This window comes from Sphingomonas sp. (assembly GCF_003248515.1).
GTDB lineage: Bacteria > Pseudomonadota > Alphaproteobacteria > Sphingomonadales > Sphingomonadaceae > Sphingomonas_I.
The window spans coordinates 170474-227055 of the sequence record NZ_QFOB01000005.1; the positions used below are offsets into that span (position 1 = coordinate 170474).

54 protein-coding genes and 1 tRNA gene (1 of these 55 cut by a window edge) are annotated in these 56582 nt (G+C 66.7%); 34 read left to right on the forward strand and 21 right to left on the reverse strand.

Annotation, left to right across the window (positions count from 1 at the left end):
* Positions 1-168: 168 nt before the first annotated feature.
* Together gltA and gltX are read right to left on the reverse strand one after the other, a co-directional pair.
* Positions 169-1452, reverse strand: a complete 1284-nt coding sequence (gene gltA / locus DI605_RS10450) for a citrate synthase (RefSeq protein ID WP_293973029.1) — start codon at positions 1450-1452, stop codon at positions 169-171.
* 20 nt (positions 1453-1472) lie between these two features.
* Positions 1473-2897: a glutamate--tRNA ligase gene (gltX, locus tag DI605_RS10455; RefSeq protein ID WP_293973032.1), complete on the reverse strand. Its 1425-nt coding sequence runs from the start codon at positions 2895-2897 to the stop codon at positions 1473-1475.
* A 94-nt stretch (positions 2898-2991) separates the two neighbouring features.
* Here gltX and DI605_RS10460 point away from each other — a divergent pair, with 94 nt between their 5' ends.
* From DI605_RS10460 to DI605_RS10470, 3 genes are all read left to right on the forward strand, one after another.
* Complete coding sequence (locus DI605_RS10460) at positions 2992-5148, forward strand: ComEC/Rec2 family competence protein (RefSeq protein WP_293973035.1); 2157 nt, start codon at positions 2992-2994, stop codon at positions 5146-5148.
* Positions 5149-5219: 71 nt separating this feature from the next.
* Positions 5220-6776, forward strand: coding sequence for a PAS domain-containing sensor histidine kinase (locus tag DI605_RS10465; RefSeq protein ID WP_293973038.1), 1557 nt, complete (start codon positions 5220-5222; stop codon positions 6774-6776).
* A gap of 89 nt (positions 6777-6865) precedes the next feature.
* Positions 6866-7234, forward strand: coding sequence for a hypothetical protein (locus DI605_RS10470; protein WP_293973041.1), 369 nt, complete (start codon positions 6866-6868; stop codon positions 7232-7234).
* Between the two features lie 599 nt (positions 7235-7833).
* Here the strand turns inward: DI605_RS10470 and DI605_RS10475 are convergent.
* The 6 genes from DI605_RS10475 to DI605_RS10500 all read right to left on the reverse strand — a co-directional run bounded on the left by DI605_RS10475 (position 7834) and on the right by DI605_RS10500 (position 14008).
* Positions 7834-9099, reverse strand: coding sequence for a Xaa-Pro peptidase family protein (locus tag DI605_RS10475; protein ID WP_293973044.1), 1266 nt, complete (start codon positions 9097-9099; stop codon positions 7834-7836).
* Complete coding sequence (locus DI605_RS10480) at positions 9096-10151, reverse strand: SPOR domain-containing protein (protein ID WP_293973047.1); 1056 nt, start codon at positions 10149-10151, stop codon at positions 9096-9098. The genes DI605_RS10475 and DI605_RS10480 overlap by 4 nt, the downstream gene beginning before the upstream one ends.
* A complete protein-coding gene (locus DI605_RS10485; protein WP_293973398.1) occupies positions 10148-11362 on the reverse strand; it encodes a dihydroorotase family protein in 1215 nt (404 codons plus the stop codon). The genes DI605_RS10480 and DI605_RS10485 overlap by 4 nt, the downstream gene beginning before the upstream one ends.
* Entirely contained in the window at positions 11362-12351 is a 990-nt protein-coding gene (locus DI605_RS10490) for an aspartate carbamoyltransferase catalytic subunit (protein ID WP_293973049.1), read from the reverse strand. The genes DI605_RS10485 and DI605_RS10490 overlap by 1 nt, the downstream gene beginning before the upstream one ends.
* Before the next feature lie 71 nt (positions 12352-12422).
* Positions 12423-12887: a Holliday junction resolvase RuvX gene (gene ruvX / locus DI605_RS10495; protein WP_293973052.1), complete on the reverse strand. Its 465-nt coding sequence runs from the start codon at positions 12885-12887 to the stop codon at positions 12423-12425.
* Complete coding sequence (locus DI605_RS10500; RefSeq protein WP_293973055.1) at positions 12884-14008, reverse strand: DUF3089 domain-containing protein; 1125 nt, start codon at positions 14006-14008, stop codon at positions 12884-12886. The genes ruvX and DI605_RS10500 overlap by 4 nt, the downstream gene beginning before the upstream one ends.
* A 185-nt stretch (positions 14009-14193) precedes the next feature.
* Here DI605_RS10500 and gatC point away from each other — a divergent pair, with 185 nt between their 5' ends.
* The 5 genes from gatC to gatB are packed head-to-tail and all read left to right on the forward strand — an operon-like array spanning position 14194 to position 20121.
* On the forward strand, positions 14194-14481 hold the full coding sequence (gene gatC / locus DI605_RS10505; RefSeq protein WP_293973058.1) for an Asp-tRNA(Asn)/Glu-tRNA(Gln) amidotransferase subunit GatC: 288 nt from the start codon (positions 14194-14196) through the stop codon (positions 14479-14481).
* Positions 14481-15962: an Asp-tRNA(Asn)/Glu-tRNA(Gln) amidotransferase subunit GatA gene (gene gatA / locus DI605_RS10510; protein ID WP_293973061.1), complete on the forward strand. Its 1482-nt coding sequence runs from the start codon at positions 14481-14483 to the stop codon at positions 15960-15962. Before gatC ends, gatA begins: the two co-directional genes overlap by 1 nt.
* Positions 15956-17338, forward strand: a complete 1383-nt coding sequence (locus DI605_RS10515) for an oligosaccharide flippase family protein (protein ID WP_293973064.1) — start codon at positions 15956-15958, stop codon at positions 17336-17338. Before gatA ends, DI605_RS10515 begins: the two co-directional genes overlap by 7 nt.
* On the forward strand, positions 17329-18549 hold the full coding sequence (locus DI605_RS10520) for a glycosyltransferase family 4 protein (RefSeq protein ID WP_293973067.1): 1221 nt from the start codon (positions 17329-17331) through the stop codon (positions 18547-18549). Before DI605_RS10515 ends, DI605_RS10520 begins: the two co-directional genes overlap by 10 nt.
* A 57-nt stretch (positions 18550-18606) precedes the next feature.
* On the forward strand, positions 18607-20121 hold the full coding sequence (gatB, locus tag DI605_RS10525; protein WP_293973070.1) for an Asp-tRNA(Asn)/Glu-tRNA(Gln) amidotransferase subunit GatB: 1515 nt from the start codon (positions 18607-18609) through the stop codon (positions 20119-20121).
* Between the two features lie 39 nt (positions 20122-20160).
* Here the strand turns inward: gatB and DI605_RS10530 are convergent, their stop codons facing one another.
* Complete coding sequence (locus DI605_RS10530; protein ID WP_293973073.1) at positions 20161-20307, reverse strand: hypothetical protein; 147 nt, start codon at positions 20305-20307, stop codon at positions 20161-20163.
* A 111-nt stretch (positions 20308-20418) separates the two neighbouring features.
* On the opposite strand from DI605_RS10530, the gene DI605_RS10535 reads away from it, so the two are divergent.
* The 4 genes from DI605_RS10535 to DI605_RS10550 all read left to right on the forward strand — a co-directional run bounded on the left by DI605_RS10535 (position 20419) and on the right by DI605_RS10550 (position 24342).
* Positions 20419-20503: transfer RNA gene (locus DI605_RS10535), tRNA-Leu, on the forward strand.
* Between the two features lie 61 nt (positions 20504-20564).
* Positions 20565-22220 carry a trigger factor gene (gene tig / locus DI605_RS10540; RefSeq protein WP_293973076.1) on the forward strand — a complete coding sequence of 552 codons (1656 nt, stop codon included), beginning with the start codon at positions 20565-20567 and terminating at the stop codon, positions 22218-22220.
* A 188-nt stretch (positions 22221-22408) separates the two neighbouring features.
* Positions 22409-23347, forward strand: a complete 939-nt coding sequence (locus DI605_RS10545; protein ID WP_293973079.1) for a glycosyltransferase family 2 protein — start codon at positions 22409-22411, stop codon at positions 23345-23347.
* The gene (locus DI605_RS10550; protein WP_293973082.1) at positions 23344-24342 is read left to right on the forward strand and encodes a glycosyltransferase family 2 protein; all 999 of its coding nucleotides are present in this window, start codon (positions 23344-23346) and stop codon (positions 24340-24342) included. Before DI605_RS10545 ends, DI605_RS10550 begins: the two co-directional genes overlap by 4 nt.
* Positions 24343-24414: 72 nt before the next feature.
* Here DI605_RS10550 and DI605_RS10555 read toward each other — a convergent pair whose 3' ends face one another.
* Entirely contained in the window at positions 24415-25617 is a 1203-nt protein-coding gene (locus DI605_RS10555) for a hypothetical protein (protein WP_293973084.1), read from the reverse strand.
* Positions 25618-25797: 180 nt separating this feature from the next.
* Between DI605_RS10555 and DI605_RS10560 the strand changes: the two genes are divergently transcribed.
* From DI605_RS10560 to DI605_RS10585, 6 genes are all read left to right on the forward strand, one after another.
* Positions 25798-26439, forward strand: a complete 642-nt coding sequence (locus tag DI605_RS10560) for an ATP-dependent Clp protease proteolytic subunit (RefSeq protein ID WP_293973087.1) — start codon at positions 25798-25800, stop codon at positions 26437-26439.
* Between the two features lie 144 nt (positions 26440-26583).
* Entirely contained in the window at positions 26584-28176 is a 1593-nt protein-coding gene (locus DI605_RS10565) for a hypothetical protein (RefSeq protein ID WP_293973089.1), read from the forward strand.
* Positions 28177-28459: 283 nt separating this feature from the next.
* Positions 28460-29731: an ATP-dependent Clp protease ATP-binding subunit ClpX gene (gene clpX, locus DI605_RS10570; protein ID WP_293973092.1), complete on the forward strand. Its 1272-nt coding sequence runs from the start codon at positions 28460-28462 to the stop codon at positions 29729-29731.
* A gap of 108 nt (positions 29732-29839) precedes the next feature.
* Positions 29840-30211, forward strand: a complete 372-nt coding sequence (locus DI605_RS10575; protein ID WP_293973095.1) for a tRNA-binding protein — start codon at positions 29840-29842, stop codon at positions 30209-30211.
* Between the two features lie 19 nt (positions 30212-30230).
* Complete coding sequence (locus tag DI605_RS10580; protein WP_293973098.1) at positions 30231-30593, forward strand: GFA family protein; 363 nt, start codon at positions 30231-30233, stop codon at positions 30591-30593.
* Positions 30594-30637: 44 nt separating this feature from the next.
* On the forward strand, positions 30638-31420 hold the full coding sequence (locus DI605_RS10585; protein WP_293973101.1) for a hypothetical protein: 783 nt from the start codon (positions 30638-30640) through the stop codon (positions 31418-31420).
* Between the two features lie 25 nt (positions 31421-31445).
* Here the strand turns inward: DI605_RS10585 and DI605_RS10590 are convergent, their stop codons facing one another.
* The 4 genes from DI605_RS10590 to coaBC are packed head-to-tail and all read right to left on the reverse strand — an operon-like array spanning position 31446 to position 34148.
* Positions 31446-31763, reverse strand: a complete 318-nt coding sequence (locus DI605_RS10590) for a peroxiredoxin (protein ID WP_293973104.1) — start codon at positions 31761-31763, stop codon at positions 31446-31448.
* Positions 31748-32500 carry a HesA/MoeB/ThiF family protein gene (locus DI605_RS10595; RefSeq protein ID WP_293973401.1) on the reverse strand — a complete coding sequence of 251 codons (753 nt, stop codon included), beginning with the start codon at positions 32498-32500 and terminating at the stop codon, positions 31748-31750. The genes DI605_RS10590 and DI605_RS10595 overlap by 16 nt, the downstream gene beginning before the upstream one ends.
* A gap of 11 nt (positions 32501-32511) precedes the next feature.
* Complete coding sequence (dut, locus tag DI605_RS10600; protein ID WP_293973107.1) at positions 32512-32955, reverse strand: dUTP diphosphatase; 444 nt, start codon at positions 32953-32955, stop codon at positions 32512-32514.
* A complete protein-coding gene (coaBC, locus tag DI605_RS10605; protein WP_293973110.1) occupies positions 32952-34148 on the reverse strand; it encodes a bifunctional phosphopantothenoylcysteine decarboxylase/phosphopantothenate--cysteine ligase CoaBC in 1197 nt (398 codons plus the stop codon). The genes dut and coaBC overlap by 4 nt, the downstream gene beginning before the upstream one ends.
* Positions 34149-34258: 110 nt before the next feature.
* Between coaBC and DI605_RS10610 the strand changes: the two genes are divergently transcribed.
* Complete coding sequence (locus tag DI605_RS10610) at positions 34259-34405, forward strand: hypothetical protein (RefSeq protein ID WP_293973113.1); 147 nt, start codon at positions 34259-34261, stop codon at positions 34403-34405.
* Between the two features lie 102 nt (positions 34406-34507).
* Here the strand turns inward: DI605_RS10610 and DI605_RS10615 are convergent, their stop codons facing one another.
* A complete protein-coding gene (locus DI605_RS10615) occupies positions 34508-35647 on the reverse strand; it encodes an aminotransferase class I/II-fold pyridoxal phosphate-dependent enzyme (protein ID WP_293973115.1) in 1140 nt (379 codons plus the stop codon).
* A 196-nt stretch (positions 35648-35843) separates the two neighbouring features.
* On the opposite strand from DI605_RS10615, the gene DI605_RS10620 reads away from it, so the two are divergent.
* The gene (locus DI605_RS10620) at positions 35844-36284 is read left to right on the forward strand and encodes a PilZ domain-containing protein (protein ID WP_293973118.1); all 441 of its coding nucleotides are present in this window, start codon (positions 35844-35846) and stop codon (positions 36282-36284) included.
* Positions 36285-36385: 101 nt separating this feature from the next.
* Here DI605_RS10620 and ubiB read toward each other — a convergent pair whose 3' ends face one another.
* Together ubiB and DI605_RS10630 are read right to left on the reverse strand one after the other, a co-directional pair.
* Positions 36386-37918: a 2-polyprenylphenol 6-hydroxylase gene (gene ubiB, locus DI605_RS10625; protein ID WP_293973121.1), complete on the reverse strand. Its 1533-nt coding sequence runs from the start codon at positions 37916-37918 to the stop codon at positions 36386-36388.
* A 10-nt stretch (positions 37919-37928) separates the two neighbouring features.
* Positions 37929-38660 carry a class I SAM-dependent methyltransferase gene (locus tag DI605_RS10630; protein ID WP_293973123.1) on the reverse strand — a complete coding sequence of 244 codons (732 nt, stop codon included), beginning with the start codon at positions 38658-38660 and terminating at the stop codon, positions 37929-37931.
* Between the two features lie 47 nt (positions 38661-38707).
* Here DI605_RS10630 and mutM point away from each other — a divergent pair, with 47 nt between their 5' ends.
* From mutM to DI605_RS10660, 6 genes are all read left to right on the forward strand, one after another.
* The gene (gene mutM / locus DI605_RS10635) at positions 38708-39520 is read left to right on the forward strand and encodes a bifunctional DNA-formamidopyrimidine glycosylase/DNA-(apurinic or apyrimidinic site) lyase (protein ID WP_293973126.1); all 813 of its coding nucleotides are present in this window, start codon (positions 38708-38710) and stop codon (positions 39518-39520) included.
* A 152-nt stretch (positions 39521-39672) separates the two neighbouring features.
* Positions 39673-39936 (forward strand): 30S ribosomal protein S20, encoded by a 264-nt coding sequence (gene rpsT, locus DI605_RS10640; protein ID WP_293973129.1) that lies wholly within the window; start codon positions 39673-39675, stop codon positions 39934-39936.
* Between the two features lie 415 nt (positions 39937-40351).
* A complete protein-coding gene (dnaA, locus tag DI605_RS10645) occupies positions 40352-41749 on the forward strand; it encodes a chromosomal replication initiator protein DnaA (protein ID WP_293973404.1) in 1398 nt (465 codons plus the stop codon).
* Positions 41750-41876: 127 nt separating this feature from the next.
* Positions 41877-42320: a GFA family protein gene (locus DI605_RS10650; RefSeq protein WP_293973131.1), complete on the forward strand. Its 444-nt coding sequence runs from the start codon at positions 41877-41879 to the stop codon at positions 42318-42320.
* Entirely contained in the window at positions 42301-43098 is a 798-nt protein-coding gene (locus DI605_RS10655) for an alpha/beta fold hydrolase (RefSeq protein WP_293973134.1), read from the forward strand. The genes DI605_RS10650 and DI605_RS10655 overlap by 20 nt, the downstream gene beginning before the upstream one ends.
* A gap of 148 nt (positions 43099-43246) precedes the next feature.
* Positions 43247-44389 carry a diguanylate cyclase gene (locus tag DI605_RS10660; RefSeq protein ID WP_293973137.1) on the forward strand — a complete coding sequence of 381 codons (1143 nt, stop codon included), beginning with the start codon at positions 43247-43249 and terminating at the stop codon, positions 44387-44389.
* Positions 44390-44601: 212 nt separating this feature from the next.
* Here DI605_RS10660 and DI605_RS10665 read toward each other — a convergent pair whose 3' ends face one another.
* Both DI605_RS10665 and DI605_RS10670 read right to left on the reverse strand, forming a co-directional pair.
* On the reverse strand, positions 44602-46044 hold the full coding sequence (locus DI605_RS10665; protein ID WP_293973140.1) for an AMP nucleosidase: 1443 nt from the start codon (positions 46042-46044) through the stop codon (positions 44602-44604).
* Positions 46045-46059: 15 nt separating this feature from the next.
* Positions 46060-46542, reverse strand: a complete 483-nt coding sequence (locus DI605_RS10670; RefSeq protein ID WP_293973143.1) for a peroxiredoxin — start codon at positions 46540-46542, stop codon at positions 46060-46062.
* Positions 46543-46647: 105 nt separating this feature from the next.
* Between DI605_RS10670 and DI605_RS10675 the strand changes: the two genes are divergently transcribed.
* Together DI605_RS10675 and DI605_RS10680 are read left to right on the forward strand one after the other, a co-directional pair.
* Positions 46648-47220: a YqgE/AlgH family protein gene (locus DI605_RS10675; RefSeq protein ID WP_293973146.1), complete on the forward strand. Its 573-nt coding sequence runs from the start codon at positions 46648-46650 to the stop codon at positions 47218-47220.
* 136 nt (positions 47221-47356) lie between these two features.
* A complete protein-coding gene (locus tag DI605_RS10680; RefSeq protein ID WP_293973149.1) occupies positions 47357-47911 on the forward strand; it encodes a hypothetical protein in 555 nt (184 codons plus the stop codon).
* Between the two features lie 86 nt (positions 47912-47997).
* On the opposite strand, the gene DI605_RS10685 is transcribed toward DI605_RS10680, so the two are convergent.
* Positions 47998-48840, reverse strand: a complete 843-nt coding sequence (locus DI605_RS10685; protein ID WP_293973152.1) for a hypothetical protein — start codon at positions 48838-48840, stop codon at positions 47998-48000.
* Between the two features lie 176 nt (positions 48841-49016).
* On the opposite strand from DI605_RS10685, the gene ahcY reads away from it, so the two are divergent.
* From ahcY to DI605_RS10715, 6 genes are all read left to right on the forward strand, one after another.
* A complete protein-coding gene (ahcY, locus tag DI605_RS10690) occupies positions 49017-50426 on the forward strand; it encodes an adenosylhomocysteinase (protein WP_293973155.1) in 1410 nt (469 codons plus the stop codon).
* 99 nt (positions 50427-50525) lie between these two features.
* Positions 50526-52892 carry a PAS domain-containing sensor histidine kinase gene (locus DI605_RS10695; RefSeq protein ID WP_293973158.1) on the forward strand — a complete coding sequence of 789 codons (2367 nt, stop codon included), beginning with the start codon at positions 50526-50528 and terminating at the stop codon, positions 52890-52892.
* Between the two features lie 14 nt (positions 52893-52906).
* On the forward strand, positions 52907-53356 hold the full coding sequence (gene tsaE / locus DI605_RS10700) for a tRNA (adenosine(37)-N6)-threonylcarbamoyltransferase complex ATPase subunit type 1 TsaE (RefSeq protein WP_293973406.1): 450 nt from the start codon (positions 52907-52909) through the stop codon (positions 53354-53356).
* Positions 53353-54300: a phosphotransferase gene (locus DI605_RS10705; RefSeq protein ID WP_293973409.1), complete on the forward strand. Its 948-nt coding sequence runs from the start codon at positions 53353-53355 to the stop codon at positions 54298-54300. The genes tsaE and DI605_RS10705 overlap by 4 nt, the downstream gene beginning before the upstream one ends.
* A complete protein-coding gene (locus DI605_RS10710) occupies positions 54297-55052 on the forward strand; it encodes a nucleotidyltransferase family protein (RefSeq protein ID WP_293973161.1) in 756 nt (251 codons plus the stop codon). The genes DI605_RS10705 and DI605_RS10710 overlap by 4 nt, the downstream gene beginning before the upstream one ends.
* 199 nt (positions 55053-55251) lie before the next feature.
* Positions 55252-55512, forward strand: coding sequence for a hypothetical protein (locus DI605_RS10715; protein WP_293973164.1), 261 nt, complete (start codon positions 55252-55254; stop codon positions 55510-55512).
* Between the two features lie 116 nt (positions 55513-55628).
* Here the strand turns inward: DI605_RS10715 and metE are convergent, their stop codons facing one another.
* On the reverse strand, positions 55629-56582 hold the final stretch of the coding sequence (gene metE, locus DI605_RS10720) for a 5-methyltetrahydropteroyltriglutamate--homocysteine S-methyltransferase (protein ID WP_293973167.1). Its footprint extends 1389 nt past the window's final position; only the last 954 of its 2343 coding nucleotides appear in the window; its start codon lies off the right edge, out of view; the stop codon is at positions 55629-55631.

Below are 56582 nucleotides of genomic sequence, written 5' to 3' on the forward strand. Positions count from 1 at the left end.
AATCCACGAAGCCGATGGCCGCCGGAACCGGATGGAAGCGAGACCCGCTCCCCGTCACCCCGGAGAGGATCCGGGGCCTACCGGGCGGCGATCCCGATCGCTCGGGAATGCCGCACCGGGGATGCCGGAACAAGTCCGGCATGACGGGAGATCGTCGGGTCCTTGGGATCAGCGGGCGTCGAGCGGAACGTAATCGCGCTGCGTGGCGCCCGTGTAGAGCTGCCGCGGGCGGCCGATCTTCTGATCGGGATCGGTGATCATCTCGCTCCACTGCGCGATCCAGCCGGCGGTACGCGCCAGCGCGAACAGAACCGTGAACATCGAGGTGGGGAAGCCGATCGCCGAAAGGATCACACCCGAATAGAAGTCCACGTTCGGGTAGAGCTTCTTGTCGATGAAGTAGGAATCGTGGAGCGCGATCTGCTCCAGCTCGCGTGCCGTATCCAGAACAGGATCGGAAATGCCCAGCTTGTCGAGCACTTCGGTCGCCGCCTTGGAGAGCACCTTCGCGCGTGGATCGAAATTCTTGTACACGCGATGGCCGAAGCCCATTAGTCGGAACGGATCGTCCTTGTTCTTGGCGCGGGCGATATATTCCGGAATGCGATCCGGCGTGCCGATCTCGCGCAGCATGTTGAGCGCGGCCTCGTTCGCGCCGCCATGCGCCGGACCCCACAGGGTGGCGATGCCGGCGGCGATGCAGGCGAACGGGTTCGCGCCCGAGGATCCGGCGAGACGGACCGTGGAGGTCGATGCGTTCTGCTCATGATCGGCATGGAGGATGAAGATCTTGTCCATCGCATCTTCGATGACCGGATCGATCACATATTCCTCGGCCGGCACACCGAACGTCATGCGCAGGAAATTGCCCGCGTAGCTCAGCTTGTTGTCCGGATAGAGGAAGGGCTGGCCGACCGAATATTTGTAGGCCATCGCCGCCAGCGTCGGGATCTTCGCGATCAGCCGGTGGCTGGCGATCTTGCGCTGTTCGGGATCGGCGATGTCCGTCGAATCGTGATAGAAAGCGGAGAGCGCGCCCACGACGCCGCACATGATCGCCATCGGATGCGCATCGCGACGGAAACCGCGGAAGAAGGTCGCGATCTGCTCGTGCACCATCGTGTGGCGGTTGATCGTGTAGGTGAAGTTGGTCAGCTCGTCCTTCGTCGGCAGCTCGCCGTTCAGGAGGAGGTAGGAAACCTCCATGAAGCTCGACTTTTCGGCCAGCTGATCGATCGGATAGCCACGGTGCAGCAGGATGCCGGCATCGCCATCGATATAGGTGATCTTCGATTCGCAGCTCGCGGTGGAAGTGAAGCCGGGATCGTAGGTGAAGGCGCCTGTATCGGCATAGAATTTGCGGATATCGACGACATCGGGCCCCGTACTGCCCGAGCGTACCGGATAATCGAAGCTCTTGCCTCCAAGGCCGATCGTGCTCGTGTCGCCCATGCCGATATTCTCCTTCAAATCTATGCCGGCCGATCGATCTGGTCGCCCAGACGGGCCAGACTTTCCTCGCGCCCGATGAGGACGAGGACATCAAAGATCCCCGGCGAAGTCGTCCGGCCGGTCAAGGCTGCACGCAGCGGCTGCGCGAGCTTGCCGAGGCCAAGTCCTTCCTCTTCCGCGACCTGACGGACGGCGGCTTCGAGCATCGCGATGCTCCAGTCGTCAACCGCCGCGAGCGCATCCCGGGCACGCGCCAGCAGACGACGCGCGTCGCCATCTAGCAGCTTGCCGGCGGCTTCGTCCACGTCCAGCGGGCGAGTGCGGAAAAGGAATTGTGCGCTCTCTGTCAAATCATTGAGATTCTTGGCTCTTGGCTTCAGCGAAGCCATGGCGCGGTGCAGCAGATCGCGCTTTTCCGAGTCGTTCTTTAGGCCCATTCGGGCCGCCACGAGATCGGCCAGGCGCGCATCATCCGCCTCGCGCAGATAATGGCCGTTGAGGTTCTCGAGCTTCTTCAGATCGAAGCGCGAAGCGCTGCGGCCGACTCCGGCCAGATCGAACAGTTCGACGGCGCGATCACGCGCGATGATCTCCTCGTCGCCATGGCCCCAGCCCAGGCGCAGCAGATAGTTGTTCACCGCCTCCGGCAGCAGGCCCAGTTCGTCACGATAGGCATCCACGCCCAGCGCACCGTGCCGCTTGGAAAGCTTGGCGCCGTCCGCGCCGTGGATCAGCGGGATATGCGCGTAGGTCGGCTCCGCCCAGTTCATCGCGCGGATGATGCCGAGCTGGCGGAAGGCATTGTTGAGATGATCGTCGCCCCGGATGATGTGGGTGACGCCCATGTCGTGATCGTCGACGACGACGGCCAGCATATAGGTCGGCGTGCCGTCCGAACGGAGCAGGATCATGTCGTCCAGCACGTCGTTCGCGACGGTGACGCTGCCCTGCACCTTGTCGTGGATGGTCGTCTCGCCACCGCGATCCGCCTTGATCCGGACCACGAAGGGCTGGTCGATCGGCCCATCGGTACGATCGCGCCACGGGCTGTCCACCTTGAAGGGGCGCTTGGCGGCCTGCGCGGCCTCGCGCTGGGCGGTCAACTCCTCCTGCGTCATCCAGCAGCGATAGGCGCTGCCGCCGTCCAGCATCGCCTGCGCGACCTCGGCGTGGCGCGCCATGCGGGCGAATTGATAGACTTCCTGGCCGTCCCAATCGAGCTGGAGCCAGCGCATCCCGTCAAGGATCGCCTCGATCGCGGGCTCGGTGGAGCGGGCGCGGTCGGTATCCTCGATCCGCAGCAGGAACTTGCCGCCATGGTGGCGGGCGAACAACCAGTTGAAGAGCGCGGTGCGCGCTCCGCCGATATGGAGATAGCCGGTCGGCGAGGGGGCGAAGCGGGTTACGACCGCCGTGCCCGTCGCTTCGGGTGCGCTTGCGCTCAACGAATGCCTCTTACAAGCTGGACCCGGTCTGCGGGTCTAGGGGTGGGGCCCCCTAGCATGACGCTCCCCGGGGGCAAATGGGGCGGAGGGGGAAATGGGCGCGGAAGCAGAATGGGCGGTCGCGTCTTCTGGCGATCCGCATCCGGCGCGCTGGCGCGCGGCGGCCGAGCGGTGGCTGGAGGCGGAGCGGGATCAGGTTGGCCTGTGGCTGCCGGTGGCGCTGGGCCTGGGCATCGGCCTGTATTTCGCGCTGGGAGCGCCCTGGATGTGGCTGGCGGCGGCGGCGCTGTTCGGAGGCGCGGGTGCGGCGGCGCTCGCCATCGGGCGGGGCGGGCGGCTGGCGCGGTCGATCGGCTGGAGTGCGCTCGTCGCGATGCTGGGCATCGGGCTGGCCTGGACGCGCAGCATGGAGGTGGCGGCGCCCGTGCTGGCGCGGCCCCAGGTGGTGGCGCTGTCCGGTACGATGATCGAGGCGGATCGGTTGCCGGCACGCGGGCAGGTGAGGCTGCTCGTCTCGCCGGATGCGGGGGCGGGATTGCCACCGCGGGTGCGGGTGTCGATCGACGATGCCGAGGCGCCTCCGGCGCTGGATCCCGGAGCCCGCATCGCGATGCGGGCGCGGCTTGTGCCTCCGCCCGAAGCGGCGGTGCCGGGGGCCTATGATTTCGCGCGGGTCGCCTGGTTCCGGCGGATCGGCGCGACGGGCAAGGCATTGGGGCCGGTGGCGATCGTGGCCCCGCCGGAGCGTGGCGGGTTCCGGCGCTGGCTGGCGACGAAGCGCGCGGCGCTGACCCGCCATATCCAGGATCGGCTGGAAGGAAGCATCGGCGGCGTCGCGGCGGCTTTCGTCACCGGCGATGTTGGTGCGATCGCGCAGGGGGATGCGGATGCGATGCGCCGCTCGGGCCTTGCCCATCTGCTTTCGATCAGCGGCCTGCATGTGGCGGCGGCGATCGGGGCGACGATGTTCCTCACCCTGAAGCTGCTCGCGTTCAGCGAGCGGCTGGCGCTGCGCTGGCCTCTGCACCTGATCGCGGCGGGCGCGGGCGCTTTGGCCGGGATAGGCTATACCCTGCTTTCGGGCGCGGAGGTGCCGACGGTGCGTTCCTGCGTGGCGGCCCTGATCGTGCTCGCGGGCCTCGCGATCGGGCGGGAGGCGATGACGCTGCGGCTCGTGGCGGTCGGCGCGCTGGTGGTGCTGCTGTTCCGGCCGGAGGCGCTCGTCGGGCCGAGCTTCCAGTTGAGCTTTGCCGCCGTCACCGCGATCGTGGCGCTGCACGATCATCCGTTGGTCCGCGCGTTCACGCTCAGGCGCGACGAAAGCTGGCCACGCCGGATGGCTCGCGAGATCGGCTCGCTGCTGCTGACGGGCATCGTCGTGGAAGCCGCGCTGGCCCCGATCGGCCTCTATCATTTTCACAAGGCCGGCCTGTACGGCGCCTTTGCCAACATCATCGCGATCCCGCTGACCACCTTCGTCATCATGCCGGCGGAGGCGATGGCGCTGCTGCTGGATCTGGCCGGTGCCGGCGGCCCCCTCTGGTGGGTGGCGGGCCGGGGGCTCGCCCTGTTGCTGTGGCTGGCGCGCACGGTGTCGGCGCTGCCGGGCGCGGTTTCCGCGCTGCCCTCGATGCCGCTCGGTGCCTTCGTGGCCATGGTCGCCGGCGGATTGTGGCTGCTGCTGTGGCGCACGCCGACCCGCCGGCTGGGCCTGCTGCCGATCGGCGTCGGCGCGATCTGGGCCATGCTGACGCCGGCGCCGGATCTGCTGGTGACGAATGACGGCCGCCACCTCGCCATCCGGGCGCGAGACGGAAGGATTCACCTGCTGCGATCGCGCGCCGGCGATTATGTGCGCGACGTGCTGGCGACGGGCATGGGCGTTGACGGCGAGGCGCTGGATCTGGATGCGATGCCGGGTGCGCGGTGCAGCGAGGATGCCTGCCTGATCGCCATCGCGCGTGGCGCGCGGACATGGCGGTTGCTCGCCCTGCGCAGCCGCTATCGGCTGGATTGGACACGCCTGACGGCGGTCTGCGCATGGGCCGACATCGTCGTCGCCGATCGCCGCCTCCCGCGCGGCTGCGCGCCGCGCTGGCTGAAGCTGGACGCGCCCGCGCTGCACGCGACGGGGGGTATCGCGATCAACCTTTCGGATGGAAAGATCTCCGCAACAAAAGCGGGCGATGTTCACCCTTGGGCAAATCCATCCAGTGTGATTTTGCCGATTAGATGGAAGGATATCATATAATAGTTTGTTAACATTAACTTTTATGTTGGATGTGGTCTGGCCTGTGCTACGTCCGGAGCGGGAGGATCGCGATGTCGGACGAAACTTCGAATCTCTGGGAAGTGATCGGTCAATCGGATGCATCGCCGATCTGCGCATTCGACCACGAATTTCGGATGATCGCTTTCAATCGCGCGCACAGCGACGAATTCTTCCGTATCTATCATTATCGGGTTCAGATCGGGGATGTCTTTCCGGATCTCTTCCTGCCGGAGCAGCGGCCCGTGATCCGCGGTTTCATGTCGCGTGCGCTGGCGGGAGAGATATTCAACGTCACCGAGGAATTTGGCGATCCGGATCTCTTCAAGCCCTATTGGGACATCTATTATGCGCCGCTGCGCGATGCGAGCGGAACGATCATCGGCGCCTTCCATCATGCCAAGGATATCAGCGATCGGCTGAGGGCCGAGGCGGCGCTGCATTCGGCGGAGGATGCGCTGCGCCAGTCGCAGAAGATGGAGGCCGTGGGCCAGCTGACGGGCGGCGTCGCGCATGATTTCAACAATCTCCTGACCATCGTGAAATCGGCGGTGGAGATGCTCAAGCTGCCAAGCCCGAAGGAGGAAAGGCGCGCGCGCTATGTCGGCGCGATCGACGAGGCGGTGGGCCGTGCGGCGAAGCTGACGCAGCAGCTGCTGGCCTTCGCGCGCCGGCAGACGCTGAAGCCCGAGACGTTCGACGCGAATGCCAACATCCACAAGATGAGCGAGATGATGCAGACGCTGGTGGGCGCGCGCGTTTCGATCACGCGCGATTTCACGGATGACGCGCTGTGCGTGAATGCGGACACGAACCAGTTCGATACCGCGCTCGTCAACATGGCCGTGAATGCGCGGGATGCGATGGAGGGCGAAGGGCATCTGACGATCGCGATCCGCGCGACGGACATGATCCCGGCCATCCGCGAGCGCCCGGCGGTGACGGGGGCGTTCGTGGCGATCAGCATCACGGATACGGGCAGCGGCATCGCGCCCGCCGATCGCGAGCGGATCTTCGAGCCCTTCTACACCACCAAGGAAGTCGGCAAGGGCACGGGGCTCGGCCTCTCGCAGGTGTTCGGCTTCGCGCGCCAGTCCGGCGGCGAGATACAGGTGGAAAGCGAAGTGGGCGCGGGCAGCCGCTTCACCCTCTATCTGCCGCAGGTGGAGACGCCGGCGCTGGCGGAGCCGCTGATCGCGACGGATGAACCCGAGCATGCCGATACCACGCCGTGCGTGTTGGTGGTGGAGGACAATGCCGAGGTGGCGGCCAGCACGGTGGATGTGCTGGATCAGCTGGGTTTCCGCACCGTACTGGCGATCAACGGTGTCGAGGGGCTGCGCGAGATCGCCAACGATGCCGAACGCTTCGACGTGGTTTTTTCCGATGTCGTGATGCCGGGGATGACGGGCATCGAAATGGGCAAGGAGATACGGCGGATCCACGGCGGGCTGCCGGTGGTGCTGGCGAGCGGCTACAGCCATGTGCTGGCGGCGGGCGGCACGGACGGCTTCGAGCTGATCCACAAGCCCTATTCGATCGACCAGGTCTCCCGCATCCTGCGCCGCGCGGCGGCGACACGGGACCGGCCGGATAAGCGGGCGGCTTGAGATTTGCGGGGCAAGGCTTCGGAGTAGCGGCTTCTGGTGGAAAGCGGACGGAGTAATGACATCCATGCGCCAATACCTTATGTGAAAGCATGATCTTTTTGTTGCTGGCTGCAGCGTCTGCATTTTGCCCGCCGACCCCAAAGAGCTGGGAACGACAAGAGAATAGCGTTGTGTCGGTGCCGGGGTGGAATACTGTAGGCCTAAAAATAAGTGGAAAGCCGTTGTGGAACGGCAACGCAATATCTTGGAAAAATTTGCGTCGTAACTTACAAATTGTCGGTGAAATGGTGCTGCCGAGGCCGATTACCATTTTTCGTCCGGAAAGTGTTGCGCCCTGTAATGAAATAATTCGGACGCGGGCAATGATGATTGAGCATCTGCATTGCAAGGAAGGGGGATGCGGTGAGGGGCCAAGCTGGAACGAGTTCAGCTCGCTGAGCCGCGCCGCCGACTTTTAAAACCCTTGGTAGAACGTCAGTAAATGGGGCGTAAGCAGAAGCCTACTTCCCAAACACGAGTGGGTGGAGACAACGCCGAAATACCGTGCCGTCGCCGCCCGGATGCCTCAGGCCACCCGGCACTATCTCGAACCGCCAAGTGAAATGCTCCGGCCGGCCAAACTGCTTATCGAGTACGGCGTCTATTGCGATCGAACGATCATTGATGATTTGCACTCGTTTGACGTGCCACCATACCTCGAATTCGTTGAGGCTTTTCGCATCAAGCGCATATCGAGCCTCTCGATCCGAGCACCCATCAGCAATCTGCTCATCCCAAGAGCCGCGAAACGCCGTCGGAATAACAGTCGCCCACCGTGGCAAGGTTGTTTTCGGCGGTTGAGCTGACGCTCCTGTGACCAAGATCATGAAGCAAAGGCTAACCAAACTGATGGTCCGCATCTAGCGAAGCTGCCACTGTCCGCGAACGACCGCAATTGCGGCGAAAATCACCGTAACCTCCAGTCGTCGGGGCCAGGAAGGTGGACGAAGAGGAAGCCATCCAAATTCGCCACGGCGCCGCACGCGATTGTCTGCCCCCCGGTCCGCCCGGGCCGGGCTCAGCCGAATGGCTTGTCGAGCGAGGGCGGGGGTTCCGAGAACCATTTCGGGCCGGATTCCGTCATGTGGAAGCAATCCTCCAGCCGGACGCCGAACTTGCCGGGAAGATAGAGGCCGGGCTCGTTGGAAAAGCACATGCCCGGGGCCAGCGGCGTGGTTTCGCCATGGACGAGATTGACCGGCTCGTGCCCGTCCAGCCCGATGCCGTGGCCGGTGCGGTGCGAAAGGCCGGGTAGCCGATAGCCGGGGCCATAGCCCTGGCGTTCGTAATAAGCGCGCACGGCATCGTCGATCGCGCCTGCGGGCGTGCCGGGCTTCGCCGCGGCGAAGGCGATACGCTGCCCCTGCGCCACCGTTTCCCACACGCGGCGCACCTCGTCCGGCGCGCGGCCGGGAACGAAGCTGCGCGAGATATCCGATTGATAGCCCTCCACCGTGCAGCCGCAGTCCATCAGTACGATCTCGCCCTCGCGCACGCGCTGGGGCTTCGAGGAGCCGTGCGGATAGGCGGCCGCCTCGCCCAGCAGGATCAGGTTGAATTCGGTGACGCCGCCCAGCTTGCGCGTGGCGGCATCCATCAGCGCGCCGATGTCGTGGGGCGTCATGCCCTCGCGGATGCGGGGCGCCGTCCAGCGATAGGCGGCGATCGTGATATCGCTGGCCTTCTGCATCAGCGCGATCTCGGCGGCCGTCTTGCGCATCCGGCAACCGCGCACGACCGGGTTGGCCGAGACGAGTTTCGCCTGCGGCAGCGCATGGGCCAGGCCGTCGCTGGCGAAGAATCGCACGCGCTCCTCGATCCCGATCCGGCCTGTCGCAAGGCCCCGATCACGCAGGGCCTGCGCGATCCGGGCGATCGGATCCTCATCCTCGTTCCACGTCCGCACATCGGCCGGAATGGCAAGCGACTGGCGCACGGAAGGTTCTTCGAAGAAGGGCGTGACGATGATCGCCTCCCCCCTGGCCGGCAGGATGGCGGCGGTCAGCCGCTCGCTCAGCCACCATTCGATGCCCGTGAAATAGACAAGGCTCGCGCCGGGCTCGATCAGCATGGCGGCGATGCCGTTTTCGTGCATCAGGCGCTGGGCGCGTTCGAGGCGGGCGGCGCGTTCGGCGGCGTCGATCGGCTTCACGTCGCCCGTCATGCTCGCGAGATCGCTGGTGTCGATCTCGGCGGCGAAGGCGCCTGCGGGCAGGAGCGACAGGGCGGCGCCGCCGAGCGCACCGCCCAGCAGTTCGCGCCTGCCGATCCCGCCCGTTTTCATGGCGCCGGATTCAGGGCGATGCAGTCCCCGCCTTTGGCGATGACCGCCTTGCACAGATCCTGCGCGTCGGCGCGGCTGGAAAGGCCGCTGGCCTGAAGCCGCCAGATCGCGCCGGCCTGCGCGGTAACGTGGGGGAGGCTGGCGAGGCGGGGCAGCTTCTTCACGAGCAGGCGCCAATGCTCCTCGGCTTTCTCCTGCGTCGCGATCGCGCCCAGTTGCACCCGCCATTTACCGGAGGCGGGAGGGGGCGCCGGTGCCGGACGCAGCGGGGCCGTCTCGACTGGCGACTTTGCGACCGGGGGCTTCGCGGCCGGGGCGGCGGGCGGAGGCGCGACGGGGGGGGGGGGCGCTAGGGAAGCGGGGCTCGTGGCGGGCGCGGGCTGCGGCTCCGGGCGGGGCGGCAGGAGTGGCGCGGCGCTCGAAGGTTGCGAAGGAGGCAGCTCGATCGTCTGGATCGGCGTCGGGGCCGCACGGGGGGGCAGGGCCGCCGTGGTCGCGGGCACACCGGGTTGTGCCGCAGGGGCGGCGGCCGGGGGTGTCGGGGGAACAGGCTGGCCAGGGCGGATCGCCGCCGAGGCGGCCCGATCCTGATCGGTGACATAGGGCTCCATCAGCTGGAGGCTGCGGATCGCCTGCGGAAGCCCCCTGTCGGCGGAGGCGCGCATTTCCGCATAGGAGCGGGGCAGGTCCTTCGGCACGCCATCGCCATTGAAGCGCGCGGTGGCGAGCAGATACAGGGCGCGTGCGTCCTGCCGCGTCTCGGCCGCTTCCAGCAGCGGAATGGATTCCTTGCGATCGCCCTTGGTGAACAGCAGCAGCCCCAGCGCATCCGCCGCGCGCAGATCGCCCAGCGAGGCGGCCTTGCGGAACCAGGCGATCGCCTGATCGCGATCAGGCGTCACGCCCTGGCCGGTGCGATAGGCCTCACCCAGCAGGAATTGCGAATCCCGATCGCCGGCAGCCGCCTTCGTCTGGATCTCCCCGATCGTCTGCGCGAATGCGGGCGTGGCCAGCGTCAGCAGCAGGGCGGCACAGGCGGCGCGCGCTTTCATCCCAGGATCACCCCGCCCTTGATCGTCGTCACGACGCGCCCTTCCACGGGCAGGCCGTCGAAGGGCGTGTTGCCCGCGCTGGCGACCAGCTTTTCCGAATTGATGCGCCACGGGGCATGCGCGTCCACCACGAGAAGGTCCGCCTCCGCGCCCGGCTGGATCGCGCCCGCCGGCAGGCCGAAGCGCTGTGCCGGCGTGGTGGAGAGCAACTGGAACAGGCGCTCGATCGAAACCATGCCGTCGCGCACCAGCGCCAGCGACAAGGCCAACAGGGTCTCGGCGCCGGCCATGCCGGGCTCGGCATCGGAGAAAGGCAGGCGCTTGGCTTCCGGGCCGCGCGGATCATGACCGGAGCAGATCAGGTCGATCGTGCCGTCCGCCAGGGCGGCGATGCAGGCGAGCCGATCGGCTTCCTCCCGCAACGGGGGGGACAGGCGCGAGAAGGTCCGGAAATCGCCCATCGCCACATCGGAAAGCAGGAAGTGCGCAGGCGTGATCCCGCAGGTGACGGGGATGCCACGGCGCTTGGCGGCCCGGATCAGATCGAGCGCGCGCGCGGTCGTCACCTGGCGGAAATGGATCGGCGCGCCGCTGATCTCGGCCAGCAGCAGATCGCGTTGTACGGCGAGCGCCTCCGCTTCGGCGGGGGCGGCAGGAAGGCCCATGCGGGTGGCGGATTCACTTTCCGTGGCCACGGTGCCGCGCACCAGCCCTCCATCCTCGGGATGGCTGATGGTGACGAGGCCGAGCGCGCCCGCATAGCCGAGCAGGCGGAGCATGACGGCGGAATCGGCGATCCATTCGCGCCCCGTCGCAACGCCGGTCGCGCCGCCACGCACCATCAGGCCGATCTCGGCCAGGTCGCCACCCTTGAGGCCCTTGGTGGCCGCGGCGAGCGGATGGATCCAGACGTGCGGCTTGCCGGCGGCCGCCGCGCGCTGGATGAGCGCCACCGTATCCAGCGGCGGCGATTGATCGGGCATCAGCAGGGCGCGCGTGATGCCCCCCGCGACGAAGGCGGGCATGTCTATCGCGAACACGCCGACATCGACGATGCCGGGCGCGATCGTCTTGCCGCTGACGTCGATGCGCTTCGCGCCGGCTGGCACGTCGAATCCGCCGACCGCCACGATGCGGCCGCCTTCGGCCAGCACGCCGCCCTCGATCACGCCATCGGGCGTCACGACATGGCCGTTGAGGAGCGCCAGCATCATGCCCAGCCCTCCACGCCGCGCCGGCCGCGCGTGAGCACGTCGAGGCAGGCCATACGCAGCGCCACGCCCATTTCCACCTGCTCGGGAATGGCGGACCGGTTGAGATCGTCCGCCACGTCGCTGGCGATTTCCACGCCGCGATTCATCGGGCCGGGGTGCATGACGAGCGCGTCGGGGGCCGCGCGGGCGAGGCGCTCGGCGGTGAGGCCATAGAGCGCGTGATATTCGCGGGGGGAGGGGACGAAGGCGCCGTCCATCCGCTCGCTCTGGAGGCGGAGCATCATCACCACGTCCGCGCCTTCCAGCCCGGCATCGAAATCGGTAAAGCGGGTGACGCCCATCCGTTCGACATGGGCAGGCAAAAGTGTGGGCGGGCCGACGACGCGCACGTCCGCGCCCAGTGTGCCAAGCGCGAGGATGTTCGATCGCGCGACGCGGCTGTGCAGCACATCGCCGCAGATCGCGACGGTGAGCCCGGCGATGCGGCCCTTGCGACGGCGGATCGTGAGCGCATCGAGCAGGGCCTGTGTGGGATGTTCGTGCCGGCCATCGCCGGCATTGAGGACGGGGCAGTCCACCTTGTCCGCGATCAGCCGTACCGCGCCCGACGATTCGTGGCGGATCACGATCACGTCCGGCCGCATGGCGTTCAGCGTGATCGCGGTATCGATCAGCGTCTCGCCCTTCTTCACGCTCGACTGGGCGACGGCCATGTTGACCACGTCCATGCCCAGCCGCTTGCCGGCGATCTCGAAGCTCAGCAGCGTGCGCGTGCTGTTTTCGAAGAAGGCGTTGATCTGGGTGAGACCGTGGAGACGGTCGTCACGCTTTTCGGTGGAGCGGTTGAGCGCGATCCACTGTTCGGCCTCGTCGAGCAGGAAGAGGATTTCGTGCGGCGCGAGGCCGGCGATACCGAGCAGGTGGCGATGGGGGAACGGATGAACCCCCAACCTCTCGTCTCTGGAGCGGGGCGGGGCGGAAGACATCGTCGCCGCTCCTATCGGGGGTGGTGCCTTTGCTCAAGTTCGATGTGAGCCGGCGCGTCGTGGCTCCGGCGTCAGCCGATGCCGGCGATCGCATCGATCGCGCCCTGAAGGATGTAGGCGGCGGCCAGCTTGTCGACCAGCTCGCGGCGGCGCGCACGGCTGGCATCCGCTTCCAGCAACGTGCGTGTCACGGCAGCGGTGGACCAGCGCTCGTCCCACAGCAGGATAGGCAGGCCGAGATCGTCTATGTTGCGGCAGAAAGCGCGGACGGACTGGGTGCGCGGGCTATCGGTGCCGTCGAGATTGAGGGGCAGGCCGACGACGAGGCCGCGTGCGCTTTGCTGTACGAGCAGCTGTCGCAGGATCGCCTTGTCCACCGAGAATTTGGCGCGGCGGATCGTTTCGGCCGGGCTCGCGATATGCCAGCCCGCATCGCAGAAGGCGACACCGATTGTTCTGGTGCCGACGTCCAGCCCGGCGAGGCGACCGCCTTCCGGGAGCGCGTCGCGAAAATCGAGGGCTTTGGTGGCGATCATGGAACGGGCATCGTGGCGGTGCGGCGTTCGGCATCCGCACGGAGATTCGCCCAGAACAGGGCATAATCGAAGACGTGATAATTGTTGCCCGGCAGCACATAGCCCCCGAAGCCTTCGGGCGGGGCGCCGATCGAGAGGATGCCCTCGGGCGTGCAGGCTGCGCCGACCAGGCCTTTCTTCAGATCGGCCGTGGAATAGTCCGCATTCGGCACCAGCGCGCCGCGATTGGCGGAGGCGGGCGCCGATCCGCCCGGAATGCCGGTCAGGGGATTGGAGCAGAGCATCGTCGTGCCCTTGCGGGGCAGGCCGGCATAGCCGGTGGTGGCATCGAAATAAGCGGCGATCAGGCGCGGCTCGGTAGGCTCCGCGAAGCTCTGCCACGAGACGAGGCAGGTGTGGCTGTCGGGGGTCTTGCAGGCGGGCAGGCTCAAAGCCGGCAGATCGGCCGTGCTGGAGATCGGCCAGCCGATCGCATAGGCCGCCACGACGCGCGAGCGGAGCTCCGTACCGCGCACCTTCTCCCGCAGCAGGCGGAGCAGGTGGAGCGAGCCCTGGCTGTGGCCGGCGAGGATGATCGGCCGGTCGAGCGGTTGGGCGGCGACGAAGACATCGAAGGCGCGGGCGACGTCGGCATAGGCCAGATCCATCGCTTTCGCGGCGCGGGGATCGCCAGCGACGAGGAAGGCGCCCAAAGTCGCCTGCCGGTAATAAGGAGCCCAGACGGGGCCGATGCCATTGAAGGCGCTGGCCTGGCTTTTCGCGAACAGGATCGTGCGGGCCTTCGCCTCCGGATCGGTGACCGGGCCGTTCCAGCGCGCCTTGCTGAGATAGGTGGTGGGCGGGATGTAGAAGATCGCCGCGCGGGGATAAGCGGCGGCGGTGAAGCCCGGCGGCGTGTAGCGTGAGGGATCGAGTGACAGATCGGGGCGGGCGACCCAGGCGGTGACCTTCGCATAATCGGGGGCGGGGCCGGCCTCGTTCCCCGCGAAATCGGCGGATGGCACGAACGTCCAGCGGATGAAGCGATCCTGGAACACGGCCCAGCTGATGCCGAGGGCGAGGATCAGCAGGATGATCGCGGCGATCACATAAAGGAATTTGCGGGCAAGCAGGGCGTGCATCCTCGAACGAAGCGCCGCTCGCCGGGGGCCTGTCGACGGGGCGGCCCCCGCTTCGCGATCGGAAGCGGGGTGGTGTCTCGGCAGGCCCCCGGCGAGCGGGATTTCGCGGCTGCTGTAATCGGCGGCGGGGTTCGCGTCCACGCATCGCCTTGTCGCGGGCGGTGGCCGATGCTAGCCGCGCCTCCATGTCCGTAGATGCCGCCACCGTTCGCAAGATTGCGAGCCTCGCCCGTATCGCCGCCACCGAGACCGAGGTGGAGGCGATGGTGCCCGAATTGAACAATATCCTCGGCTGGATCGAGCAACTGGGCGAGGTCGACACGAGCGGCATCGAGCCGCTCGCCGCCGTGATCCCGAACCATCTGCGCCTGCGCGACGACAAGGTGACGGACGGTGGCATTCGCGACAAGGTTCTCCAGAATGCGCCGCAGGCCGAACATGGCTTCTTCGCCGTGCCCAAGGTGATCGAATAATGGCTGCCCTCACCGATCTGACCGTCGCCGCCATTCGCGATGGCGTGCGCGACGGCGCCTTTTCGGCGCGCGAGGTGGCGGAAGCCTTCAATGCGGCGGTCTCCGAGGCGCGCGTGCTCAACGCCTTCATCGTGGAGACGCCCGATCATGCGCTGGCCGCCGCCGACGCCGCCGACAAGGCCCGCGCCGCAGGAACGCTGAAGCCGCTTTCGGGCGTGCCGATCGGCATGAAAGATCTGTTCGCCACCGCCGGCTACCAGACGACCGCCGCCAGCCACATGCTGGAAGGCTTCGTGCCGCCCTATGACGCGACTGTCGCGGCCAGGCTGTTCGATGCGGGCGCCGGCATGCTCGGCAAGCTCAATCTCGATCAGTTCGCGATGGGTTCCTCCAACGAAACCAGCTATTTCGGCAACGTTGTTTCGCCCTGGCGGCGCAATGACGGCGGCAATGCGCCGCTGGCGCCGGGCGGCTCCTCGGGAGGCTCGTCCGCCGCGATCGCCGCGCGGATCGTTCCGGCGGCGACAGGCACGGATACGGGCGGATCGATCCGCCAGCCCGCCGCCTTCACCGGCATTTCGGGCATCAAGCCCACCTACGGGCGCTGCTCGCGCTGGGGCATCGTGGCGTTCGCCTCCTCCCTCGATCAGGCCGGCCCGATGGCGCGCGACGTGCGCGACTGCGCGATCCTGCTGGAGGCGATGAGCGGCTTCGATGCGAAGGATGCGACTTCGCTCGACTTGCCCGTGCCGAATTGGGAAGCGCTTTTATCGAGCGATCTCAAGGGCAAGAAGATCGGTATTCCCAAGGAATATCGGGTCGATGGCATGCCGGCCGAGATCGAGGCGCTGTGGGAAAAGGGCATCGCACTGGTCAAGGATGCGGGCGCCGAGGTGGTGAGCGTCTCCCTGCCGCACACGCGCTATGCGCTGGCGACCTATTATATCATCGCGCCGGCAGAGGCATCGTCCAACCTCGCCCGCTATGATGGCGTGCGTTATGGCCTGCGTGATCTGCCCGAAGGCGCGAACCTGCAGGACATGTATGCGGCGACGCGCGCGGACGGATTCGGCGCGGAAGTGAAGCGGCGCATCCTGATCGGCACCTATGTGCTCTCGGCCGGCTTCTACGATGCCTATTACACGAAGGCCCAGCGCGTGCGGGCGCTGATCGCGCGCGATTTCGAACAGGCGTTCGAACAGTGCGATCTGCTGCTGACGCCGACCGCGCCCTCGGCCGCCTTCGCGCTGGGCGAGAAGACGGCCGATCCGCTCTCCATGTATCTCAACGACGTGTTTACCGTGCCGGCGAGCCTGGCGGGCCTTCCCGCCATGTCCGTGCCGGCGGGTCTGGATTCCCGGGGGCTGCCGCTGGGGCTGCAGATCATCGGCCGCCCGCTGGATGAGCAAAGCGTGCTGGATGCGGGCCTCGCCATCGAGCAGCGCGCGGGCTTCGCGGCGCAGCCGGAGCGGTGGTGGTAGCAGCCGATTCCGCCACCGGATCGGCGCTGGGCCGCCGCCTCCGCGGGATCTTCTCGCGGGAGCGGCTGACCGGCCCGACGGCCACCGTGGTCGTCAGCACGGCGGCGATCAATATCCTGCGCATCGGCAATACGATGCTGCTCACCCGGCTGCTGGCGCCGCGCGATTTCGGCCTGGTGGGGATCATCGGATCGATCTTCTTCGCGATCAGCATGATCACGGATGCCGGCTTCCAGTCCTATATCGTTCGCCACGAGCGTGGGGACGAACCGGAATTCCTGGATGCGATCTGGAGCATCCACATGCTGCGGGGCCTGCTGAACGGCGCGTTCGCAGCCGCGCTCGCGTGGCCGCTCGCGATGATCCTCGACAAGCCGGAAATGGCGCCGCTGATGGCGGTCGTCTCGCTGACGCTCGTCATAGACGGGGCGATGTCGCTCACCCTGCTCACGGCATTGCGGCGCAATCTCGTGCGGCGCCTCTCGATCGTGGATACGGTGGCGTTCCTGGCCCAGCTGGTGACCGGCGTGATCGCGGCGTGGCTGCTGCGCAACGCCTGGGCACTCATCATCTCGATGCTGGCCTATAGCCTGCTGCGCACCACCGCGAGCTATCTGGTATTTCCGGATTCGCGGCGGCGCTTCCGGATCGATCGCGCGCTTTCGGGCGATCTGTGGCGCTTTTCGCGGATCATCGCGGCTTCCAGCATGCTCACGCTGCTGATGAGCCAGGTCGACAAGCTTGTGCTCGCGCGGCTGTTCACGCTTTCCGAATTCGGCGTCTATGCGATCGCCGCCAATCTCGCGATCGCGCCGATCGCGATCGTCGGCCTCTATACCAGCCGCGTCGTCTATCCGGCGATGGCGGAGGCGGGGCGAAACGAGCCGGCGAGCGTGAAAAGGCGGTTCTACGAACTGCGCGGGCCGATGTTCTATCTGTATCTGTTCGGCGCGGGCGGGCTGATCGGCGGTGCGCCGATGCTGATCCGCCTGCTCTATGATCCGCGTTATGTGGGGGCAGGGCCGTTCCTCCAGCTGCTGGCGATCGCCACCGCGCTTTCGATGCTGACGCGATCCGCCAACGAGATGCTGGTGGCGACCGGCCATACGCGCACCACCCTGATCGCCAATCTGGCGCGCGCCGGCTGGCTGGTGCTGGGCGGTGTCGCCGGTCTGCTCCTGTTCGGGCCGATCGGGCTCGTCGGGGCGCTGGCGGTGATCGAGGTGCCGCCCCTCGTTTATTATTTCGTCGTGATGCGCCGCCTGTCCCTGCTCGATGCCCCGCGCGAGGGGCTGGCCTTCGCCGTGCTGCTGGCGGGCGTGGCCGGGGGCGTCGTCGTCAATCTCGCCGCGCATTGGCTTCTGCCATGGCTGTGAGGCGTGGGGAACCGGATCGGCCGCTGCATATCGGCCTGCTCGCGCCCGCCATACCGGCGAGCGGAATCGCCAACGGGATCGTGACCTACACCCGCATCATGCGCGATGCGCTGCGCGCCCAGGGGCATCAGGTCTCCATCCTCACCGCTTTCGATTATGAGGACGAGCGGGGCGAGCCGCACAAGCGCGCTCCGGAGGGGCTGGTCCGCTCCGGTCTCGCCTCGCTGCGGGGGCGGCTGGATCGTGCACGCAGGAGCCGGCGCATCTCGCCCGGCCCTTTCATCGCTACTCTGCGCGAGGTGAATGCCCGGCTTCCGCTCGACGTGCTCGAGATGGAGGAAAGCTTCGGCTGGTCGCGCGATCTGATGGGGCGCGGGCCGACGATCGTCACCCGCCTCCACGGCCCGCACATCTACGGCAAGGACGATCTGGAGACGGACGAGGAGCGTGCGACGAGCGAGCAGCGCATCGTGGACGAGGGGCGCTCCCTTGCGGTGATCCGGGCGCTGACCTCGCCCTCCGCGCGCCTCCTGAAGGCGACGCTGGATCATTATCGCGTGCGCCCGCCGATCGCGGAGACGATCCCCAATCCCATCCCGGTGGCGCCTCCGGCCGAGCGCTGGTCGCTCGGCCGGGCGGATCCAGATCAGTTGCTGTGCGTCGGCCGGTTCGACACGCGCAAGGGCGCCGATGTGGTGGTGGAGGCGTTCCAGCGCGCGCTTCGGCAGCGGCCGGGCCTGCGCCTGGTGATGGTCGGGCCTGATCCCGGCCTGACCCAGCCGGATGGCGGCCGCGTGCATTTTGCGGATCATGTGCGCACGCTGAGCCCGGAGGCGCGCGAGCGGATCGACTATCTCGGCCGCCGATCGGCAGAGGAGATTGCGGAACTGCGCCTCCGCTCCGCCTTCACGATCATCGGATCGCGCTTCGAGAATTTCCCCTACAGTCTCGCCGAATCGATGGCGATCGGCGCGCCGTCGATCGTTTCCGACAGTTTCGGCAATGGCGAGATGGTGATCGATGGCGAGACCGGGCTGGTCGTGCCGATCGGCGACAGCGAAGCGATGGCCGCCGGCATCCTGCGCCTGCGCGACAATCCCGGCGCGCTGGCCGAGATGGGCGATCGCGCCTATCGGCGTTGCGCCGAGTGGCTGGATCCGGATCGCGTTGCCCGCGAGACGGTCGCGCTCTATCGAAGGGCCGGCGCTTGAGCATCGGCTTGCCGTGCGCGGGCCGGAACACCACATTTTCCATCGTTGAAGAGATCCATGGCTGACGCATCCACACCCTATCGCATCGAAGGCGCCACCGGCCCGTGGGAGGTCGTGATCGGGCTGGAGGTCCATGCCCAGGTGACGAGCGAGGCCAAGCTTTTCTCGGGCGCCGCCACGGCGTTTGGCGCGGAGCCGAACACGCAGGTGAGCCTGGTCGATGCGGCGATGCCCGGCATGCTGCCCGTGCCCAACAGGGAATGCATCCGCCAGGCGGTGCGCACCGGCATGGCGATCGGGGCCGCGATCAACAAATGGTCGCGCTTCGATCGGAAGAACTATTTCTATGCCGATCTGCCGCAGGGCTATCAGATCAGCCAGCTCTACCATCCGCTGGTGGGCGAGGGCGCGATCGAGATCAGCCTGGACGAGAAGGATCCGGATGCCGAGGTGAAGAGCATCGGTGTCGAGCGCATCCATGTGGAGCAGGATGCGGGCAAGCTGATGCACGATCAGCATCCGACGCGCTCCTATGTCGATCTCAACCGATCGGGTGTCGCGCTGATGGAGATCGTCAGCCGGCCGGACATGCGATCGCCGGCGGAAGCCGGGGCCTATCTGCGCAAGCTGCGCTCGATCCTGCGCTATGTGGGCTCCTGCGACGGCAATATGGAGCAGGGCTCGATGCGCGCCGACGTGAACGTCTCCGTGCGCAAGCCCGGCGATGCCTTCGGCACGCGCACCGAGACGAAGAACGTCAATTCGGTGCGCTTCGTGATGGCCGCGATCGAGGGCGAGGCACGCCGCCAGATCGACGTGATCGAGGCGGGCGGCAAGATCGTGCAGGAAACGCGCCTTTACGATCCCGATCGCAACGAGACGCGATCGATGCGATCGAAGGAAGACGCGCACGATTATCGCTACTTCCCCGATCCCGATCTGCTGCCGCTGGAACTGGCCGACGATTTCCTCGCCGAATGCGAGGCGAGCCTGCCGGAACTGCCGGATGCCAAGCGCCGCCGGTATCGCGATGGGCTGGGCATTTCCGCCGGCAATACCGAGATCATCACCGCCGAGGTGGAAACCAAGGACCGGTTCGAGGATCTGCTGGCGGCGACGGCGGCCAGGCTCGGCAAGAGCGAGGCGGACGTGGCCAAGATCGTGTCCAACTGGTTCGTGTCGGTCACGCTCGGCGCGGCCAACGAATTCGGGCCGGAGCGCTTCGATCGGGTGTTCAGCACCGCCGCCAACGCCTCGATCATCGCGATGACGAGCGATGGCACGCTTTCCAACAGCCTCGCGAAGGACGTGTTCGTCCGTTACGTGGGCAGCGATGGTTCGCTGAGCCCTGAGGATATCGTCGAGCAGGAGGGGCTGAAGCAGACCAGCGACACCGGCGCGATCGAGGCGGTGATCGCGGACGTGATCGCGAAAAATCCCAACCAGCTGGCCCAGTATAAGGGCGGCAAGGAGGCCCTGTTCGGCTTCTTCGTCGGCCAGACGATGAAGGCGATGGGCGGCAAGGCGAACCCCGCCGTGGTGAACGAACTGCTGAAGAAGGCGCTGGCCTGAGGGTTGCGCCCGAACGGCTTGCGCCGTGGCGGCTGGCGTTCAGCCCGCGCCGCCCGTGCTGTTTTCGCCGCCGGGAACGTCCTCCACGCTTTCGCGGCGTGGCGTCGTCTCGGGCGTCACCTGCTCGGGCGAATCGGCCGGCCCGGCGGGCACGGAATCGGGGTTGGGATCGGGCGTGCTGGCCATGTCTCTCTCCATTTTCGGGGGAGAACGCGCGGGTGGCGGGCAGGGCTCCGCCGCACCGCGCTTGCCGCAGGGCGCAGGCTGCTATAGGGAGCCGCCCCTGACCGGCCTCATGCGGGCGTGGCGGAACTGGTAGACGCGCTGGATTTAGGTTCCAGTATCGCAAGATGTGGGGGTTCGAGTCCCTTCGCCCGCACCAGTCTCCGCCCGGCGCGCGCGATCTGGCCACCCCATTCCTACGCGTTTGCGGAAAGACTGAAATGCAGACTGTCGAGACGTTGAACGAGGGCCTGAAGCGCGCCTACACCCTCACCATCCCTGCCAAGGACATCCTGGCGAAGGTCGATGCGGAGGTGGCGCGCGCTGCCCCGCAGGTGAAGATGCCGGGCTTCCGTCCGGGCAAGGTTCCGGCCAACCTCATCAAGAAGATGCACGGCCCCGCGCTGGAGCGCGACGCGCTGAATTCCGCGGTGCAGGAAGGCATCCAGACGCTGATCGCCGAAAAGGGCTTGCGCCCGGCGATGCAGCCGGAAGTCGCCCTCGAGGAGGATTATCAGGCCGGCAAGGATGTCGAGATCAAGGTGGCGCTGGAAGTGCTGCCGCAGGTGCCGACCCCGGTGATCGAGGGTCTCGCGCTCGAGCGCCTGACCGTGGAGCCGGGCGATGCCGCGATCGACGAGCAGCTGGATCGCTTCGCCAAGAGCCAGAAGTCGTTCAAGGACGCCGCCGAGGGGCATCCGGCGATCGAGGGCGATCAGGTCGTGATCGATTTCGTCGGCAAGACGGCTGATGGCGTCGCCTTCCCGGGCGGCACCGGCACGGACATGGCGGTGGAGCTGGGCTCCGGCCAGCTCATCCCCGGCTTCGAGGATCAGCTGGAAGGCGCGAAGGTGGGCGAGGAGCGCACGCTCAACGTGACCTTCCCGAAGGAATATGGCGAGAAGAGCCTCGCCGGTAAGCCCGCCACGTTCGATATCACGGTCAAGGCCGTGAAGGTGCCGGCCGAGCCGACGCTGGATGACGAGTGGGCCAAGACCTTCGGCCTCGAGGGCATCGATCAGCTGCGCGGTCTCTTCAAGGGCCAGATCGAGCAGGAGCTGAACGGTCTCACCCGCACGCACATGAAGCGCAAGCTGCTCGATCAGCTGGCCGCCAGCCATGATTTCGATGTTCCGCCGTCGATGGTGGAAGCCGAATTCACGCAGATCTGGCGCCAGCTGGAGCATGAGGCGAGCCACGAGGAAGATCCGGCCGCCGCGCTTGCCGAGATGGAAGGCGATCGCGATGATTATCGCAAGATCGCCGAGCGCCGCGTGCGCCTGGGCCTGCTCCTGTCGGAGATCGGCCAGCAGAATGGCGTGCAGGTTTCCGCGCAGGAAATGCAGCGTCTGGCCCAGCAGGCCGCGCAGCAATATGCCCCGCAGGATCGCCAGCGTTTCCTCGAGTTCGTCCAGCAGGATCCGGTCGCGTCCGCCCAGCTGCGCGCGCCGCTCTATGAGGACAAGGTCGTCGACTTCCTGTTCGAGAAGGCCGCCGTCACCGATCGCAGCGTGAGCCGCGAGGAGCTGGAAGCCGCGATCGAGGCGATCGACGATGGCGAGCTGAAGCCGCACGTCCATGGCCCGGATTGCAACCATGCCCATGGCGAGGAAGGCCACGTCCACGGGCCGGATTGCGATCATGATCACGATCATGCCGCCGACGCGAAGCCGGCCGCCAAGAAGAAGGCCGCGCCGAAGAAGGCCAAGGCCGAGGCGGAAGCCGCCGAGCCTGCGGCCGAAGTCGCCGAGGAGGCTCCGGCCAAGCCGAAGCGCGCCGCCAAGCCCAAGGCCGACAAGGCCGAGGCCGTCGCCGATGCGGGCGAGGCCGCTCCGGCCAAGCCGAAGCGCGCGGCCAAGCCGAAGGCGGAAGCCTGATCCTTTCGGCCTGAACCGAAGGGCCGAATGAAATGCGGCCGGGGTGGCGCGATCGCTGCCCCGGCCGTTTTCGTTCCCGCGGATGGCCATGGGAGGCGGGGCCGCCGATGATCCCGTTTGGCAGGGGCGGGGACAGTAAGCTATGCGGCGCTCTATCGTGCGCGGGACATTGAATGCAGAGTGAAGGGATGGCGGGGTCGCCGCGCATTGCCGTGGTGCTGCCCTGCTACAATGAAGAGGCCGCGATCGCGGCGACGGTGGCCGCCTTCCGCGCCGCGCTGCCGGAAGCCACGATCTACGTCTATGACAATAACAGCCGCGATCGCACGATCGAGGTGGCGCGCGCTGCGGGTGCGATTGTCTGGACCGAGGCGATGCAGGGCAAGGGCCATGTCGTGCGCCGCATCTTCGCCGACGTAGAGGCCGACATCTACGTGATGGCGGATGGCGATGCGACCTATGACGCATCGGCCGCCCCCGCGATGATCGCGCGCCTGATCGACAATAATCTGGATATGGTGGTGGGCGCGCGCGCGAGCGAGGTGGACGAGGCCTATCGGCGCGGGCATCGTTTCGGCAATGCGCTGCTCACCGGCATTCTGGCCCGCATCTTCGGACGCACCTTCAACGATATCCTGTCCGGCTATCGCGTCTTCTCGCGCCGCTTCGTGAAGAGCTTCCCCATCCTTTCGGCCGGCTTCGAGATCGAGACGGAGATCAGCGTCCACGCGCTGGAACTCCGCATGCCCGTGGCCGAGGTGGTGACGCGCTATTCCGCGCGGCCGGAGGGATCGACCTCCAAGCTTTCCACCTATCGCGATGGATGGCGGATCCTGATGACCATCCTCAACCTCTTCCGTATCGAACGGCCGGTGCTGTTCTTCGGGCTGATCGGTGCGATATTCCTGGGCGTGGGCCTGATCCTGCTGGTGCCGCTCGTCATCACCTATCTGCAGACCGGCCTCGTGCCGCGCCTGCCGACGGCGATCCTCGTGACCGGCCTCGCCATCCTCGCGGCCCTCTGCCTGTTCACCGGGCTGATCCTCGATACGGTGGTGCGCGGGCGGCGCGAGGTGCGCCGGCTCGCCTATCTCGCGCTCCAGGCGCCGGCGAGTGCGCGCCGATGAGCCGCCCCATTCTTTCGCTGATCGTTCCGGTGAAGGACGAGGAGGCGGCGATCGCCCCGTTCGTGCACCGCGTGGTGCCGATCCTGGAGGCGCTCGGCCCGCAGGAGGGGCCGGAGTGGAGCTGGGAAATCCTGTTCATCGATGATGGCAGTCAGGATCGGACGCTCGCCGAACTGATCCTCGCCAACCAGCGCGAGCCGCGCGTGCGCGCCATCTCGCTCTCGCGCAATTTCGGCAAGGAGGCGGCGCTTTCGGCGGGAATCGATAACGTCGGTGGCGATGCCGTCGTGCCGATGGATGTCGATCTGCAGGATCCGCCCGAAGTGCTGGGCGACATGCTCGCCAAATGGCGGACCGGCTATGAAGTGGTTTATGGCGTGCGCCGCAATCGCCTGACGGATTCCCTGCCCAAGCGGCTGACCGCCGATCTCTATTATCGCGCGCACAACTGGCTTTCGGACGACAAGATCCCCGAACATGCGGGCGATTTCCGCCTGCTCGATCGCAAGGTGATCGAGGTCATCAAGCTGATGCCGGAGCGCAATCGCTTCATGAAGGGGCTCTTCGCCTGGTCCGGCTTCCGTCAGACGGCGGTGGAATATGATCGCGCCGAGCGCGCCGTGGGCGAAACCAAGTTCAACTATCTGAAGCTGTGGAAGCTCGCGATCGACGGGATCACCTCGGCCTCCACCGTGCCGCTGCGCATCTGGAGCTATGTCGGCGCGGTGATCGCGATGGTGGCCTTCGCCTATGCGCTCTACCTGATCGGGCGCACGATCCTGTGGGGTGTCGATCTGGCCGGCTATGCCTCGATCATGGTGGCGGTGCTGTTCCTGGGGGGGGTGCAATTGCTGTCGCTGGGCGTGCTGGGTGAATATGTCGGGCGCATCCTGGTCGAGGCGAAACACCGGCCCATCTACGTGGTGCGCGACAGGATTGGCGGGCCGGACGCGCCGCCCGCCGAAGACACGTTCCAGCACACGCCGATCGCCTGAGAGAGGCGTTCGCCCCGATACCGTGAACGGGGCGGCGAACGGCCCGCCCGGGACGGGCGGGGCTTCCGCCCGTCAGGGCTGGCAGGTCTGGCTCCATTGTGTCTCCTCGATCGGATCCCGGCTCCTTTGCGCGGCACGGAGCCGGGCGAAGCTGGGCGCCGGCTGGCCAAGCGCGATCGTGGCGCTCCAGAAGCTCTGCTGCGATCCGATCGCGGCGATCCGTTCCGCCACGTCCAGTCCAAATGGCGCAGCGCCGGGCTGCTCTACGCGGAAGCTGCGCGTCGTGCCGTCGCCATAGGCATCCCCGCCACGGCCGCATGCCACCAGCGTCAGTTTCACGCCCAGAAACCGTAAGGCCGCCGGAAGCGCATAGGGAATAAGCGCGCCCGTTTCTCCCCAGGAAAAGACCAGGCTGTCGATGGCGCCCTTGCCGCTGAAGCCGATTTGAAGCCGGCCCATCGTGCCGGAATCATTCAGCGTCAGGGGCGGGCGGGGCCTTTCCGGGCGAGCATCCCATTTCGTGCCCGGCAGTGCCGTCTTGAGGCCTGCGGGGGTGCGGACCGTCGCCAGCGGCTGGCTCATCAGGGCGATGATCGTGCGGGCGAGCGGGAGGCTGGCATTCAGCTTCTTCCATTCCTCCGTGCAGGCCTCGGCCACATATTTGGCGTTCATGCCGGCCGCGCGCTGCTCGGCCCGGCAATCGGCCAACGCCTCCGCCTCCGTCTGCGGGTGCAGGCTTCCCGCGACCGGCGGCTCCAGTTCGGCGGAAGGGAGTGGTGCGGGGGGCGTGGCGCGGGGCGCGGTGCCGACAGGCTTGTCCTCCAGCCGGGCCAGCGTCTGGTTCCACACCAGATCATAGCCGCAGCGTGGCTGGCCTCCGCAGGCCGCGGCGCCAGCCTTCGCCACCTGTACGAGGGTGGGTGTGCGATCGAGCAGGCGATAGCCGAGCACCGTGGCGCGATAGGCGCTGGCAGCGCGGCCGTCGGGTCGCGCGGCGAAGATCTCGATCGCGGCGGTGCCATCCTTCACGAACAGGCCGTTCCGCCCCGCGCAGCCATAATTGCCTTCGCTGATGAGATAATCGGGAATGCCGTCGCCCGTATAATCATGGACGAAGATGTAACTCTGCGCCGCCGGTTTGCCGCCGGCGGCGATGCATTGGCGATCCAGTACGGCGATGCGCGCCGTAACCTCGGCGGGAACCCCGCTGGCTGCCTCCACGGGCATGGCGGCAAGGCAGGCGAGCAGCGGGACCGACAACCAGCGAATGATCACGAGCACCCCCGAAAGCAGCGTCTCCGGCGGAGGCTATTCGCATCCGCCACGCAGGCGAAACGAATTGTGAAGGCTCATGTGGCACCCGCTGCGGAGCATCCACCATCCGCGCGGGCTTGAACTGCCCACGCGGAACGCCGATGTTGAACGGCACCAAGGGCAGAAGGACCACAATTTCCCATGGCTTCCATCGACCACGCCGACATCGTCGGCGGCCTCGTCCCGATCGTCATCGAGCAATCCAATCGCGGCGAGCGGAGCTTCGACATCTATTCGCGCCTGCTGCGCGAGCGGATCGTGTTCATCACGGGCGGAGTGGAGGACCATATGGCCTCGCTCATCTGCGCCCAGCTTCTCTTCCTCGAATCCGAGAATCCGAAGAAGGACATCTATCTCTACATCAACAGCCCGGGCGGCGTCGTGACCGCCGGCCTCGCGATCCACGATACGATGCAATATATCCGGCCGCGCGTCGGCACGCTCTGCATCGGCCAGGCGGCGTCGATGGGCAGCTTCCTGCTCGCGGCGGGGGAGCCCGGCATGCGGGTGGCCACCACCAACAGCCGCATCATGGTGCACCAGCCTTCGGGTGGCGCGCAGGGCATGGCGGCCGACATCGAGATCCAGGCGCGCGAAATCCTGCGCATGCGCCACCGCCTGAATTCGCTCTACGCGAAATATACCGGCCAGCCGATCGAGGAGATCGAGAAGGCGATGGATCGCGACAAGTTCCTCGAGGCGGACGAGGCCAAGGACTTCGGCATCATCGACGAGGTGTTTGAAAAGCGGCCCGTGCCCACCGAGGAAGCCGCCGCCGCATGATCTTTTGGGCCGCTCTCCCATCAGGAGGGCGGCCCGATCTTCATGGGCCGGGCTGCCCGCGTGCGGCTGCGGCCCTTATGCCGGGTCTGTTGCGGCTGCGTCGCCGATAGCCTAGTCGGCTGGCCGCGGTTCCGGGAGTAGTCGATGTTGCATCGCGAGTTGCGTACGGTCACCCTGCTGGCGGCTCTCGTAAGCCTCATCAGTTGCGGAAATGGCGCTGGCGAGCCCGTCGCCGCCGCGACGGGCGCGGCCCCGGCACCGATCGATGCCAAGATCGTGCCGCCGATGGAAATCGGCATGAATCTCTCCCCGGCTGGCCCCTTCTTTCCCGCGCCGATGACGGCCAATCTGATCGCCGCGCATGGCAGCCTCTGGCTGGTCGGAAACAATGGCTGGGATTTCGAATCCAAGCTCATCAAGCGGGATGCCGGCGGCCATCCCGTAGACATGGCCAAGGGCACCCAGATCATCGTCGCCGTGCGGCCCGAGATACGCGACAGCCACTATCGCGATGTCGATTGCAGCCTCAGCCCCGGCTGGAGCGTGCAGGCGATGTTCTCCGCCCGCAAGAATGGGGGCGACGAGAAGTTCCGGATCGTTTCCGCCGGGCAACCCAAGATTCCGGGCGACTATGGCGTGAAATTGCTGCTGACCGCCAAGGAGAATGGCGCATCCCTGCTCCAGGCCGACTGCCGGGAGCAGGGCGTGGCGCCCGATGCGACGATCGATCCGGACGCGATCTCGGATGCGCGGCCGTTCAAGGTGATCCGGTTCATGGACTGGATGGCCACCAACGAGGGCGAACCCCGCACATGGGCGGATCGCTCCAAGCCGACCGACTTCAACCAGACGACGGGCAAGGGCATTGCCGTCGAATATATGGTCGATCTCGCGAACCGGGTTCAGGCCGATCCCTGGTTCACGATGCCGATGAATGCCGATGACGCTTATTATCGGAATTTCGCCATCTATGTCCGCGATCACCTGGCGCCGGAGCGGAAGGCCTATGTCGAGCTGTCCAACGAGGTGTGGAACACGATCTTCAAGGCCGCGCAGGAAGCCACGGCCAAGGGCATGGCCGCCTATCCCGGCGAGAAGGACAGCAAGGCCAACGATTATTATTATGCGGATCGTGTTCGCGCGGTGATGGCGATCTGGAGCGAGGTGTTCGCCGGCCGGAAGGACCGGCTGGTGCGCGTGATCTCGTCGCAGGCGGTATGGCCGGAGCGCGCCGAGAATATCCTCGGCCACAAGGAAACCTGGCGATCCGGCGACATGTACGCCACCGCGCCCTATTTTGGCAGCAACGGTTTCGACATCAATACGCAGGATCCCAAGGCCCGGATCGAGGCCCTGTTCGCGAAGGGGCCGCAGGCCGTGGACGACCAGATCAATTTCGCGCTGAGGGCCAAGGCGATCGCCGCCAGATACGGGCTGCGTTTCGGGACCTATGAAGGCGGCCCCGGCTACAGCAGCGAATCTCCGGAAATGCAGGAACAGCTGAACCGGCTGAACCGCGATCCGCGAATCTACGATCTCTACAGCCTTTTCCTGAAGCGCTGGGCGGAGAGGGTCGGCGGGCTCTACATGGCCTATAATTCGGTCGGCGAGTTCGGCCAGTATGGCGCCTGGGGGCACAAGGAATTTCGCGACGCGACACCTGCGGAATCGCCCAAGTGGCGCGCTCTGACGGATTTCATCGCCAGCCACCCTTCCGCCGGCAATGCGGCGCGCTGACGCCTGACCGGCGCGCTATTGCCGGCGGCGCCGGGCGCTGCATCGGAGGCCCGGGCGGGATCTGGGCGGGCGACGCAAGCTCGCGCCTTTTCGGGCGTAAACGGGATGGGGTGCGGCACGGGCGAGTGGCGGGGCGACCGCCGGATCGCTTGCGCTGGCCACCGCGCGATCACATATGACGGGCTCGGTCGGAAGGTGCGATGCCGCCTTCCCGGCCTTGCCGCTCCGTCCGCGCGGGGTTTAGGATGGCTGCCGACTCGGGCGGCCGAGATTGGGATTGCGTATGACAAAGCTTTCTGGCGGTGATTCGAAGAGCACGCTCTACTGCTCCTTCTGCGGCAAGTCGCAGCATGAGGTGCGCAAGCTCATCGCCGGCCCGACCGTGTTTATCTGTGACGAGTGCGTCGAGCTCTGCAACGACATCATCCGCGAGGAAACCAAGGCCACGCTGGTCAGCCGCAAGGATGGCGGCGTGCCGGCGCCGCACGAGATCAACAAGCATCTCGACGATTATGTGATCGGGCAGGCCAAGGCCAAGCGCGTCCTCTCGGTCGCCGTCCACAATCATTACAAGCGGCTGGCGCATGGCGCGAAGGGCGCCGATGTGGAGCTTGCCAAATCGAACATCCTGCTCGTCGGCCCCACGGGCTGCGGCAAGACGTTGCTGGCGCAGACGCTGGCCAAGACGTTCGACGTGCCCTTCACGATGGCGGACGCCACCACGCTCACCGAGGCCGGCTATGTCGGCGAGGATGTGGAGAACATCATCCTGAAGCTGCTTCAGGCGAGCGACTATAATGTCGAGCGTGCGCAGCGGGGCATCGTCTACATCGACGAGATCGACAAGATCAGCCGCAAGGCGGACAATCCCTCGATCACGCGCGACGTGTCGGGCGAGGGCGTGCAGCAGGCCCTGCTGAAGCTGATGGAGGGCACCACCGCCTCCGTGCCGCCGCAGGGCGGGCGCAAGCATCCGCAGCAGGAATTCCTGCAGGTGGATACGACCAACATCCTCTTCATCTGCGGCGGCGCCTTCTCGGGCCTCGAAAAGATCATCGGCGATCGCCTTCAGGGCAAGTCGATCGGCTTCGGCGCGTTCGTGGCGGCACCCGAGGAACGGCGCACCGGCGAGGTGCTCCGCCAGTGCGAGCCCGAGGATCTGCTGAAGTTCGGCCTGATCCCCGAATTCGTCGGCCGTCTTCCTGTCATCGCGACGCTGGAGGATCTGGACGAGCCTGCGCTCGTGAAGATCCTGTCCGAGCCGAAGAATGCGCTGGTGAAGCAGTATCAGAAGCTGTTCGAGATGGAGGGCGTGAAGCTTTCCTTCACGGAGGAGGCGCTGTCGGCCGTCGCCCGCAAGGCGATCGTCCGCAAGACCGGTGCGCGCGGCCTGCGCTCGATCCTCGAAGGCATGCTGCTCGATACGATGTTCGATCTGCCCTCCATGGATGGCGTGGACGAGATCGTGGTGGACAAGGATGTGGTCGAGGGGCGCAAGGAGCCCGTCCGCGTCTTCGCGAAGAAGAAGGAAAAGGCGGGCGGCGACGCCGCATAGGCGCTACGCCCCCCGATCCGGTGCGGTCCCGCGAAGGCGGGGCCGGGATTCGCGCGGCCGCCCGCGTTCCTCCTTTCGCGGGACTGACGATTGTGGAAGAGGATGCGCATGCACCTCCTCCACGATCCCGCAAGTCCGCCGGCCGATCCGATCGGGTTCGATGATTTTCTGAAGGTCGATATCCGGATCGGCACGATCGTCTCGGCCGAGCCTTTTCCGGAGGCGCGCAAGCCGGCGATCAAGCTGGTGATCGATTTCGGGCCGACGATCGGTCGCCGGAAATCGAGCGCGCAGATCACGCGGCATTATGCGATCGAGACGCTGGTGGGGCGGCAGGTGGCGGCGGTCGTCAACTTTCCGCCGCGCCAGATCGGGAAATTCCTGTCCGAGGTGCTGACGCTGGGCTTTCCCGACGCGGACGGCGAAGTCATGCTGTTCAGGCCCGATCTGGCCGTGCCGGATGGTGGGCGCTTGTTTTGATTTTGCACGGAAGAGAAAGATGAAGATCGAGGGCGGCTGCCATTGCGAACTGGTGCGCTACGAAGCGACGCTGCCGGACGGGCCGATCGAGGTGCATGAATGCAATTGCTCGATCTGCCGGATGAGCGGCTATCTTCATGTCATCATTCCGGAGAGCGACTTCCGCCTGATCGAGGGGAAGAAGGATATCACCACCTATCGCTTCGGCACGGGCAAGGCGCGGCACATTTTCTGCACCCAGTGCGGCATCAAGAGCTATTACAAGCCACGCTCGCATCCGGACGGGATCAGCCTCAATCTGCGCTGCATCGACGAAGCCGATCGGCTGGAGACGCGGCTGGTGGCGTTCGACGGGAAGAATCATCCCGGCGCAATCGCGTAACTTAGGGCTTTCGCGGCGACGCGAGCCCGGATAGCGGCGCGTCGATGCCCAGCGCCTTTTCCCGATGGTTGAAAGACGAGGAACAGCCTCTTCGTCGGCGCGCGGTGGCGCTGGCGGCGACGATCATCGCGCATCTGCTGCTGCTGTATCTGCTGCTGCGGCTGGCGCCCGAGCAGTTCGCGCCGATGGGCCGGGTCGGCTCGCTCATGACCTTTTCGGTGATGCCCGGCCCGACGGCCGAGAAAGCGAGCCAGAAGGCCGCCGCGAAGCCCGCCGCCGCCCAGCCGAAGGCCGTGAGCCCGGCGGCCGCTCCGGTCACCCCGCCGCCACCGATCGTGAAGATGCCGACGCCGCTCAAGATGCCGGACAATTTCATCGAATTGAGCCGCAGCGACATGAGCCAGGTGGATACGGCGATGAATACGCGCCACGACGGGCCGAGCGGGCCGACAACCGCCTCGGCCGGGGGCGGGGGCGAGGGGGACACTCCCTCCACGATGGGGCCGAACGGGCAGCTTCTCTACGCGGCCGAATGGTATCGGCGGCCGACTGATGCGGAACTGTCCCCCTATATGCCGCACCGTCAGTTGCAGGAGGGGGCGTGGGGTGAGATCGCCTGCCGTACCGTCGCCCGCTATCATGTGGAGGATTGCCAGGAACTGGGCGACAGTTTCCCCGGCATCGGGATCGCCCGCGGCATGCGACAGGCGGCATTCCAGTTCCTCGTGCGGCCGCCGCGCGTAGGTGGTCGCCTGATGGTAGGCACCTGGGTTCGCATCCGCATCACGCTGACCGAGCATCCCGACAACAGGGATGGTCAGGGTTAGGGGGCATTTCGGCCAGGCGCGGGGATCAGGCCATCAGCAGCCGATCCTGTTCCAGATCGGCCATGATCGAGATCAGGCCACCCGCCTCGAAGCGCGGATCCAGGGCGATCGCCTGTTCCGCAAGGCCCGTCTGGCAGACGGAGGCGTGAACGCCGAGATCGAGCGCGGCGGCCAGCATCGCATCGAGCGCGTCTGGCAAGGCGCGCAGCAACGGCACCGCTCCCGCATCCAGGAACAGGTGCACGCGGCCGCCCAGCGCGGCCTCCGCCGCCGCGACGCCCAGCGCGCTCCGCAGCCGATCGGGATCGGCGCCGGAGACGATGATCGTCAGGCCCCGGCGCATCGGCAGGAGGGGTCCTTGGGAAGGCCGATGGTGCGGAAACGGAAGGCGAGCGCATCGAGCAGAAGCAGCTTGCCCGCGCTATCTTCCCCGAAGGGCACGATCTGGCGGATGGCCTCGATCGCGGCGAGGCTGCCCATCACGCCTGTAAGCGCGCCGAGCACGCCCTGATCGGCGCAGGACACGTCGGGCCGATCCGGCGCATCGCCGACGAGGCAGCGATAGCAGGGCTTGTCCGCTTCCCACCCGCGATACACGGAGAGCTGCCCCTCGAACTGGCCGACCGCGGCCGAGACGAGCGGGATGCGCCGTTCCAGCGCGGCATCGGCGACAGCGAGGCGGGTGGCGAAACTGTCCGATCCGTCGAGCACGACATCGACGCCGAACAGCAGGCCGGAGGCGTTGTCCGCATCGAAACGCAGATGGCGCGGGCTGACGCGCACGTCCGGATTCAGCCGCTGCACCGCATTGGCGACCATCGCCACCTTGTTCGCGCCCACGTCGCGCGTGGTGTACAGTGTCTGGCGCTGGAGATTGGAGAGCGAGACCTGATCGTCGTCGATCACGGTCAGCCGGCCAATGCCGGCCGCGGCAAGATACTGGATGGCGGGCGAGCCTATCCCGCCCGCGCCGATCAGCGCGACATGGGCGGAAAGCAGGCGCTGCTGGCCGGCGCCGCCAATCTCCTTGAGGATGATGTGGCGGGCATAGCGATCGAGCTGGTCATCGGAGAAGGACATTGTCGAAAGGCTCACCGGCCGGTCGAGCCGAAGCCGCCGGCGCCGCGCGCCGTATCGTCCAGTTCCTCGGCCTCGGTGAAATAGGCGCGCTGGACGGGGGCGGGCACAAGCTGGGCTATGCGTTCGCCGCGCGCGATCGGGAAGGGATCCCCACCGAGATTGGCGAGGATGATCTTCACTTCGCCGCGATAATCGGCGTCGATCGTGCCGGGCGTGTTGAGGCAGGTGATGCCATGCTTGAGCGCGAGGCCCGAGCGCGGGCGCACCTGCACCTCATAGCCGACCGGAATGGCGATGGCGAAGCCGGTGGCGATCGCCGCGCGCGCACCCGGCGCGAGCACGAGATCCTCGGCGGCGACGACATCCATGCCGGCTGCCTCGGCGGTGGCATAAGCGGGCAGGGGCAGCCCCTCGCCATGGGGAAGGCGCTTCAGGCGAATGGCGATATCGGTCAAACGGAGGCTCCGAGGGCAAAGGCGATACGATGGGCGAGCCGATCGGCGATCTCGTCCTTGCCGGCATCGGGCCAGCTCTCGACGCCGTCGGCGGTGATGATGTGGATCCGGTTGCGATCGCCGCCCATCACGTCTCCCGAAACGTCATTGGCGATGATCCAGTCCGCGCCCTTGCGCACGCGCTTGGCGGTGGCATGGGCGAGCACGTCCTGCGTTTCGGCCGCAAAGCCGATCAGCAGCGCGGGGCGGCGCGGGCCGTGACCCAGACCGGCGAGGATATCGGGATTTTCGGTGAGCGCGAGCGCAGGCGGCGCATCCCCGGATTTCTTGATCTTCTGGCTCGATTCGGCGGCGGTACGCCAGTCGGCCACGGCGGCGACCATGACCGCGACATCGGCGGGAAGCGCCCGATCGACGGCGTTCGCCATCTCGTTCGCCGTCTCCACATCGATCCGCGTGACGCCGGGGGGCGTGGCAAGGGCGACGGGGCCGGCGACGAGCGTGACCCCCGCTCCCAGACGGGCGAGCGCGGCGGCGATGGCGAAGCCCTGTTTTCCGGACGATCGATTGGCGATGTAGCGCACCGGATCGATCGGCTCGTGCGTGGGGCCGGCGGTGACGAGCGCGTGCCGGCCCGCCAGCGGCTTCGCATCCGGCGCCAGCGCCATCCCGATGGCGGCCATGATCGCCTCGATCTCGGGCAGGCGGCCGGGGCCGAATTCGCCGCAGGCCATCGGGCCTTCGTCCGGCTCCACCACCGTTACGCCATCCGCGCGCAGGGTGGCGACGTTGCGGCGGGTCGCCGCATGCGTCCACATGCGCACGTTCATCGCGGGCACGGCGAGGACCGGCTTGTCAGTGGCGAGCAGGAGCGTGGTGGCGAGATCGTCGGCGATACCAGCCGCCATCTTCGCCATGAGATCGGCGGTGGCGGGGCAGACGACGACCAGATCCGCCTCGCGGCTGAGCTGAATGTGGCCCATTTCCGCCTCGTCCTTCAGATCCCAGAGCGAGGTGTGGACCGGCTGCTCGCTGAGCGCTGCGAGCGTCATCGGCGTGACGAACTGCGCGCCGCCCGCCGTGAGGACGCACCGCACCGAGGCGCCGCTTTTGCGCAGCGCGCGGATCAGCTCGCAGGCCTTGTAGGCCGCGATCCCGCCGCCGACGATCAGGAGGATGCGCTTGCCCGTCATGGGATGCTCCATGCAGCCGGCGCGCGCGCAAGTCGAGGGTCGGGCGCATCGCAGGGTGCGCGGCTTTTCGGGCCTGGCCGGCTTTTGGCGGCGGGAATTTGCGGCGCGGGGTGGCGTCGCCGCCCCCACGCTGCCACGGTGAGCGGATGGAGCGCCTGCTGGATCTTTTTCGCCGCCATTCGGGCTGGATGCTGGGCATCCTCGCGCTGATCGCGTGGTTCGTGATGCTGTGGAAGATGTTCGGGGACGTGCTTTAGGGGCGGTATCGATCGATCGGCATCCGATTGCGGCAATGTCGGGCGCCGGAGGCCGCGATATGCGGGATCAGCATGGCGCGATCATCGGCCTTCCGCCCTGCTTCATGCCAGGGCGGGCCGCCCGGCGAACCAGGGCGTCATCCGCGCGATCGCATCCTCGACGCGATCGGTGGAGACGGCGAAGCTGAAGCGCATGAAGCCGTGGCCGTCCACGGGATCGAAATCCACGCCCGGCGCCGTGGCGACGCCCGTATCGCGGAGCAGCGCCTCGCAGAAGGAAAGGCTGTCGCGCGTGAGATGGCCGACATCGGCATAGATGTAGAAGGCGCCATCGGGCGGCGCGATGCGGCGCAGGCCCATGGCCGGCAGCGCTTCCAGCATCAGCGCGCGGTTGCGGCGATAGGTGACGACATGCCCTTCCAGTTCGTCGCGGCAATCGAAGGCGACGAGGCCGGCATGCTGCGCGAGCGAGGGTGGCGTGAGGAACAGATTGCCCATGCGCGCGCGCGCCTTGTCGATCAGCGCGTCCGGTACGACCAGCCAGCCCAGCCGCCAGCCGGCCATGCTGTAATATTTGGAGAAGCTGTTGACGATCAGCGCGTCGGCCTTGTGTTTCAGCAGCGTATCGGCGGGCAATGTGTAGCTGAGGCCGTGATAGATTTCGTCGGAGACGAGCGCGATTCCGCGCCGTTCGCAGACGGCGGCGATCGCGCGCAGCTCTTCAGGCGGGATGATCGTGCCGGTGGGGTTGGCGGGGCTGGCGACGATCAGGCCATCCGGTGCGGGATCCAGCCGCTCGATCGCGGCGGCCGTGATCTGGAAGCGTTCGGCCTCGCCGCAGGCAAGCTCCACCGGCACGATATGTAGGGCCTTCAGCGTGTTGCGATAGGCGACATAGCCCGGGCGCGCGAGCGCCACCCGCGCGCCCGGCGCGAATAGGCAGGAGAGAGCGAGCACGAAGGCGGGGGAGGCGCCGCAGGTGAGGATCACGCGCTCCGGATCGACCGACACGCCATGGGCCTCGCCATAATGCGCGGCGATGCGTGCCTTGAGCAGCGGGCTTTCCCAATAGCCCATGCCGTCCGTATCGAGGATGCGATGCGCGGCGGCGATGGCCGGCGCGGGCGCCCCCGTGGAGGGCTGGCCGAACTCCATATGGATGATGGATCGCCCCTCGACCCCCAGCCGATGCGCGAGGCGGCTGATGGCGATGGCGTGGAAGGGATCGATGTCGACGGGCATGGCCGTGCGTTATGGCGCCGGGATCATGTGGGCAAGGCGGGCGTTTCATCCCGGTGCGTGGATGAGACGCGCGTCATCATGTCGATGCGGCCAGAAACATTCCCGCCCTGTTGAGGACACGAATATTAAGATAGTGTACACTTGTTAGCGTTAGTCCGGGTGCACCCCGGCGACGCACTGAAAAGAGGTAGTTGAAATGGCTGTCCTGGCCTATCTCTTCAGGGATGCCCGGTCGGACGAGCGTTATTCGGTAGACGACAGGAGAAGTCTTCACACTCTCCACGCGCCGCGAATAACCATTCGACTGCGCGACATGTCGGTCAGCGGTTTTCAGTTCCAGAGCAAGATCGACCTGCCCGAGGGCAGCGAAGTGGGGATCGGCTTCGAACTGGGCATCCGGCGCGCGCGCATCGTCTGGAAGCGTGATGGCATTTACGGTTGCGCGTTCAACAATCCGCTGACCCCGGAGGAACTTTCCCGCCTGATCGAGGAGGGGGACGAATCCCGCGAGAAGGCGAAGAAACCTCCCATCCCCGTCCGGCTGGCGATCATGGTGGCGGTCTCGCTGATCGGCTGGGCCGTCGTCATCGGGGCGGGGATCGCCATCGTGAAACTGACGGCGCGCTTTTTCCCCTGAAATCCGGCCAGGGCAGATCGAACCTAGGCGGGCATGGACCTTCGTATCGCTGGTTTCGCCGCATGTGCGAGCCGGCGGGCGATCGCCGCCGAGGCATCGATCTAGCCCAGAAGATGCATCAGGCCCGCGCCGACGAGCGCTGCCAGCACCGCCACCGCGACATAACGCCAGCCGCCGCCGATACGGACGACCTGCACCTCCCGGAGAGGTGGGGGCGGGGGAGCGGCGCCGGGGGCGGGGAAACGCGCCTCGATCCGGCGGACCAGTTCCGGCAGGCGCGCGAGGGTGCGTAGATCCTCGGTCAGGCGATCGGCGAGGAAGGCCTCCGGGCCAAGTTCGTCGCGCAGCCATTCCTTCACGAAGGGGCCGGAAACCTCCCACATGTTGATGTCGGGATCGAGCATCGAGGCGACGCCCTCCACCATCACCATCGTCTTCTGGAGGAGCAGAAGGTGTGGCTGCGTCTCCATGTCGAAATCGCGGGTGATCGCGAACAGGCCATCGAGCATCTGGCCGATCGAGACATCCTTGACCGGCAGGCCACGGATCGGTTCGCCCACGGCGCGCAGGGCGGTCGTGAATTCCGCGAGATTGTGATGCGCGGGCACATAGCCCGCCTCGAAATGGATTTCCGCCACGCGGGCATAATTGCCCGTCAGCAGGCCGTGGAGAATCTCCGCCAACCACAGGCGCGCCTGGCGGTTGATGCGGCCCATGATGCCGAAATCGATGGCGGCGATGCGGCCGTCCGGCAGCGCGAACAGATTGCCCTGATGGAGATCGGCGTGGAAGAAGCCGTCCGCGATCGCCTGACGCAGAAAGGCGCGGACGACCGTGGCTGCGAGCTGGTGCGGATCGTGGCCGGCCGCGATCAGCGCGGCGCGATCGGAAAGCTTGATGCCCGGCACCCATTCCAGCGTCATCACGCGGCGTGTGGTGCGGCTCCAGTCGATCATCGGCACGGTGAAGCCGGGCTCCGCCGCCATATTTTCCGCCAGTTCGGAGGCGGAGGCGGCCTCGCGGCGCAGGTTCAGCTCGCGCGAGGTCCATTGGCGGAAATGGGCGATGACAAGGCGGGGCTTGAGGCGCGAAAATTCACCGCCCAACGCCTCGGCCTGTGCGGCCGCCCATTCATAGGTCTCGATCGCCTTGGCGAGATCCTCCTCGATGCCGGGGCGCAACACCTTCACCGCCACGTCCCGCCCCTCATGCGTGGTCGCGCGATGCACCTGTGCGATCGAGGCGGCGCCCACAGGCTCCGGATCGAAGGAAGCGAAGGCCTGTTCGATCGGCCGCTCCAGGCTGCGCTCGATCTCGGCGCGGACGCGCGCGAACGGAGCGGGCGGAACGGCATCCTGCAGGCGCGTGAGATCCAGCGCCGCTTCCTCTCCGACCAGATCGGGGCGGGTGGCAAGCGCCTGGCCCAGCTTGATCGCGGCCGGGCCGATCGCCTGGAAGGCATCGGCATAACGCGGCTGATCCGGCACGCGCGCGCCGAAGCGGGCGATGCGGACGAGCCGGCGGACAGCGGTGGGCGTGTTCGGATCGCGCTCGATGCCGCGCAGGGCGCCGTGGTGCGCGAGGATGCGGCCCCAGCGGAGCAGGCGAAACGTGTGGATGATCGGGGAGGTCATGGCCGCGCGATCAGATCTTCCAGCCCGAATGGATCGCGACGAGGCCGCCCAGGATCGGTTCGGCCTTCGTCTGGATGAAACCGGCCTCGCCGATCATCGCCTTGAAACGACCCATGTCCGGAAAGCGACGGATCGATTCGATCAGGTAGCGATAGCTCTCCTCGTCGTCCGCGATCATCTTGCCCAGCTTGGGCACGATCCTGTGCGAATAGACATCGTATATGTCCGCAAAGCCCGGCCAGAGCGTCGTCGAGAATTCGAGGCAGAAGAAACGGCCGCCGCGCTTCAGCACGCGATGCGCCTCGCGCAGGGCCGCCGGAATGTCCGTCACGTTCCGGATGCCGAAGGCGATCGTATAGGCATCGAACGCCTTGTCCGCGAAGGTCAGGGTCTCGGCATTCTGCTCGATGAAGGTGAGCCCCTCGATGCCTTTCTTGGCGGCGCGCTGGCGGCCCACGTCCAGCATGGCGGGATTGATGTCGGAAACGGTGATGGCCGCGCCCTTGCGCGCCATGCGGAAGGCGATGTCGCCCGTGCCGCCCGCCATGTCGAGGATCGTCTCGTGCGGCTGCGGCTTCACGCGGGCGACGAAGCGATCCTTCCACAGCCGGTGCATGCCGCCCGACATCGCATCGTTCATGATATCGTAGCGACGCGCGACGCGGGCGAACACCTCGCCCACCTTCTGCGTCTTTTCCTCGGGGCTGACCTCGGCATAGCCGAACGATACGGTTTCGCTCATGACCGGGGGCCATAGCGAGGCGCGCGGGAATGGGCTAGCGCTCGCCCATGCCGGAACTTCCCGAGGTAGAGACCACCGTGCGCGGCCTGGCGCCCGTACTGGAGGGGCGCAGGCTGGCGAAGGTGGAGCCTCGCCGTGCCGACCTGCGCCGCGCGATTCCCCCGGATCTGCGCCAGCGACTGACCGGCGCGACCGTGACGGCGCTCGGCCGGCGCGCCAAATATGGGCTGATCGAGACGGATCGTGGCGATACGCTGATCTTCCATCTCGGCATGTCCGGCCGCTGGCGGGTGGACCCGGAGGATCTGGGCAAGCACGATCACCTGCTGCTGGAAACCGACGAGGGCAGGCGCCTTTCGCTGTGCGATCCGCGGCGCTTCGGATCGCTCGATCTGGTGCGGACGGAGGCAGTGGCCGATTTTCCCGCCTTCGCGGCATTGGGGCCGGAGCCTCTGGGCGAGACGCTGACGGCGAGCTTCCTGGCGACGCGGCTCGCGGGGCGGATCGCGCCGATCAAGCTGCTCCTCCTGGATCAGCGGATCGTGGCGGGGCTGGGCAACATCTATGTGTGCGAGGCCCTGAACATGGCGGGGATCAACCCGCGCGCGGCAGGCGGATCGGTGCCGGCGGCCCGGCTGAAGCGGCTGGTGGTGGCGATCCGGGACGTGCTGGAAGCGGCGATCGAAGCGGGAGGATCGTCGCTGCGCGATTATGCCCGGCCGGATGGACAGCTCGGCTATTTTTCCAAGCAGTTCCGGGTCTATGGACGCGAGGGCGAGGCGTGCGAGTGCGGCTCCCTGATCGTGCGGCAGGTAGATGGCGGCCGATCCACCTTCTGGTGCCAGAAGTGCCAGAGGTGAAGGGCGCCTGCCGTGCCGGTCGACGGGCCTTCAGCGGGGGCTGGGGCCGCCGCGACGGTTGACGTGCCACCCCCCTTTCTGTAGTGGGCGCGTCTCACGGTGCGGGCCTGCCCAGCGCCGCACCTCACATTTGAGCAAGGGTTCAGACTGAAATGGCGAACACGCCGCAAGCCAAGAAGCGCATCCGCCGCAACGATCGCCGCGCGGAAATCAACGGCGCGCGCGTCAGCCGCATCCGTACCTTCGTGAAGAAGGTCGAGTCGGCCATCGGCGCGGGTGACAAGGCTGCGGCCGCGGCCGCTCTGGCCGCCGCCCAGCCGGAAATGGCGCGTGGCGTGTCCAAGGGCGTGCTCCACAAGAATACCGTCTCGCGCAAGTTCGCGCGTCTGACGAAAGCGGTCGCCGCTCTCGGCTGATCCCTCCGGGCCACCGCCCGGTCGAAATTCGAGGCCCGCCGGTCGCCCGACCGGCGGGCTTTTTGCTGTTTCTGCGCTTCTTTCCGCATCCCTCGGAAAACAAATGATTCTCGAAACGGTAACATGAGATTCGTAATTTTCTCAATCACTTGAGAAAAATCGAGGCAATGTTTGGCGGCACACCCTGTCAAGCATGTATATTTCAATCGCATGACGATTTGACCGCTTGATTGCCCGGTCCCGACATCCCTAGGTTGGCTTTGCCGGTCCGGTGATTCTCCGATCCGGCGCTCACAGGATTGCGAATGCCGACGCGCGCGGGGGCCGCTGCGTGGGGGCGAGATGCATTGTTGCCAACCAACGCACGACGATGGGTGTCGGAGCGAACGGGAGAGTTTTGCGCGTGCGCGATGCCATGTCTGCCAGGCAGTTTCACGACGTGACGACGGCGCCGGTCACCCCGGCTTCCGCGTGGGCGGCCGTGCGCGAGACGCTCCGCAAGAGCTGCGGCCAGCGCTCGTTCGACGGCTGGCTGAAGTCGCTGGAACTGGCGGGCGTGGATTCCGAATCGGGCGCCGTGCGCCTCGTCGCGCCTTCCGCCTTTCTGGCGGATTGGGTGCAGAATCATTTTGCCGAGCAACTGGCCGCCGCGTGGCGCGTGGCGCTGCCGGGCTGTGGCGAGATTCTCGTCGAGGCGAGCGCAGACGCGCCCGCGCGATCGACCTTCGGCTTCGAAAGCCCCGTCACCGAAACGGAAGCCCAGCCGGTCGTGACGATCGAGGTGGATCGCGGCAGCCAGCTGGAAGAGCGCTTCACCTTCGACAGCTTCGTCGTCGGCAAGGCCAACGAACTGGCCTACAATGCGGCCAAGACGCTGGCCGAAGGCGGCAAGCTGGGCTTCAATCCGCTGTTCCTCCATGGCGGCGTCGGCCTCGGCAAGACGCATCTGATGCACGCCATGGGCCATGAATATCGCCTGCGCCATCCGGGCGCGAAGGTGATCTACATGACCTCCGAAAAGTTCATGTACGAATTCGTGGCGGCGATGCGCGCCAAGGATACGCACAGCTTCAAGGCGCGGCTGCGCGCGGCCGATCTGCTGCTGATCGATGACGTGCAGTTCATCGCCGGCAAGGATTCCACACAGGAGGAATTCTTCCACACGATGAACGAGCTGATCTCGGCCGGTCGCCGGCTCGTCATCAGCGCCGATCGCAGCCCCCAGGATCTGGAGGGCATCGAGAGCCGCATCCTGTCCCGCCTCGCCTGGGGCCTGGTGGCCGACATCAATTCGGCCGATTTCGAGCTGCGCTACAATATCATCCTCAAGAAGCTGGAGACGCAGCCGACCGTTTCCGTGCCGAACGAGGTGGTGATGTTCCTCGCCAAGCGCCTCTCGGCCTCGGTGCGCGAACTGGAAGGCGCGCTGACTCGCGTGCTGGCCTTCGCCCATCTTTCCAAGCGGCCAATCGATCTGGAATTCACGCAACAGGCGCTGGCCGATCAGTTGCGCGCCAGCCAGCGCCGCGTGACGATCGACGAGATACAGCGCCGCGTGTGCGATCATTATCGCATCCGCCAGTCTGAAATGGGATCGGCCCGGCGCGCCCGCGAAGTGGCCCGCCCGCGCCAGATCGCCATGTATCTCGCCAAGCAGCTCACGCAGCGCTCGCTGCCGGAAATCGGCCGCCGCTTCGGCGGGCGCGACCATACGACCGTGATTCACGCCGTGAAGCGGATCGAGGAACTGCGCGCGGCGGATGCCGAGCTGGACGCGGACGTGCGCCTGCTGATCCGCCAGCTGGAGGCGTAAGCGCGCCCGACATTCCGGATCCGTTTGCGCATCCATCGATCGACGGACCCCAAGATCGCCGCGCGGGCACGCCGGCCATGACCGGCGGGGGTTTGATGTCCGGAGCGAGCGGCCTACATTCCGCTCCATGACGAGCATGAGCGGCGGCTGCCAGTGCGGTCGCATCCGCTACGTAGCGGAGGTTGCCAGCGACGAGGCCTATCTGTGCCATTGCGCGATGTGCCGGCACGCGACGGGCGGCGCATCGATCGCCTTCGTGAACCTGCCGCTGGGCGATGTGCGGTGGGAGCGCGAGCCGGACTGGTATCGATCCTCCCCGATCGCCGAACGCCCCTTCTGCTCCGTTTGCGGAACGCCGCTCGGCTTCCGTTTCGTGGAGGGGGCGGGGAATATCGATCTCACGCTGGGATCCTTCGACGATCCTTCGCGCTTTCGCCCCGTGCGCAATTATGCGAGCGAGATCATCCTGCCGCCCTGGCAGGACGTTTCCCACCTCCCGGCGATGCGATCGGATGAAAATCCGGGCATCGTCGATCGATGGATGAAGGCCGTTGGCAAGCTCCCCGACTGAACTCGATCCTCTCTTCTTCGATGCCAGGGATGGCACCCGCCTCGCTTATTACGAGATGGGCGATCCCGCCGCGCGGCCTGTGGTGATGATCCACGGCCTGTTTTCGAACGCCTGGACCAACTGGGTGCGCTATGGCCACGCCGCGCGCGTGGCCGAGGCCGGCCATCGCGTGATCCTGCCCGATCTGCGCGGACATGGCCGGAGCGGCGCTCCGCACGATCCCGCCGCCTATCCGCCGGATGTGCTGGCCGATGATGGCGAGGCGCTGATCGCGCATCTGGGCCTCACCGATTTCGATTTCGATATCGTCGGCTATTCGCTCGGCGGCCGAACCACCCTGCGGATGCTGGTGCGCGGGCTCCGGCCCGGGCGCGCGGTGTTGTCGGGCATGGGGCTGGGCGGCATCCTGCACACGTCCGGTCGCGGCGAATTCTTCCGCAAGGTTCTCGAGAATTTCGGAAGCAATCCGCGCGGCACGCCCGAATGGTTTTCCGAAGCCTTCCTCAAGACGACCGGTGGCGACCCCAAGGCGATGATCCCGCTGCTCGACAGCTTCGTGGATACCACGCGCGAGGAGCTGGCGGAGGTGGACCTGCCGATCCTCGTGCTCAACGGCGTGGACGATCAGGACAATGGCTCGGGCGAGGCGCTGGCCGGGGCGCTCCCGGCCGGAAGATTCGAGGAAATTCCGGGAAATCACATGACCGCGGTGCTCAAACCGGAGCTTGGTCAGGCGTTAACCTCCTTTCTTCTGGCGAAGGTGGCAAACGAATCGTAAACACCTGATCCGGGTGCGCAGAGCGGAGGCTGCGCGCTGAGGGGAAGTGGTGTTGAGGCGCTTAAACGAATATTTGTTCATCGCTGGCATTGCACGTTCCGGCGCCGCGCGTTCGGCGCGTCGTTAGGCGAGGACGTTCGTTCGGGTGATGCCAGCCAGTGCCGTCATTCTCGTGCCTCTGCTCGTGTGCGCGCTGTTCACGGCGGCATTGTACGAGCAGTGGCGGCGCATGGGCCGGGCCGATCACGCCTCCAGCTGGCTGTGGGCCTTTCTGGTAACCGGCGGCGGATGGCTGGTGACGGGGCTCGAAAGCGCGCTGGCGGCGCGCTTTGTCTTTCCGGGATCGGCGCTGCTGCTCTGCTGGTTCGCGGCCAGCCTGCTCGGCGCGCGCGGGCTGCGGCAGCGCGCGCAGAAGCCCGATCGCGCGATCGTTCTGTTCGCCATCTGGGTGGGCACCACGATCGGCGTGAGCGTGCTGCAGGATCTGGCGATCGAGGATCCCGTGCTCCGTTCGGCGATGGCGATGGTGGTGATCGCCAGCGGCGCCATGATCGCGGGGATCGCGATCGGCCCGCGCAGTCGGCGGGCCTCCGCCTCGGCCTGGCTGGGCGCGCTCATCAACGTGGCCTTCGCGGCCCTCTGCCTGATGCTGGCCTTCGCCGTGCTCCGCCTGCCGATGACGGCGATGATGGAGATCACCTCGCTCACGCTGGTGCCGCTGATCGTGCTGTGCGGCGTGACGATCATGGCCTGCCTCAACGAGGATCGGGCGCAGGGGCTGGAGCGACTGGCGCGCACGGATGCGCTGACCGGCGTGTGGAATCGGCGCGGATTCGAGGAGGGCGCGCGCCATCTGCTCCAGCGTTTCCACGCGACGGGTGGCCGGGCGGCGGCGGTGGCGATCGCGGACATAGACGGCTTCAAGGGCATCAACGACAATCACGGCCATGCCATGGGCGATGCGACGCTGGCGCGTTTCGCGGAGACGCTGCGCGGCGTGGTGGGGCCAGGGGATATGCTGGCGCGGCTGGGCGGTGAGGAATTCGCGATCCTCGCCATCGGCATAGACGGGCCAGCGCTCCGGCAGCGGATGGAGCGGGTGCGCAGCCTGCTTAACGTGCCGAGCATCGATCCCAACGGGCCGCCGACCATCACGGCGAGCTTCGGCGTGACGACCCTGGCGACGGACGGCTCGCTGCGCGAGGCGCTGGAGCGCGCCGATCGCGCGCTCTACCGCGCCAAGAGCGACGGCCGGAACCGGGTGCTGCTGGCCGAGACTGGCGGGGAATAAGCCGAGCGGCCGGGCGGGACGCTCTCGCCCGACCTGCTGAGGTCGCCCGGGTCGTTCAGCGCAGTCGTCGATGGATCGCCGCCTTGGCTCCCTGCCTTTCAGGGAGGCGGAAGGCGCGTCCGCAACCGGATCGAAAGCCGTTATCCATCCCGTGTCATCCCGGACGTGATCCGGAACGACGCGAGGGAATCAGCTCTGTCTTGCCGCCCGCCCTAGCGGAACGGGGGCTCGTTGAAGGCGCGGAGCTTGCGGCTGTGGAGCTGTTCGCCGGCAAGGCGCAGTTCGTCGATCGCGGCGATACCGATCTGGAGATGTTCGGCGATGGCGCGCTCGTAAAAGCGGTTGGCCTGGCCGGGGAGCTTGATCTCGCCATGGATCGGCTTGTCCGATACGCACAGCAGGGTGCCGTAAGGCACGCGGAAGCGGAAACCCTGCGCGGCGAGCGTGGCGCTCTCCATGTCGATCGCGACGGCACGGCTCTGGCTGAAGCGCAGGGCCGAGGAGGTGTAGCGCAGTTCCCAGTTGCGATCGTCGGTGGTGACGACCGTGCCGGTGCGCATCCGCGCCTTCAGCTCCTCGCGCGTCTGGCCCGAAATCTGCTCCGCACCCTTGCTCAGCGCCTGCTGGATCTCGGCGATGGCCGGCACCGGGATCTCCGGCGGCAGCACATCGTCCAGCACATGATCGTCGCGCAGATAGGCATGGGCGAGGACATAGTCGCCGATGCGCTGGCTGGGGCGCAGGCCGCCACAATGGCCGATCATCAGCCAAGCCTCGGGCCGCATCACGGCGAGGTGATCCGTGATCGTCTTGGCGTTGGAAGGTCCCACGCCGATATTGACGAGCGTGATGCCCGAGCCATCCTCCGCCACGAGGTGATAGGCGGGCATCTGGTGCTTCTTCCAGGCGGTGTCGGTGATCGCCGCCTCGGGATCGGGATCGCCCGCGCGGATCTCCAGCCCGCCGGCGCCGCTCAGCATCGTGTAGCGGCCGCCTTCCTTGAGCTGCTTCGCGCCCCAGGCGACGAATTCGTCCACGTAGCGGTTATAGTTGGTGAAGAGGATGTATTTCTGGATGTGGGCCGGCGGGGTGCCCGTATAGTGGCGCAGGCGCGCGAGGCTGAAATCCACGCGCGCCGCATCGAAGAGAGCGAGCGGGCGGGGCGTGTCCTCGCCATGCGTCCAGGTGCCGTCTGCCAGCTCGTCGCCGATCCGCTCCAGCTCGGTGGAGGGAAAGATGCGCGCCAGCTCCACCGCGCGCACATCCGCCAGATCGAGGCTGGAATCGAGCACATAGGGGTAGGGGATTTCGTCCGCGCTCGTGCCGATATCCACCCACACGCCGAAATCGTCGATCAGCATGTCCAGCTGGGTCGCCAGATATTCGCGGAACATGCCCGGCTGGGTGACGCTGATCGCATAATCGCCGGCCGTGTTCAGCCGTCCATAAGCGCGGCCGAGCGGGCCGGGATTATGCTCCCCGTCATAATGAAGCTTGATCTGGGGATAGGCGAAGGCGCCCGCCGCGCGCGCGGCGGGATCCGGGCGCTCGCCCGTCTCGATATAGCGGCCCAGCGCCTCGCGCAGCCGCGCGACGGAGGCGCGATACAGCGCCTCCAGCTCGTCCACGATCTTCAGGCTGCGATTGGTGGGCATGGTCCGCCGCCCCTCTCAGAGCTGGCCGAGCAGATGGTCGGCAGAGCTGACCTTGAAGTCGCCCGGTGCCTCGATGTTCAGCGTGATGACCTTGCCGTCATCCACGAGCATCGAGAAACGCTGGCCGCGCTTGCCGAGGCCACCCTTGGTGAGATCCAGCGTCAGGTCGATCGCCTCGACGAAGGCGCCGCTGCCGTCCGCCAGCAGCGTGACCTTGCCTTCCGCGCCCTGATCCTTGCTCCATGCGCCCATCACGAACACGTCGTTGACGGCGGTGCAGGCGATCTCGTCCACGCCCTTGGCTTTCAGTTCGTCCGCCTTTTCGATGAAGCCGGGCAGGTGCTTGGCCGAACAGGTCGGCGTGAAGGCGCCGGGCAGCGAGAAGAGCGCGATCTTGCGGCCGGCGAAATAGGCGGCGCTCTCGATCGGCTGGGGGCCGTCCGCCGTCATCGTCATGAAGGTGACGGGGGGAAGCGTGTCGCCGACGGAGATGGTCATACGGGTCCTCTCATGGGGATGGGATGGAACCTCCTAACAGGCGCTCCGGCGCGGCGGAAGGCCACGGGTGGACCCGATCCATGCCTTCTCTATAGTGACGGGGCTATGGTTGGTGCGGAATCCGGACATCGTTCGCTGGCGGGGCAGCTTCTGCTGGCGATGCCGGGCATCGGCGATCCCCGTTTCTCCCACGCGGTGATCGCGCTGTGCGTCCACAATCCCGAAGGCGCGCTGGGCATCGGCCTCGGCCAGATCGTGCCGCGGCTGCGCCTGCACCAGTTGATGGCACAGCTGGATATCGATCCCGGCCAAGCGCCCGACGCGCCGATCCATGTGGGCGGGCCGGTGGATCCGCAGCGCGGCTTCGTCCTCCATTCGAACGACTGGTCCGGCGAGGATACGGTGACGGTCAACGAAGGCTTCGGGCTGACGAGTACGCTGGACGTGCTGCGCGCGATCGCGGCGGGCGAGGGGCCGGCGCGCTGGGTTGTCGCGCTGGGCTATGCCGGATGGGGCGACGGCCAGCTTGATGGCGAACTCACCCGGCATGGCTGGTTCGAAACGGTGGCCGATCCCGATCTGATCTTCGCGGTGCCGCATGCCGAGCGCTGGCCACGCGCCTTCGCCGCTGCCGGCATCGATGTGCGGCTGCTCGCCTCGATCGCGGGCCACGCCTGAGTGCTTCGTTTCGGTATCGCATCATTTTTGCGATAGACCGTTAAATTCGTTGGGAATTTTCTAACCACTCCGATGCTCTAACCAGCCGTGTTGCGGGGGCGCGCCGATCATCGGCGCCGGCGCGGACGGGGGTAAGATGCGTAGGATTTTTGGCGCGGTTCTGGCCGGAATGGCGCTGGCGGCGGCACCGGCCGAAGCGGCCTGCTGGAACCGGCAGGAAGTGGCGGCGGGCACGATTCGCGATTTCCAGTCGATGCTGATGGTGGCGACCTTGCGCTGCCAGGTGATGCGCGTCGACATCACCGCCGATTACAATACCTTCCTCAATGCCAACAAGCCGACGATCCAGCGGATGAATGATCGGCTGAAGGCGCATTTCATCAGGGCTCACGGCCCGGTCGAGGGGCAGCGTCACTATGACGGCTTCGCGACGAGCCTCGCCAATGGCTATGGCGCGCGGCAGGGCGGCAAGGACATATGCTCCGGCATCGCCTCGATCGCGCGCGAGGCGGCGATGATGGAGGGATCGGAAGAAGGGCTGATCCTGCTCGCCCAGCGCCAGGGCATCGCGACGATGCTGCCCGAAGGCGTATGCGCCCTGGAAACGGGCGTGACGATCGCGGCGGTGCAGGCGACGCCGGCCCCGACCTCGCCGGTGGTGCTCGTTTCCGCGCGCGGGCCGGCCGAATAGAGCCATAATCGGCCAAATTTCGCGAGCCGTCACCCGCAACGCGATTCCCGGTTCCCGTCGTCCCCCGAACGGCGGAACGGGTCACATCAGCGCTTGATCGTCTCCGGCGTGATCGATCGGCCGGCGACCCGCCACAGCTTGTCCGGGCTGGTGGATACGAAGAGCGGCATGCGCAGATTGTAGGACGCGAACACATGGATTTCGGTCGGCACCGGATCCAGCGCATGCGTTACGAACAGCCCGACCGGCTTCGCCCCGTTGGGAAGTGCCCCCGGCAGATCGAGGTTCAGGCAGGCGCGGCTATAGGCCCGCTGGCCGAGCACCTTGCCATCCGGCGAGATCACCAGCCGATAATGGCCCCCCATCGGCCAATGGCGCGCGTCCGTCTGCGCGGAGAGCAGATAGACGCCGATCGGGCCGTCGCCGCGCGGCGGCAAAACAACCGTGTTGAAGGGGGCGGCGGTGCAGGGCGCATAGCCCGCCGAGATGGCGGCCCTCGCGGCGATGTCACGGGCGCGTGCCAGCGCCGCCTGCGCGGGCGTGAGCGGAACGGGCGCGGCCAGCAGATCGGCGCGCACCACCTTTCCCTCGCGCACCTCCGCCACGAAGAAGGCGAGCGCCTGCTCTCCGGAGCCCCGATAATATGTGACGCGGAAGGCCGGATTGGCCGTCTCGACCACATAGCCGCCAAGACCGGTCAACTGATCCTTCGGCAGCTTTTCCAGCAGCGCATCGGTGCTGACCCACGCGGCGCGATCGAAGGCGTAAAGCACGCCGCCGAGCGTGATGGCATTCTGGATGCGCTGTTCGTCCGTCTGGGGCGGGGCGGGGCTGGAGACGGCCGGGGCCGCCGGGACAGCTGGCGGCAGTGCCGCGCCCTGAACGGCGGCGGCCGCCAGCATCATCGATCCCCAACCTGCGAACATCATGCGAATCCCCCTGTCGGATCTCAGGTTTCCCGCTTTTCGCGTCGGGAACAAGCGCGATCGATGAACATATAAAGACATCTTTATATTTGATTCGATCGCGTGGGGCGGCTAGGGCCGCCGCAGGCGATCCGACCCTCGGATCGCGCGTCGGGCTCGCCAAGCCGAGGAGAATCATCGTGGCCACCGCCACCGCAATCCCGTTCAACGATTATCTCGTCCACGATATCTCGCTCGCCGATTTCGGCCGCAAGGAGATCGCGATCGCCGAGACGGAAATGCCGGGCCTGATGGCGCTGCGCGAGGAATTCGGCGCATCGCAGCCGCTGAAGGGCGCGCGCATCACCGGATCGCTGCACATGACGATCCAGACGGCCGTGCTGATCGAGACGCTCGTGGCGCTTGGCGCCGAGGTCCGCTGGGCGACCTGCAACATCTATTCGACGCAGGATCATGCCGCCGCCGCGATCGCCGCGCGCAACATCCCGGTCTTCGCCGTGAAGGGCGAGACGCTCGCCGAATATTGGGACTATGTCGGCTCGATCTTCGACTGGGGCGACCAGACCGCCAACATGATCCTCGACGATGGCGGCGACGCCACGATGTTCGCGCTGTGGGGCGCCAAGCTCGAGGCCGGCCAGACTTTTGGCGAGCCCGAAAATGCCGAGGAAGTGGAATTCCAGCGCGCGCTCAAGGAATTCATCGCGCGCAAGCCCGGCTATCTGACCGAGACCGTGAAGAATCTGCGCGGCGTTTCCGAAGAGACGACCACGGGCGTGCATCGCCTGTACGAGATCGCGAAGAAGGGCGAGCTGCCCTTCCCCGCGATCAACGTGAATGACAGCGTGACCAAGTCGAAGTTCGACAATCTCTATGGCTGCAAGGAATCGCTGGTCGACGCGATCCGCCGCGCCACCGACGTGATGCTGGCCGGCAAGGTCGCCTGCGTCGCGGGCTTCGGTGACGTGGGCAAGGGCTCGGCCCAGTCGCTCCGCAATGGCGGCGCGCGCGTGATGGTGACCGAAGTCGATCCGATCTGCGCGTTGCAGGCGGCGATGGAGGGCTTCGAGGTCGTCACGATGGAAGAGGCCGTCACCCGTGCCGATATCTTCTGCACCGCCACCGGCAATGCCGACGTCATCACCGCCGATCACATGAAGGCGATGAAGCCCAACTCGATCGTCTGCAACATCGGCCACTTCGACAGCGAGATCCAGATCTCGGCCCTCAGCAACTATGAGTGGACCGAAGTGAAGCCGGGCACGGACATCGTGAAGTTCCCGGACGGCAACCAGATCATCGTGCTCGCCAAGGGCCGCCTGGTGAATCTGGGCTGCGCCACCGGCCACCCGTCTTTCGTCATGTCCTCCAGCTTCACCAATCAGGTGCTGGCGCAGATCGAGCTTTTCACGAAGCCCGGCGAATATGCGAACGAGGTGTTCGTGCTGCCGAAGCATCTCGACGAGAAGGTCGCTGCGCTTCATCTCGAGAAGCTGGGCGTGAAGCTCACCAAGCTGACGCCGAAGCAGGCCGCCTATATCGGCGTGACCACGGAAGGCCCGTTCAAGCCCGATCATTATCGTTACTGATCGGGAAACGGCGTGCGGCGCTTGTGAGTTGCGCCGCATCGCTGAATAAGAGCGTCCGATGGACGATTACGAAACAGCGCGATGGGGAGGGCGGCGAGCGTGACGACGCTGCCTTCCACGGCCGCGCTGATTTCTTTGGCGGGGGCCTTGTGGCTCTGCCTCGCGGTAGTGGCCACCTATCTGGGCCTGACAAGGGCGCTGCGCGCGCGGCGCGTCGAGGCGGATGCCCGCGCCGTGGCCGGCCTGCTGGAAGCGGCACCGGCCGTGCCGATGCTGATCCACGCCGATGGCCGGATCGAGGCTTCGCCGCGCGTGGCCGCCTGGCTGGGGCTGGAGGCGCCGCCGCATGCCTTTCGCGATCTGCTGGATGGCGGCTTCGAGCGCGAGCGCGTCGATCAGCTGGAGGCGGTGCTCATCGCCTCGCTGGATACGGGCAAGCGTTTCGCCGAATATGTGCGCCTGCCCGGCACGGAGCGCGTGATCCGCTTTTCGGGCGGGCCTTATTCGGCGCCGGATGTGTCCGATCGGGCGGTGCTGGTGTGGCTCACCGATGTCAGCTCCAGCAGCGAGCAGATCGATCGCCTTTCCGCCGAGACGCGGCGGCTCAGCTCGGCGCTGGACGGGCTTTCCACGCTGATCGAGGCCGCGCCTTTCCCGATGTGGTATCGCGGGCCGGATCTGCGGCTGGCTCTCGTCAACAGCGCCTTCGTCCGCGCGGTGGAGGCGGAGAGCGCGGGCGAGGTTGTCCGGCGCGGGCTGGAACTGATCGAGACGGGCAATGAGGGCACGGCGCAGTCGGTCGCGCGGACGGCGCTGACGGGGGGTGCCATCTCGACCCGCACCGCACCCGCCATCATCAGCGGCGAGCGGCGAATGATGCGCGTGGTGGACGTGCCGGTGGGCTCCATCGGCGTCGCGGGCTTCGCGATGGACGTGCAGGAACTGGAGGATGCGCGCGCCGATCTCGTCCGCTTCGCGCGCGCCCAGCGCGACATGCTGGATCGTCTTTCGGCGGGCGTGGCGCAGTTCGGCCCCGATCAGGGCCTCGTCTTCTACAATCGCTATTTCATGCGCCTGTTCGATCTGGATCCGGAATGGCTGGCGGACGGGCCGGAATTCGATCGCGTGCTGGAGCGGATGCGCGAGGCGCAGCGCGCGCCCGAAATGCGCGATTTCCCGACCTGGCGGAGCGAGCGGCGTGCCTGGTTCCATGCGCCGGAGCCGGTGGAAGAGACGTGGCAGCTGCCCGGCGGCACGCATCTGCGCGTGGTGGGGCAGCCGCTGCCGGATGGCGGCCTGCTGCTGATCTTCGAGGATCGCACCGAGCATCTGCAACTCGCCAGCGCGCGCGATACGCTGCTGCGTGTGCGCGCGGCGACCTTCGAAAATCTGTTCGAGGCGATCGGCGTGTTCGCGGCGGATGGCCGTCTGCATCTGTGGAACAACCGCTTCCGCGACATCTGGGGGATGGAGGAGGGCGCGCTCGTCCAGCATCCGCGTGTCGATACGCTGGTGGCTGCGCTCGCACCCCGGCTGCAGGAACCATCGCGCGCGGGCATGGTGCGCGAGCTGGTCCGCACCGCAACGATCGACCGGCAGCAGCGATCGGGCCGGATCGCGCTGAACGATGGCCGTCATTTCGAGTTCGCCGCCGTTCCGCTGCCGGACGGCAATGCGCTCTTCACGCTGCTCGACATCACCGCCAGCCGCGGGATCGAGGAGGCGCTGCGCGAGCGCAACGATGCGCTGGAGCAGGCGAACAGCCTGAAGAACGCCTTCGTTTCCAGCATGAGCTATGAGTTGCGCGTGCCGCTCACCTCGATCGCCGGTTTCGCGGAGATGCTGGCGGCGGGCTATGCTGGCGAATTGCCCCCGCCGGCGCGCGAATATGTCGACGCGATCCTTTCCGCCGTCACCCGGCTGAGCGCGCTGATGGGCGATGCTCTGGATCTTTCGCAGAGCGAGGCGGGCGCGCTGCCGCTGGACATGGAAGTGGTGAATGTGGGCGAATTGGTGCGCGATGCCGCCCGCTTCATCGCCGAACCCGCCAACGCAGCCGGCCTGACGGTGGCGATCGATGTCGCGTCCGGCGACGAGACATTGCTGGGCGACAGGCGGCGGCTGCGGCAGGTGCTGGATCATCTGCTGCGCAACGCGATCGCCTATACGTCGGCGGGCGGGCGCATTCTGGTGCGCAGCCGGGTGGTGGGGAAATCGGCCGAGATCGTCGTATCCGATAACGGGCGCGGAATCGCCGAACACAAGGTGGAGCGGATCTTCGATCGGCTGAGCCGCGATACGAGCGACGGCGAACTCACGGGGCGGCGCGGTGGCGGCGTGGGGCTGCCGCTTTCGCGCCAGCTGGTGGAGGCGCATGGCGGCACGATCCGGATCGAGAGCGAACTGGGGCGCGGCACGAACGTCTATGTCTCGCTGCCGCTGGACCGGCAGGCGGCCGTGGCGTGACGCGCAGCGGCGTGATGCTCCTGCCCGGCGCGGAGGAAACGGGCAGGATCGGCGCCGCGATCGCCGAACGGCTGCGCACGGGCGATGTGGTGACGCTGGATGGGCCGCTGGGCGCGGGCAAGACCACGCTGGCGCGCGGCCTGCTCGCCGCGCTGGGGCTGGAGGAGGATGCGCCGAGCCCCAGCTTCCCGATCGTGATCGCCTATGACGAGGGGCTGCGCCTGCCCGTATGGCATGTCGATCTCTACCGGATCGAGGATGCGGAGGAAGCGGAGGAACTGGGGCTCGACGATGCGCTGGCCGATACGGCGCTCGTGATCGAATGGGCGGAGCGGCTCGGTCCCGGCCGGTGGCCCGATGCTCTCGTCCTGTCGATAGAGGATGCGGCGGATGAAGGGCGTCGCTTGACTTGGACGGCGGGTCCGTCTTGGGAGCGGCGATGGCCGCCAGCCCCCTCACGATGACTCCGCCGGCGGCTGCGCCCGCCTTCCTCGCCGCGCATGGCTGGGGAGGTGCGCAGATCCTGCCACTTGCCGGGGATGCCTCCTTCCGCCGCTATTTCCGCGCGGTGCGGGAAGGGCAGACGGCGGTGTTGATGGATGCGCCGCCGCAGCATGAGGATAGCCGGCCCTTCCTGCTCGTGGCGGATCATCTGCACGCGCTGGGCTTCGCGGCGCCCGGGGTGATCGCGCGCGATCTGGAACTGGGGCTGATCCTGCTCGAGGATTTCGGTGACGACCGGATGGCGGAGGTGATCGCCGCCGATCCGGCGAGCGAGATGCCGATCTATGCCGCCGCGATCGATCTGCTGCGCGATCTGCATCGTCATCCCGCCGGCCCGCTGCCGCCCTACGACATGGCCGTTTACGAGCGTGAGACGGGGCTGTTTCCCGAATGGTATATGCCGGCCGTCGGCCTCGATCCCGTGCCCGGCTATGCCGAGGCTTGGGCGGAGGCGCTGGCGCCGATCGCGGACGATCGCAGCGTGACCGTGCTGCGCGATTATCATGCCGAGAATATCATGCTGCTGCGTGACGGCAGCCTCGGCCTGCTGGATTTCCAGGACGCGCTGGCGGGTCATCCGGCCTATGATCTGGTATCGCTGCTGCAGGATGCCCGGCGCGACGTTTCGCCGGAACTGGAAACGGCGATGCTCGCGGCATATGGCCCGGTGGATCCGGCAGCCTATGCGCTGCTGGGCGCGCAGCGGAACGCCAAGATTCTCGGCATCTTCACGCGGCTGTGGAAGCGCGACGGCAAGCCCCGCTACCTCGCCTATCAGCCGCGCGTATGGGCCTATCTGGAGCGCGATCTCGCGCACCCGGCGCTCGCGCCGGTGAAGGCCTGGTTCGACAGGGCCGTGCCTGAGGACAAGCGCGGTCGCCATTGGGAAGGATATCGGCCGTGAGCCGCAGGATACCCCTCGCGCTGCGCCCGCAGCCCAAGGCGCCGCCGGTGCGGACGGCGATGCTGCTCGCGGCCGGGCTCGGCAAGAGGATGCGGCCGCTGACGGCGATGCGGCCCAAGCCGATGGTGGAGGTGGCGGGCAAGCCGCTGATCGATCACGCGCTGGATCGGCTGCGCGCGGCGGGCGTGGAGCGTGCCGTGGTGAACCTCCATTATCTCGCCGACGCGCTGGAGGGGCATCTGAGCCGCGCGAAGGGGATCGACATCGTCTTTTCCGACGAGCGCGGCGAATTGCTGGAGACGGGCGGCGGCATCGCCAAGGCGCTGCCCCTGCTGGAGGATGATCGCTTCGTGGTCGTCAACAGCGACAATCTGTGGCTCGATGGGCCGATCGATGCGATCCGCCTGCTCGGTGACCGCTGGGACGATGCGGAGATGGATTGCCTGCTGCTGGTGGTGCCGCTGGCGCGCGCCAATTGCCATGGCGGGCAGGGCGATTTCCACATGGATGCGTCCGGCCGCCTTTCCCGGCGCAAGCCGGGCCGGGTGGCGCCCTTCGTGTTCACGGGCGTCCAGCTCGTTTCCCGGCGGCTGTTCGAAAATGCGCCAGAGGGCTCCTTTTCGATGAACGTGCTGTTCGATCGTGCGATCGCCTCCGGCCGGCTCTATGGCGTCGTTCATCAGGGGCTGTGGTTCGATGTGGGCACGCCGCCGGCGATCAAGAAGACCGAGGCGATCCTGCGCGAAGGCTGAGCGCGGGAGCCTGCCACCTGCTGCCCTCTTTCCGGCGTTTTTTCCAGGCCTCTGCCTGATTCTGACTGTCCTGCCGCAGGCGGGCGATGGCGCGCGCGGTTCCCGACGGATCGTAGTTAAACCATCGGTAACCGGCCCACTTTACGCGATAGAAAGGATCCATGCGCCAAATGGCCCCTGCCGTATGGAGGGTAGAGTAATGGCGCAGCGTAATCTGAAGACGGAATGGTCGGACCCGCAGGACATGGCTCCTGTCGCCGCCGCGCGCGATGGCGCGATGGCCGTCCAGTCGCCCGCGCGCCTTCTTCAGCAGTTGCTGGACGAGCGCAGCGCCGTGCCCGAGCCGCATGTCGAGCGCTGGTCGCACCGCCGTTCCGTGGCCTTCATCGCCGCCAGCGCCAGCGCCCTGTGGCTCGCCATCCTCGCCGCCGGCGCGCAGATCGCGAAACTCATCGCCTGAACCGGGAAATCCGGGCCGCCCCGATCGTCCGGGCCGGCCGGATTTCAGGCCTGCTCCCGATCGCGCCGTAAGAACGGCGCCGGGGCGCGGTGCACGCCGCCCCCGGCACCTTGCCGTCAGCCGCGCGGAATCAGCGCTGCTCGCGCGGCCTTCGCCGCCGCCACCATATTGACCAGCGCTGGCCTCACATCCTCCCACGCGCGGGTCTTGAGGCCGCAATCCGGATTGACCCATAGCTGCTGCACGGACAGGCGTTCGGCTGCCTTCAGCAACAGCTCCTCCATCTCCTGCGTCGATGGGATGCGGGGCGAGTGGATGTCGTAGACGCCCGGCCCGATCTCGTTCGGATATTCATAGTCGACAAAGGCGTCGAGCAGTTCCATCTTGGAACGCGAGGTTTCGATCGAGATCACGTCCGCGTCCATCGCGCCGATGGAATCGATGATCTCGTTAAACTCGGAATAGCACATGTGCGTGTGGATCTGGGTCTGCGGCCGCACGCCCGAGGCGGAGATGCGGAATGCCTCGACCGACCAGTCGAGATATTGCCTCTGATCGGCCTTGTGGAGCGGCAGGCCCTCCCGCAGCGCGGCCTCGTCGATCTGGATGATCTGGCAGCCGGCGCGCTCGAGATCGATCACCTCGTCGCGGATCGCGAGCGCGATCTGCCGGCAGGTTTCCGAGCGCGGCTGATCGTCGCGCACGAATGACCAGTTCAGGATCGTGACCGGACCGGTGAGCATGCCCTTCACCGGTAGGGTCGTGATCGACTGGGCATAGTCCCACCACGCCACCGTCATCGCTTTCGGCCGGGAGACGTCGCCATAGATGATCGGCGGGCGGACGCAGCGCGAGCCATAGCTCTGCACCCATCCGGCGCGGCTGAAGGCGAAGCCTGTGAGTTGCTCCCCGAAATATTGCACCATGTCGTTGCGTTCGAATTCGCCGTGGACGAGCACGTCGAGACCGATTTCCTCCTGCCATTCGATGGTGCGCTTCGTCTCTTCGCGCAGAAACAGCTCATAGTCCGGCGTGGCAAGATCGCCCTTGTCGTGGGCCGCGCGCGCTTT

Coding starts and splice junctions, on each gene's coding strand:
- gltA (WP_293973029.1), bottom strand. CDS start 1,452: ATGGGCGACACGAGCACGATCGGCCTTGGAGGCAAGAGCTTCGATTAT.
- DI605_RS10460 (WP_293973035.1), top strand. CDS start 2,992: ATGGGCGCGGAAGCAGAATGGGCGGTCGCGTCTTCTGGCGATCCGCAT.
- DI605_RS10465 (WP_293973038.1), top strand. CDS start 5,220: ATGTCGGACGAAACTTCGAATCTCTGGGAAGTGATCGGTCAATCGGAT.
- DI605_RS10470 (WP_293973041.1), top strand. CDS start 6,866: ATGATCTTTTTGTTGCTGGCTGCAGCGTCTGCATTTTGCCCGCCGACC.
- DI605_RS10475 (WP_293973044.1), bottom strand. CDS start 9,099: ATGAAAACGGGCGGGATCGGCAGGCGCGAACTGCTGGGCGGTGCGCTC.
- DI605_RS10480 (WP_293973047.1), bottom strand. CDS start 10,151: ATGAAAGCGCGCGCCGCCTGTGCCGCCCTGCTGCTGACGCTGGCCACG.
- DI605_RS10485 (WP_293973398.1), bottom strand. CDS start 11,362: ATGCTGGCGCTCCTCAACGGCCATGTCGTGACGCCCGATGGCGTGATC.
- DI605_RS10490 (WP_293973049.1), bottom strand. CDS start 12,351: ATGTCTTCCGCCCCGCCCCGCTCCAGAGACGAGAGGTTGGGGGTTCAT.
- ruvX (WP_293973052.1), bottom strand. CDS start 12,887: ATGATCGCCACCAAAGCCCTCGATTTTCGCGACGCGCTCCCGGAAGGC.
- DI605_RS10500 (WP_293973055.1), bottom strand. CDS start 14,008: ATGCACGCCCTGCTTGCCCGCAAATTCCTTTATGTGATCGCCGCGATC.
- gatC (WP_293973058.1), top strand. CDS start 14,194: ATGTCCGTAGATGCCGCCACCGTTCGCAAGATTGCGAGCCTCGCCCGT.
- gatA (WP_293973061.1), top strand. CDS start 14,481: ATGGCTGCCCTCACCGATCTGACCGTCGCCGCCATTCGCGATGGCGTG.
- DI605_RS10520 (WP_293973067.1), top strand. CDS start 17,329: ATGGCTGTGAGGCGTGGGGAACCGGATCGGCCGCTGCATATCGGCCTG.
- gatB (WP_293973070.1), top strand. CDS start 18,607: ATGGCTGACGCATCCACACCCTATCGCATCGAAGGCGCCACCGGCCCG.
- DI605_RS10530 (WP_293973073.1), bottom strand. CDS start 20,307: ATGGCCAGCACGCCCGATCCCAACCCCGATTCCGTGCCCGCCGGGCCG.
- tig (WP_293973076.1), top strand. CDS start 20,565: ATGCAGACTGTCGAGACGTTGAACGAGGGCCTGAAGCGCGCCTACACC.
- DI605_RS10545 (WP_293973079.1), top strand. CDS start 22,409: ATGGCGGGGTCGCCGCGCATTGCCGTGGTGCTGCCCTGCTACAATGAA.
- DI605_RS10550 (WP_293973082.1), top strand. CDS start 23,344: ATGAGCCGCCCCATTCTTTCGCTGATCGTTCCGGTGAAGGACGAGGAG.
- DI605_RS10560 (WP_293973087.1), top strand. CDS start 25,798: ATGGCTTCCATCGACCACGCCGACATCGTCGGCGGCCTCGTCCCGATC.
- DI605_RS10565 (WP_293973089.1), top strand. CDS start 26,584: ATGTTGCATCGCGAGTTGCGTACGGTCACCCTGCTGGCGGCTCTCGTA.
- clpX (WP_293973092.1), top strand. CDS start 28,460: ATGACAAAGCTTTCTGGCGGTGATTCGAAGAGCACGCTCTACTGCTCC.
- DI605_RS10575 (WP_293973095.1), top strand. CDS start 29,840: ATGCACCTCCTCCACGATCCCGCAAGTCCGCCGGCCGATCCGATCGGG.
- DI605_RS10580 (WP_293973098.1), top strand. CDS start 30,231: ATGAAGATCGAGGGCGGCTGCCATTGCGAACTGGTGCGCTACGAAGCG.
- DI605_RS10585 (WP_293973101.1), top strand. CDS start 30,638: ATGCCCAGCGCCTTTTCCCGATGGTTGAAAGACGAGGAACAGCCTCTT.
- DI605_RS10590 (WP_293973104.1), bottom strand. CDS start 31,763: ATGCGCCGGGGCCTGACGATCATCGTCTCCGGCGCCGATCCCGATCGG.
- DI605_RS10595 (WP_293973401.1), bottom strand. CDS start 32,500: ATGTCCTTCTCCGATGACCAGCTCGATCGCTATGCCCGCCACATCATC.
- coaBC (WP_293973110.1), bottom strand. CDS start 34,148: ATGACGGGCAAGCGCATCCTCCTGATCGTCGGCGGCGGGATCGCGGCC.
- DI605_RS10615 (WP_293973115.1), bottom strand. CDS start 35,647: ATGCCCGTCGACATCGATCCCTTCCACGCCATCGCCATCAGCCGCCTC.
- DI605_RS10620 (WP_293973118.1), top strand. CDS start 35,844: ATGGCTGTCCTGGCCTATCTCTTCAGGGATGCCCGGTCGGACGAGCGT.
- ubiB (WP_293973121.1), bottom strand. CDS start 37,918: ATGACCTCCCCGATCATCCACACGTTTCGCCTGCTCCGCTGGGGCCGC.
- DI605_RS10630 (WP_293973123.1), bottom strand. CDS start 38,660: ATGAGCGAAACCGTATCGTTCGGCTATGCCGAGGTCAGCCCCGAGGAA.
- mutM (WP_293973126.1), top strand. CDS start 38,708: ATGCCGGAACTTCCCGAGGTAGAGACCACCGTGCGCGGCCTGGCGCCC.
- rpsT (WP_293973129.1), top strand. CDS start 39,673: ATGGCGAACACGCCGCAAGCCAAGAAGCGCATCCGCCGCAACGATCGC.
- dnaA (WP_293973404.1), top strand. CDS start 40,352: ATGTCTGCCAGGCAGTTTCACGACGTGACGACGGCGCCGGTCACCCCG.
- DI605_RS10650 (WP_293973131.1), top strand. CDS start 41,877: ATGACGAGCATGAGCGGCGGCTGCCAGTGCGGTCGCATCCGCTACGTA.
- DI605_RS10660 (WP_293973137.1), top strand. CDS start 43,247: ATGCCAGCCAGTGCCGTCATTCTCGTGCCTCTGCTCGTGTGCGCGCTG.
- DI605_RS10665 (WP_293973140.1), bottom strand. CDS start 46,044: ATGCCCACCAATCGCAGCCTGAAGATCGTGGACGAGCTGGAGGCGCTG.
- DI605_RS10670 (WP_293973143.1), bottom strand. CDS start 46,542: ATGACCATCTCCGTCGGCGACACGCTTCCCCCCGTCACCTTCATGACG.
- DI605_RS10675 (WP_293973146.1), top strand. CDS start 46,648: ATGGTTGGTGCGGAATCCGGACATCGTTCGCTGGCGGGGCAGCTTCTG.
- DI605_RS10680 (WP_293973149.1), top strand. CDS start 47,357: ATGCGTAGGATTTTTGGCGCGGTTCTGGCCGGAATGGCGCTGGCGGCG.
- DI605_RS10685 (WP_293973152.1), bottom strand. CDS start 48,840: ATGATGTTCGCAGGTTGGGGATCGATGATGCTGGCGGCCGCCGCCGTT.
- tsaE (WP_293973406.1), top strand. CDS start 52,907: ATGCTCCTGCCCGGCGCGGAGGAAACGGGCAGGATCGGCGCCGCGATC.
- DI605_RS10705 (WP_293973409.1), top strand. CDS start 53,353: ATGACTCCGCCGGCGGCTGCGCCCGCCTTCCTCGCCGCGCATGGCTGG.
- DI605_RS10715 (WP_293973164.1), top strand. CDS start 55,252: ATGGCGCAGCGTAATCTGAAGACGGAATGGTCGGACCCGCAGGACATG.